This window comes from Nocardioides sp. NPDC051685 (assembly GCF_044453405.1).
Classification (GTDB): Bacteria; Actinomycetota; Actinomycetes; order Propionibacteriales; family Nocardioidaceae; genus Nocardioides.
On record NZ_JBITCR010000010.1, the window covers coordinates 24058 to 80957 of the forward strand.

Here is a 56900-nt window from a genome sequence, read left to right on the forward strand (position 1 = left end):
CCCCACCCCCCCCCCCCCCCCCGCGCCCCCCCCCCCCCCCGCCCGCGCCCCCCCCCCCCCCCCCCCCCCCCCGCGCCCCCGCGGGCCCCCCCCCCCCCCCCCCCCCCCCCCCCCCCCCCCGACGGTGGTGCTCAGGCGAGGGCGGCGTCGAGCGTGATCGTGGTGCCGGTGAGGGCCTGGCTGACCGGGCAGCCCGCCTTGGCAGCCTCGGCGAGGCTGACGAAGGTCTCGTTGTCGAGGCCCTCGACCACACCACGGGTGGTCAGCTTGATGCCGGTGATGCCCTTGCCGGGGGTGAACTCGACCTCGGCGCTGGTCTGCAGGCTGGTCGCCGGGGTGCCGTTGTCGGCGAGGCCGTTGGAGAAGGCCATCGAGAAGCAGGACGAGTGCGCGGCGGCGATGAGCTCCTCCGGGCTGGTCTTGCCGCCGGGCTCCTCCGTGCGGGCCGGCCAGGACACGTCGTAGGTTCCCAGGCCCGAGGAGTCCAGCGTCACCTTGCCGGCACCCTCGAAGAGAGTGCCCTCCCAGACGGTGGTGGCAGTGCGGGTGGTGGCCATCTTCATCTCCCAAAGATCGTGTGTGTGCGTACGCCCCCGATCCTGCCACGGCCGGCGAGCGCGGACCCGCGTGGAAGAATGGCTCAGTGACGTTTTATGAGGAGATCGGCGGGATGGACACCATCCGCACGATCGTGGCCAAGTTCTACGAGGGCGTGGCGACCGACGAGCTGATGCGGCCGATGTATCCCGAGGAGGATCTCGGTCCGGCCCAGGAGCGGCTGACGCTCTTCCTGGCCCAGTACTGGGGCGGCCCGACGACCTACTCCGAGCAGCGCGGGCACCCCCGGCTGCGGATGCGTCATGCGCCGTTCGAGGTCACCTCGGAGGCTCGTGACCGCTGGCTCCAGCACTTCCGCGAGGGCCTCGACGCCGCCGGCCTCACCCCTGAGCAGGACGCGCAGTTCTGGGCGTACGCCGAGCATGCGGCGAACTTCATGATCAACACGCCCAGCTAACCCACGTGCACGTGCGGCCGCCGGGTCCGGTCCGGCTCAGCGCGCCGCAGGATCTCCCGGGTGGTCGGGGCGACCTCGCCGACCCCGATGAACAGGAACCGCAGCAGGTTGGTGACCGGGTTGCCCTCGGTCCACTCGAAGTAGATGTGCGGCACCACGCCGGTCACGTCGCGGATGTGGAGCAGTGTCGCCGCCAGCGCGTTGGGCACCGCCGGTGCCTCCAGGCGCAGCACCCGTCGGCGTCCGGTCACCTCGCCGCGTACCTTCAGGGTGCCTTCGAAGTCGGACGGGTCGGTGACGAGCACCTCGACGAAGATGATGTCGCCATCGTCTGCCAGGTCGTTGTCGTTGACCATCTGTTGCAGCTTGTCCTCGTACTCCTCGGGCCCCTCGGTGCCCTCGTGCTCGTTGGCGATCAGCCGGATGTGGCGGCGCGCGCACTCGCGCAGGAACGTCTCGGCCTTCTTGTCGAGCTCGACGCCGGTCACGCGCAGCTCGAAGGAGCGCATGATCCGGGAGATCAGCGAGACCGCGATGATCGCGGCGATGAAGCAGGCGGCGATCTTGACGCCGTCGGGACGCTCGATCACGTTGGAGACCGTGGTGTAGGCGAACACGACCGCGATCAGGCCGAAGAGGACCGCCCTGACCCGCTGGCCGGCGTTGCGCGCGGCCAGGGTCACCGCCACCGCGGCGGAGAGCATCAGCACGAGCACACCCGTCGCGTACGCCCCGCCCTGGGCGTCCACGTCGGCGTCGAAGATCCAGGTGATCAGGAATGCTGCCGCCGAGATCGTGACGACCAGCGGCCGGGTCGCGGCCGCCCACTCCGGCGACATCCCGTAGCGCGGCAGGTAGCGCGGGATCAGGTTGAGCAGACCGGCCATCGCCGAGGCGCCGGCGAACCACAGGATGAGGATCGTCGAGATGTCGTACGCCGTCCCGAACGCGCTGCCGAGGTAGTCGTGGGCGAGGTAGGCCAGCGCGCGGCCGTTGGCCTCGCCGCCCTCCTCGAACGCCTCGGCCGGGATGAGCAGGGTGGTCACCCAGGAGGAGGAGATCAGGAACACGCTCATCGTCAGGGCGGCGGTGGTGAGCAGCTTCTTCGTGCCCCGGATCCGGCCGACCGGGTTCTCCTCGGTGTCGCCCTCATCGCCCTTGACCTGCGGCATCACCGCGACGCCGGTCTCGAAACCACTCATCCCGAGGGCGAGCTTGGGGAAGACCAGCAGCGAGACGGCGATCATCGTGGTGATGTCGCCGTGCTCGACGAAGAGAGCGTCGTTCCAGCGGGTGAAGACCCTCGGGTCGCTGAGCACGTGCGCGAGGCCGACGACGATCACGATGGCGTTGAGGGTCAGGTAGGTGACCACCAGGCCGACCGCGATCCCGATCGCCTCCTTGAAGCCCTTCAGGAAGATCGCGGCCAGGGCGGCCAGCAGCACCAGGGTGATCACCATGTTGTGCCCGTCCCAGGTGGACGGGAAGAGCGGGTTCTCCACGACGTGCGCCGCGCCGTCGGCGGCCGAGAGCGTCATCGTGATGATGAAGTCGGTGGCGGCGAACCCGAGCAGGGCCAGCACGAACGCCTTGCCGCCCCAGCGACTCAACAGCCGCTCGAGCATCGCGATCGAACCCTGCCCGTGCGGGCTCTCGGCGGCGACGCGGCGGTAGACCGGCAGCGCACCGAGCAGGGTCAGCCCGACCAGGACCAGGGTCGCGATCGGGGAGAGCAGGCCGGCAGCGAGCGCGGCGATGCCCGGCTGGTAGCCCAGCGTCGAGAAGTAGTCGACACCGGTCAGGCACATCACCCGCCACCACGAGTGCTTCTTCTCGTGGGTCTCCATGGGCTCGGCAGCGCCCGGGACGCTGCTCGCCGTCGTCACTGCGGTCACTCCATCAATTCTTCAGCCCGATCGGGCGGCAGGCGTCATCCGAGCCCCGCGGGAACCCGTAAGGATTCCGTCAAGATTCCGCAGGGCGAGTGTCAGAGAAGCGTCCAGACGCACGCCGGAGCGTGATCATGAGCGCAGGCTGGTCGTATGGAGCTGCTGGAGAAGGTCACGGCCGTGCGCGCCGCAGCGGCAACCGCCGTCCTGCTGGTCACCACGGCGGTCCTCACCGTCCTCGGCGTCGGCTCCTCGGCCTGGCTGATCACCATGGTCGCGCTGAGCACCGCTGCCGCGCTGACCCTGACCGTGCCGTACGCCCTGCTGCTGGCGCTGACCGGCTGGGGGCTGGTCACCGGCTTCGCGGTCAACACCGGCGGTCAGCTGACCTTCGCCGCCAGCGACCTGCGCCATCTGGTCCTGCTCGTGGCTCTCGGGGCCGCCGCCTCGCTCTACTCCCCCGGGTCGAGGGTGTAGCCCACTCCAGGAGTGGTGACGAGGTAGCGCGGGTGGGCCGGGTCGTCCTCGAGCTTGCGGCGCAGCTGGGCGGCGTAGACACGCAGGTAGTGGGTCTCCTTGGCGTACGCCGGACCCCAGACCTCCTTCAGGATCTGGTCGCGGGGCACCAGTCTGCCGACGTTGCGGGCCAGCAGCTCCAGGAACGACCACTCCGTCGGGGTGAGCCGGACGTCCTCACCGGCACGATGCACCCGCTTGCGCGCGAAGTCGATCTCCAGGTCGCCCACGGTGAGCGTGGTCAGGGCCGGGGGCGCAGACTCCTGGGACCGTCGGACGGCGGCCCGCAGCCGCGCCATCAGCTCGTTCATCGCGAACGGCTTGGTGATGTAGTCGTCGGCCCCCAGGTCGAGCGCCTCCACCTTGTCGTCACCGTGCTGGCGCGCGGAGAGGACCACGACCGGCACCTGGGTCCAGCCCCGCAGCCCCTCGATCACCTCGGTGCCGTCCAGATCCGGGAGGCCGAGGTCGAGCAGGACGACGTCGGGGTGGGTGGCCGCGGCAGCGGCCAGGGCGGAGCGCCCGTCGGCCGCCGTCTCCACCTCCCAGCCGGCGGCCCGCAGGTTGATCGCCAGCGCGCGCAGCAGCGCCGGCTCGTCGTCGACGACCAGGACCTTGCTCATGCCGCCGCCTCCGTAGCGCAAGCGCCATCGTACGGACACGGCGGCCTGAGGCCTATGGTCGCTCGCTGACGCTCGCTCATGCTCGCCCGCTCATGCTCGCGGCACCGCCAGGACCATCGTCAGCCCACCGCCGGGGGTGTCGTCGGCCGACAGCACGACACCCAGCGCCTCGCTGAGACCCCGGGCGACCGCGAGCCCGAGACCGAGACCGCCGGGCGAGGTGTCGTCGAGTCGCTGGAACGGCTCGAACATCCGCTCACGCTGGGCTTCGGGTACGCCGGGACCCCGGTCGACGATCATCACCTCCACAGTCTCGGGGGTCACGTGGGCGAGGATGCGCACCGGCTCGCCGGAGGAGACCCGGACCGAGTTGGCCACCAGGTTGGCGACGATCCGCTCGAGGAGACCGGGATCGGTACGCACCAACGGGGTGTCCTCACCGACCTCGAAGGAGACCGCGCCGGCCGGAAGACCCGCGACGGCCAGCGGCAGGGACTCCTCCAGGCTGACCGCGCCCAGGACGGGATGGACCAGCCCGGCCTCGACCCGGGACAGGTCGAGCAGGTTGTCGATGAGGCTCTCCAGCTGGTCCGCGGAGCCGGCCGCCGACTCGACGAGCTCCTTGCGGTCCTCCTCAGGCATCCGTCCGACCAGGAGCCCGTCGAGAGCGGCGCGCATCGTCGCCAGCGGCGTACGCAGGTCGTGGGAGACGGCCCGCAGCAGCGCTGTCGAGGTCTGCTCGGCACGCTCCAGCGCCAGCGCCCGGTCCGCCTGGTCGCGCAACCGCCGATACTCGAGCACCAGCGAGGCCTGCACGGCGAATCCCTCGAGCACCCGCCGGTCGCGAGCTCTGAGCGGAGTCCCTCTCAGCACGATCACCCGGGAATCGTCGACGCTCACCTGAGTCGAGCCCTGGCCCGGCTCGGCGGGATAGCCGATCCCCGACCCGGCCAGCCGCACCCACCCCTGCGGCGTCTGCTCGAGCAGCACCACCGACTGCTGGGCGAAGGTTTCGCGCACCCGGGCCACGATCGCCTCGGCCGTGTCCTGGCCTGTCAGCACCGACCGCGAGAGGGCTCCCAACGTCGCGGCCTCGCCGCGGGCCTGGCGCGCCTCCTCGGCGCGTCGCGACGCGCGGTCGACCACGGTGGCCACCGCTGTCGCCACGGCCACGAAGACGATCAGCGCCACGACGTTGCGCGGCTCGGCGATCGTCCACCGGTGCACGGGCGGGGTGAACCACCAGTTGAGGTTCAAGAAGCCGATCAGAGCCGCGAAGACCGCAGGCCAGCGTCCACCGACCAGCGCGACCAGCACCGTGGCGGCGAGCAGGAGAAGGCTGGCCAGCGGAAGCTGGTCGGTGACGTCCTCCGACGTCCGGTGGAGCGCCCACACCAGCAGGAGTGGTGCACCGATCGCGCTCAGCCAGCCGAGGGCCAGCCGGCCCCTGCTCAACGGCGAGCTGCCTGCCGACCGCCCCCGTGCGCCCCGGGCGACCTCGTCGTGGGTGACGAGGTGGACGTCGATCGACCCGGCCGTCGTGGCGATCCGGTCGCCGGTCGACCCGGTGAAGAGCCGCCGCAGCCTCCCGTGACGGGAGACCCCGACGATGATCATGGTGGCGTTGGCACCCACCGCGAAGTCCACGATGGCGCTGGCCGCGTCCTCGCCGATCACCGTGTGGAACGTGCCGCCGAGGGAGTCGGTGAGCGCCACCGTACGTTCCATGCCTCGCTCGTCGGGGCGGGTCAGGCCGTCTCCGGCGACCACGTGCAGGGCGAGCAGCTCGGAGCCCTTGGCACGCTCGCACAGCCGCGCGGCGCGGCGCAGCAGCGTCTCCGACTCCGGTCCTCCCGTGACCGCCACGACGATCCGCTCCTTGGTCGGCCACGGATGCTCGATCCGGTGCTCGCGCCGGTAGTCACCGAGCGCGTCGTCGACGCGGTCGGCCAGCCACAGCAGCGCCAGCTCGCGCAGCGCGGTCAGGTTGCCGACCCGGAAGTAGGAGGTCAGGCTCGCGTCGATGTTCTCGGGCTTGTAGATGTTGCCGTGGGCCATCCGCCGCCGCAGCGCGTCGGGCGCCATGTCGACGAGCTGGATCTGGTCGGCGGTGCGGACCACCTCGTCCGGCACGGTCTCCCGCTGGCGTACGCCGGTGATCCGCTCGACTTCGTCGTTGAGCGACTCCAAGTGCTGGATGTTGACGGTGGTGATCACGTCGATGCCGGCCGCCCGGATCTGCTCGACGTCCTGGGCCCGCTTGGTGTGGAGGCTGCCGGGCACGTTGGTGTGCGCGAGCTCGTCGACGCAGACCACCGCCGGGCTGCGGGCGATGACCGCCTCGACGTCGAGATCGGTGAACGTGGTGCCGCGGTAGAGGACCTCCCGCCGTGGGATCACCTCCAGCCCGTCGAGCATCTCCGCGGTGCGCACGCGGTCATGGGTCTCCACGAGCCCGACGACCACGTCCGTCCCTCGGGCGACCCGTCGTCTCGCTTCGCCGAGCATCGCGTACGTCTTCCCCACCCCCGGCGCGGCACCGAGGTAGACGGTGAGCCGGCCGCGCCTGGGCACGGCCGGCTGCTCCGTCCTGCGATCGATGCTCACGAGGATCAGTGTGCCGCCTGCTTCACAGCGATGTTGAGCAGGAGCACGTTGACGTGCGCGTCGCCGAGCACTCCCAACGTACGTCCCTCGGTGTTCTCCTCGACCAGCGCACGCACCTTCGCCTCGGAGAGGCCGTTGGCCTTGGCCACCCGTGCGACCTGGATCGCGGCGTACTCCGGGGAGATGTGGGGGTCGAGCCCGGACGCCGAGGCGGTGACCGCGTCGGCGGGCACCTCCTCGGGCGCGACACCCTCGCGGGCGGCGACCTCGGCCTTGCGCTCCTTGATCGCGTCGATCAGCGCCGGCTCCTCCGGACCGAGGTTGGACCCGTAGGTGGACATCGTGTCGTAGCCGTCACCTGCAGCCGAGGGTCGCGGGTGGAACAGCGCCGCGTCGTCGCTGACCTGCCCGAGCAGTGCCGAGCCCGCCGCCTCGGCCGGGTCGGTGGTGCGGCCGCCATCGGCGGTCACCAGCGAGCCGTTGGCCTGCCACGGGAAGGCGACCTGGGCGACGCCGGTGACGAGGAGCGGATAGCCGAGCCCGAGCAGGAGGGTGGCCGCGATGAGCACCCGGAGCCCGGCCCAGGAGTGCCGTAGAAGGGCGTAGATGTCGTTCATGATCACAGTCCTGGGATGAAAGAGATGACGAGGTCGAGCAGCTTGATGCCCACGAAGGGTGCGATCAGGCCACCGACGCCGTAGAGGAGGATGTTGCGACGCAGCAGCTCGACGGCCGAGGAGGGCCGGTAGCGCACACCTCGTAGCGCGAGCGGGATCAGCGCGATGATGATCAGCGCGTTGAAGACGACCGCCGAGACGATCGCGGACTCCGGCGTCGAGAGCCGCATGACGTTGAGCACCTCGAGCTGCGGGAAGGCGACCACGAACATCGCCGGCAGGATCGCGAAATACTTCGCGATGTCGTTGGCCACCGAGAAGGTGGTCAGCGCGCCTCGGGTGATGAGCAGCTGCTTGCCGATCTCGACCACGTCGATGAGCTTGGTCGGGTCGGAGTCGAGGTCGACCATGTTGCCGGCCTCCTTGGCAGCGGTGGTGCCGGTGTTCATCGCGACGCCGACGTCGGCCTGGGCGAGCGCGGGCGCGTCGTTGGTGCCGTCGCCGCACATCGCGACCATCCTGCCGCCGCGCTGCTCCTTCCGGATCAGTGCGAGCTTGTCCTCCGGGGTCGCCTCGGCGAGGAAGTCGTCGACCCCCGCCTCCTTGGCGATGGCCGCGGCGGTCGCGGCGTTGTCGCCGGTGATCATCACCGTGCGGATGCCCATCGCGCGCATCTCGTCGAACCGCTCGCTGATGCCGTCCTTGACGACGTCCTTGAGGTGCACGACGCCCAGCACGCGCGCCGGGTCGTTGTTGCGGTGCTCCGCGATGACCAGTGGCGTACCTCCGCCCTCGGCGATCTCCGAGACGATCACGCCGGTCTCCGGGGGCACCTGGCCACCGTTCTCGTGGACCCAGGCCGTCACCGCAGAGGCCGCGCCCTTGCGTACGTTCAGGCCGGGGCTGTCCAGACCCGACATCCGGGTAGTGGCCGAGAACTCCACCATCGTGGCCCCCGCGGGGCCGCCCATCGAGCGACCGACGAGCGTGAGGATGCTCCGGCCCTCGGGAGTCTGGTCGGACAGGCTGGCGAGGACCGCGGCGTTCTCCGCGCCGGTCAGCGTCACGCCGGTGACCGGGATGATCTCGGTCGCCTGCCGGTTGCCGTACGTGATCGTGCCGGTCTTGTCGAGCAGGAGCACGTCCACGTCACCGGCCGCCTCGACCGCCCGGCCCGACATCGCCAGGACGTTGCGGCGTACGAGCCGGTCCATGCCCGCGATCCCGATGGCGCTCAGCAAGGCGCCGATGGTGGTCGGGATCAGGCAGACCAGCAGCGCGATCAGCACCAGCCACGACTGGTGGGCACCGGAGTAGTCGGCGAGGAAGTAGAGCGTCCCGCAGACGACCACGAAGATCACGGTCAACGTGGAGAGCAGCACGTTGAGGGCCATCTCGTTGGGCGTACGCTGCCGCTCCGAGCCCTCGACCAGGGCGATCATCCGATCGACGAAGGAGTGGCCCGGGTCGGAGGTGATCCGCACCACGATCCGGTCGGAGAGCACCGTGGTGCCACCGGTGACCGCGGAGCGGTCACCGCCCGACTCCCGGATCACGGGGGCGCTCTCGCCGGTCACCGCGGACTCGTCCACGGAGGCGACACCCTCGATGATGTCGCCGTCGCCGGGGATCCGCTCCCCCGCGCTGACCACGACCGTGTCGCCGGCGCGCAGCGAGGTGGACGCGACCGCCTCCTCGCTGCCGTCGGCGCGCAGCCGCCGGGCGGACGTCTCGGTCTGCAGGGCACGCAGGCTGGCCGCCTGGGCCTTGCCGCGCCCCTCGGCGACCGACTCGGCCAGGTTGCCGAAGATCACAGTCAGCCACAGCCAGACCGTGACCAGCCAGCCCATCACGCTCGGGTCGAGGACCGACAGCACCGTGGTCACCACCGCCCCGATCTCGACCACCAGCATGACCGGGGTGGCGAGCAGCAGGCGCGGGTCGAGCTTGCGGAAGGCACCGGGAAGGGCCACCCGGATCTGGGCCGCCGACAACACGCTGCTCGACGCCGGCACGGTGTGCCGCTCGTGGTGGTGCTCCTGTGCCTCGTCGGTGTCAGGAGTGGGGGAAAGGACGTTGAACTGGGTCATGACAGCGACTCCACGATCGGACCGAGAGCGAGAGCAGGGACGTACGTCAGGCCGACCACGACGAGCGCGACGCCGGTGAGCAGCGCGACGAAGAGCGGCCGGTGGGTGGGGAGGGTTCCCGCGCCGACGGGCAGGTGCTGAGCGGTCGCGAAGCGACCGGCCAGGCCGAGCACGAAGACGATCGGCAGGAACCGCCCGAAGAGCATGAGGACGCCGAGCAGGGTGTTCCAGAACGGGGTGCCCGCGGTCAGCCCGCCGAAGGCGGAGCCGTTGTTGTTGGCGGCCGAGGTCACGGCGTACAGGGCCTCGGAGAAGCCGTGCGCGCCCGAGTTGAGCATGCCGGCCGGGCCGGCCGGGAAGCTCACCGCGACCGCGGCCCCGACCAGCACGAGGATCGGCGTGGCCAGGATGTAGAGGGCGACCAGGACGATCTCGCGCTGGCCGATCTTCTTGCCCAGATACTCCGGCGTACGTCCCACCATCAGGCCGCACAGGAAGACCGTGACGATGGCCAGCATGAGCATCCCGTAGAGCCCCGAGCCGACGCCGCCGGGCGCGACCTCGCCGAGCATCATGTTGAACATCGCGATGCCACCGCCCGGGGCGGTGAGGCTGTCGTGCATCGCGTTGACCGCACCCGTCGAGGTGCCCGTCGTCGACGAGGCGAACAGTGCCGAGGCCGCCTCGCCGAAGCGGGTCTCCTTGCCCTCCATCGCACCGCCCGCCAGCTGCGGCGCGGTGCCGGGCCCGGCCATCTCGGCCCAGGTCAGCAGGCCGACCGCACCGAGCCACAGCGTCGCCATCGTGGCCAGGACCGCGCCGCCCTGGCGGCGGTCCTTCACGATCAGCCCGAACGCCCAAGCCATCGCGAACGGGATCACCAGGAGGAGGAAGATCTCGAGGATGTTGGTGAACGGGGTGGGGTTCTCGAACGGGTGGGCGGAGTTCACGTTGTAGGGCCCGCCGCCGTTGGTGCCGAGCTCCTTGATGACCTCCTGGCTGGCGATCGCGCCCGAGGTGAGGATCTGCCGACCGCCGTCCAGGGTGGTCATCGCCAGGTCGGCACGGACGTTCTGGATCACCCCGAGCGCCACGAGCACGAGCGCCCCGACGAACGCGATCGGCAGCAGGACCCGCAGCGTGGTGCGGACGAGGTCGGCCCAGAAGTTGCCGACGCGGCCGTTGCCGCGGCCACGTGCCAGCCCGCGCGCGAAAGCTGCCGCGACCGACATTCCGACGGCGGCGGAGACGAAGTTCTGCACGGTCAGACCGGTTATCTGGAGCAGGTTGCCCGCGGCGGCCTCGCCGGAATACCACTGCCAGTTGGTGTTGGTCACGAACGAGACCGCGGTGTTCCAGGCGCCGTCGCTGGGGAACGGGTCGAAGCCGAGGCTCAACGGCAGCCACTGCTGCACCCGCGCGAGGAGGTAGAGGAACAGCACTCCGACCAGGGAGAACCCGAGCACCGCCAGCGCGTAGGAGCGCCAGTGCTGGTCCGCGTCGGGGTCGACCCGCAGCACCCGGTAGGCCACCTTCTCGGCGCGCAGGTGCTTCTCGGAGGTGTAGATGTGGGCGAGATAGCGGCCGAGGAACGGGACCGCGAGAGCCAGCGCGGCGATCAGGACGACGATCTGCAGAACCCCGGCGGCGACGGCGTTCACCGGCTCACCGTCCGCGGCTCGGTCTCAGTGGGGGCAGCGTCGGTGTCGGCGGGTCCGCCCAGTCGCCGGTCGATGACTCCGACCAGCACTGCGAGCGCCGCGAAGGACACCAGCGTGATGAGGATGTAGACGAGATCTAGCACGACCCCATTGCATCCCCGCGGAGGGCCGAACAGCCCTGACCTTGACGGTTCCCTGACGACGTACGCGGCGGGATTGACGCTTCGCTGACACCGGAAACCCCCACTTTGATGGATCCCTGATGCGGCGACTACCTGTGCTGAGCGGGAGCGTCCTACCATGTCCCGGTGCGGACGTGGCTCCGCATGGACATGAACAGGCATGCGGGCTACAGCGCCCGGTGAGCGAGCGAAGAGGAGGTGGCTGAGATGGACGGCCAACCTCCGAGTACCACCTCGCCCTGACCGGTCCGGCCCACCTGGAGAGCGTGCCCGGGCTGGTGCGTCGCGTTCCCGCGTCGCGATCCCGCTCGCACCATCTGGGAGGCCATCATGTCCGAGCACCCGTTCAAGTCCCTGCGCGCACTCGCACTCACCAAGCAGCGCCGTGCCGACCCTCCGACGACCTCGCCGTTGCTCGGTGGAGGCGGCCGTCCCTCGACGCCGGAGCCGGCGACCCGCGGCAGCATGATCGACAGCGCCGTCTACGTCGGCGGCGACCGGATCGACTCGCCCACGACGCTGGCCGAGACCTACCGCTCGCTGCACGAGCACGACGACGCGATGGCCTGGATCGGCCTCTACCAGCCCAGCCAGCACGAGCTGGCCTCGCTGGCCGAGGAGTTCGGCCTGCACGAGCTCGCCGTCGAGGACGCGATCCTGGCCCACCAGCGCCCGAAGATCGAGCGCTACGACGACACGCTGTTCGTGGTCCTGCGGGCCGCCTGGTACGTCGACGAGACCGAGGACATCGACTTCGGCGAGCTCCACCTCTTCGTCGGCCCGGACTTCGTGCTCACCGTGCGCCACGGAGAGCAGCCCGACCTGTCCCCGGTACGCCGCCGGATGGAGAGCAACCCCGACCTGCTCCGGCTCGGCCCGGAGGCGGTGCTGTACGCCATCCTCGACCGCGTCGTCGACGGCTACGCCCCGGTCGTGGCCGGCCTCGCCAACGACATCGACGAGATCGAGACCGAGATGTTCCGCGGCGACACCCAGGTGTCACGTCGCATCTACGAGCTCTCCCGTGAGGTGGTCGAGTTCCAGCGGGCGACCCGTCCCCTCCTGGGCGTGGTCCGCTCCCTTTCTGCCGGATTCGAGAAGTACCGCACCGACGAGGAGCTGCAGCGCTACCTGCGCGACGTCGAGGACCACGTGATCGGCACCGTCGAGCAGATCGACGAGTTCCGCAACCTGCTGCGCGACATCCTCACCGTCAACGCCACCCTGGTCGCCCAGCAGCAGAACGAGGAGATGAAGGCGCTCAGCGAGCTCAGCGTGCAGCAGAACGACGAGGTCAAGAAGATCTCCGGCTGGGCGGCGATCCTGTTCGCTCCCACGCTGGTCGGCACGGTCTACGGGATGAACTTCGACTTCATGCCCGAGCTGCAGTGGCGCTACGGCTACTTCATGGCGCTCGGGCTGATGCTGACCGTCAATGTCGTCCTCTACATCCTCTTCCGCCGCCGCAACTGGATCTGAGCAGCGGCGGGCGCCGGTGGAGCGGAGGGGCACGGGCTCGACCACGGGCCCGTCCGCAACAATGTGCCCATGCTGCAGCTGCGGATCACCTTGCCGACGCACCTGACACCCGAGGTCCTCGAGATCCTCACCGCCGATCCTGCGGTCAGCGAGCTCTCGTCGTTGCCGGGCGCTTCGCTGCGTCCCGAGGGCGATGTGGTCATGGCCGGGGTGGCCCGGGAGGCCGCCAACGACATCATCGACCGGCTCCGTGAGCTGGACGTGCACAAGCAGGGCAGCATCCACGTCGATGCCACGAAGGCCTGGATATCGGACGGCGCTCTGAAGGCCGCCGACCTGGCTCCTGGAAGCAGCGCCGACAGCGTGGTGTGGGCCGACGTCACCCAGCAGGCCTACGACGACACCGAGGCCAACTGGACGTTCATGAGTCTGATGACCCTCGCGACGATGCTGGCCGGGATCGCGATCGTCCTCGACTCCCAGATCCTGGTGATCGGGGCCATGGTGATCGGCCCCGAGTTCGGTGCCATCGCCGCCCTCGGAGTCGCTCTGGTCAGGCACCGCTACCACCTTCTCGGCCGCTCCCTGGGCACCCTCGCCCTCGGGTTCCTGGTCGGCATCGTTCTCACCACAGTGGCAGCTCTCATCGGCCGCGCGCTCGGCTGGATCACCCTCGAGGACGTCCTCGCCGAGCGGCCGGGGACGGGCTTCATCTACACCCCCGACAAGTGGTCGTTCATCGTGGCGCTGATCGCGGCGGCCGCGGGGGTGCTCGCGCTCACCTCGTCGCGCGTCGGCGGCCTCTCCGGAGTCTTCATCTCGGTCACCACCATCCCGGCTGCGGCCAACATCGCACTCGGCCTCGCCTTCTGGGTGGGCCACGAGGTCTGGGGAAGCGTGCTGCAGCTGCTCCTCAACATCACCGGCATGGCGCTCGCCGGATGGGCGACGCTCGCGGTTCAGCATCTGGTGTGGCAGCGCATCTCCGAGCGTCGCGCGCTGCTGGTGGCGCGGCTCAGGAAACGCTGACAAAGGTCCCGCTTCTCGACATCTGCCGCAAGCACTGGGAGGCTACTGGCCTCAAGCGGAACAATCTGTCGACCTGAGCGCTCTCGGAGGACGCATGCGGGCAATTCAGCGGGCCATCGTCGGAGTCGGAATTGCCGTCGTCGCCACCGTCGCGATGGCACTGCTCATCGGGGGTCTACGGTCGATCGGACCGGACCAGGCGAGCCAGCCCGCCCAGCAGGCGACCGGTCCGCAGAGCGTGGTCGATGGCCCGACGGGTCCGCCCGAGCCGGTCGACGCCGCCGAGGACACCTCCGTCGGCACGCTGCCCCCTCCGCCTGGCGCGTCCCTCGCCACCCAGCTCGCCTCGCGTGACCTGCTCGCGCCATCCGACTCGACGCCGAAGGCGCAACAGCCCGCCGAGGGCAGCACGCTGAGCGCCCGGAAGGCGCGAAAGAAGCCGGCCGAGCCCTCGGGCCAGGTCCCGGCCATGCCCGGACAGGACTTCACGGCGGCCCAGGACGGCTGGGAGTGGAGCTGGGACGAGTGGAGCGGGTGGGACGACGAGTGCCGCCGCGCCGACCGCGACGATCGCGACGACCGCCGCGACGGCTGCGACGATCGCGACCAGCGCGACTGAGGCTCTAGAGGACGCTCTCGATCGCCGCGCGCACCTCCGGGGTCGGCTCGACGGAGGTCCCGGACTCCAGGTCGTAGAAGACCAGCGTGACCTGCCCGCGGGCGAGCCTGAGGTCCCCGTCGGCGATCTCGGACTCGATCGTCATCGACTTGGTGCCCAGCCGCGAGACGTGGCTCCACACGTCGTACGGCTCGGAGCGGGCCAGGATCGGCGCGTGGTAGGAGACGTCGGTCTGGGCGACGACGACGGACGGCCAGGTGTCGATGCCGCGGTGCGACCTGAGCCGCTGCATCAGCGCCACCCGCGACTCCTGGAAGTACTCGAAGTACTTGACGTTGTTCACGTGCCCGTAGGCGTCGACGTCGGAGAAGCGGACGTAGAGCGGGAAGTGTCCGGCCTCGAGGCGCTTCGGCTCACCCAGCGCGAGCGGCTTCGGCGCCCAACCCTCCGGATCGGCCTCGAGGTAGGGCTTGAGGTTGGCCTTCTCCTCCGGCTTGAGCCGGCGCGGCGACTCGGTGGCGAAGACGTACGGCGCCAGGACGGTGCTGGCCCGCAGGAAGACCGTGCGGGTGCCGTCCGGCGCGGTGCGGAAGATCTCGTAGGCCATCGTGAAGCTCGCCGCCCGGATCTCGGTCACCCAGGACTCGACGTAGACCGGCGTGAAGTCGAACAGCAGCGGCTCGACGTACGTGACCTGGTGGCTGGCGACCACGACTCCTTCGGCCAGTCCCTGGGTCTGCGGGCTTCGGGCATGCGTGCGCAGCATGTCCACGCGCGCCTCTTGGAGGTAGTCGACGTAGACGACGTTGTTGACGTGGCCGAGCATGTCGAGGTCGGCCCAGCGCATGGGGCATTCGTAGAGGTGGCGCACGCGGCCGATCCTTCCAGACGATCTTGGACGCTGGGCCTGGTCACCACGGAGCGGCCGGGCGAGTATGGTGTCGACCACAGTCCTCTACTCATCAGTAACCGGGAGTCTTCATGCCTGAGGCAGTCATCGTCGCCGCCGCCCGTACCCCGATCGGGCGAGCCAACAAGGGATCCCTGAAGGACTTCCGTCCGGACGACCTTGCGGCCCTCATCACCAAGGAGGCCGTCGGGAAGGTCGAGGGTCTCGACCCCAACGACATCGACGACCTGCTGCTCGGCTGTGGCCTGCCGGGCGGCGAGTCCGGCAACAACATGGGTCGCGTGGTCTCGGTGCTGAACGGCTGGGACAAGGTCCCCGGCGCGACCATCACCCGCTACTGCTCCTCCTCGGTGCAGACCTCGCGGATGGCGCTGCACGCGATCAAGGCCGGCGAGGCCGACATCATCGTCTCCGCCGGTGTCGAGACCGTGTCCCGCTTCTTCAAGGGCACCTCCGACCACCTCCCCGACACCGTCAACCACCTCTTCGACGACGCCCAGTCGCGGACCGCCGCGACCGCCGCCTCCAACGAGAAGTGGCACGACCCGCGCGAGGACGGCCTGCTGCCGGACGTCTACATCGCGATGGGCCAGACCGCGGAGAACCTCGCCACCTCGCGTGGCATCTCGCGCCAGGAGATGGACGAGTTCGGCGTACGCTCCCAGAACCTCGCCGAGAAGGCCATCGCCGACGGCTTCTGGGCCCGCGAGATCACCCCGGTCACCACGCCCGACGGCACCGTCGTCTCGGCCGACGACGGCCCCCGCGCCGGCGTCACCCTGGAGGCCATCTCCGGCCTCAAGCCGGTCTTCCGCGAGGACGGCACCGTCACCGCCGGCAACTGCTGCGCCCTCAACGACGGCGCCGCCGCCGTCGTGGTCATGTCCGACACCAAGGCCGCCGAGCTCGGCGTCACCCCGCTGGCGCGGATCGTGTCCACCGGCGTCTCCGGCCTCTCCCCCGAGATCATGGGCCTCGGCCCGGTCGAGGCGACCCGGAACGCGCTCAAGTACGCCGGCATGTCGATCGGCGACATCGACCTGGTCGAGATCAACGAGGCCTTCGCGGCCCAGGTGATCCCGTCCTACCAGGACCTCGGCATCGACATCGACCGCCTCAACATCAACGGTGGCGCCATCGCCGTCGGTCACCCCTTCGGCATGACCGGCGCGCGCCTGCAGAACACCATGCTCAACAGCCTCGACTGGCACGACAAGACCACCGGTCTGATCACCATGTGCGTCGGCGGTGGCCAGGGCATGGCGATGATCCTCGAGCGCATCTGACATCCCGCCGACTCGGCGCGTTCTGACCGGAGATCGCGCCGAGTCGGCGCGTTCTAACGCGCCGACTCGGCAGATCTCAGCGCATCTCGATGCCGGGGCGGTCGCTGATGAGGTGGTCGGAGACCGCGTTCATCACGCGCCCCAGGGCCGCGAAGTCCTCCGCGCTGACCAGATCGATGAGGTAGTCGCGTACGCCGGTGACATGGACGGGGGCGGCCTCCCGCAACAGCTCGAAGCCGCGGTCGCTGAGAGTCGCCACGACACCACGGCCGTCCTCGGCCGAGTTGCGGCGCTCGACGAGTCCGGAGCGCTCCATCCGGGTGATCGTGTGGGTGACCCGGGAGCGCGAGTGAGCCAGCGAGTCGGCGAGCTGGGCCATCCGCATGGCGCCGTCGTTCTCGGAGAGCCGTACGAGGATCTCGTACTCCGGCAGCGAGATGTCGAAACGGGCCCGCAGATCGGCGTCCAGGCGGTCATCGAGCAGGGTCATCCCCATCATCAGCGCACGCCATGAGCGCTGCTGCTCTTCGTCCAGCCACCGAGTCTCATCACCCACGGGGCATTACGTTAGACCTCCGGCCGGGCTGTTCCGCGCACGGGCACGCATTTTGCTGCGACGAAGTCGGGACCAAGGGCAGAAATATGGCGGGACCTTAGCCCGGGATGACCGACCTCGGGGCCCGAGAAACAATTCGCCACGGCTCCAGGTAAAGGCGAAGATTGTGCGGTGTCAACTCCCCCTGCTCTCGGTCTCCGTGACTTCCTAGCCGCACTGCCACGCGAGGGCCGCTGGCTGCTCTCGACGGTTGCGATCCAGCTCCTCGGTCGCGGCATGACGCTGCCGTTCACGATCATCTACCTGCATGAGGTACGCGGCTTCGACCTCGGTCTCGCCGGCACCCTGATGGGCCTGATCGCCATCGTCGGCTTCGTGGTCACCGGCCCGGCGGGCACCCTGATCGACAGGTACGGAGCCCGTCCCGTGATCCTCGGCGGCCTGGTCTGTGCGATCGCCGGCGACGTCATGCTCGCCTTCGCCACCACCCCGGTGCTCGCCGGTGCGGCCCTCTGCCTCCTGGGTGTCCAGGCCGGGGTGTCCTGGCCCGCCGCCAACGCGCTGGTCGCCACCGTCGTCGAGGGCGAGCTGCGGCAGCGCTACTACGGGGTGAACTTCGCGCTGATCAACCTCGGCATCGGCGTCGGCGGCGTCATCGGCGGGCTCTTCATCGACGTGACCCAGCCGGAGACGTTCACCTACGCCTTCCTGGCCAACGCCGCCACCTTCACGATCCCGGCGCTCGTCCTGCTCGGCCCGCTGCGGCACCTGCACGGCCGCGCCGCGCGTCCCGCAGCCGACGAGCCCGACGCGACCGCGTCGTACGCCACGATCCTGTGCCGTCCCGAGGTCATCTGGCTGGTGGTGATCGGGGTGCTGCTCTCCACCCTCGGCTACGGCCAGATCGAGAGCGGATTCCCGGCCTACTCGCGGCAGATCTCCGAGGTCTCCACCCGGGTCGTCGGGTTCGCGTTCGTGGTCAACTGCGCAGTGATCGTGCTCGCCCAGTTCTGGGTGATGAACCGGGTCAGCGGCCGGCGGCGCACCCGGGTGCTGATCGCCACCGCGGGGATCTGGGGCGTCGCCTGGGTCGTGTTCGGGGCGACCGGCCTGGTGCCCGGCTCGGTCGCGGCCATCGTCGGCGTGGTCGCCTTCCAGGGGCTGTTCTTCGCCCTCGGCGAGACGCTGATGCAGTCGGCCTACCCCGCCCTGACCAACGACATGGCCCCCGACCACCTGCGTGGGCGCTACAACGCGATCAACTCGGCCTCGTTCCAGACCGGCGCGATCGTCGGCCCGATCCTGGCCGGGTTCCTGCTCGAGCACGGTCAGTCGACGGTGTTCATCGCGCTGATGGTGGTCGGCTGCGTCGGCATCGTCGCCGGCGCGATGCGACTCGAGCGCCGGATCACCCCCGCCGTGAACGGCGTACGTCCCGCCCTGACCGCCGAGCGAGTCGGCTCGAACTGACGCCACCGCCCGCCGAGTCGGCTCGTCATGACGCGCCGACTCGGCGAGGGCTTCGGTCAGAACGCGCCGACTCGGCGCGTCCGTACGAGACAGACGCGCCGAGTCGGTTGGGGTTCGATCAGTCGCGGGTGAGGCGACGGTGGGTGACGCGGTGGGGGCGAGCGGCCTCAAGGCCCAGGCGCTCGATCTTGTTGGCCTCGTAGGACTCGAAGTTGCCCTCGAACCAGAACCACTCGCCCTCCTTCTCCTCGGTGCCTTCCCAGGCGAGGATGTGGGTGGCGACGCGGTCGAGGAACCACCGGTCGTGGGAGGTGACCACGGCGCAGCCCGGGAAGTCGAGCAGCGCGTCCTCCAGCGAGGAGAGCGTCTCGACGTCGAGGTCGTTGGTGGGCTCGTCGAGCAGCAGCATGTTGCCGCCCTGCTTCAGGGTGAGCGCCAGGTTGAGGCGGTTGCGCTCACCACCGGAGAGCACGCCGGCCTTCTTCTGCTGGTCGGGACCCTTGAAGCCGAACGAGGCGACGTAGGCCCGCGAGTTCATCTCGAAGTTGGCGACCTTGATGAAGTCCAGACCGTCGGAGACGACCTCCCAGACGTTCTTGTTGGGGTCGATGCCGCCACGGCTCTGGTCGACGTAGGAGATCTTGACCGTCTGGCCGACGTTGAGCTCACCTGCGTCGGGCGTCTCGGAGCCGGTGATCATCCGGAACAGGGTGGTCTTGCCGACACCGTTGGGGCCGACGATGCCGACGATGCCGGCACGCGGCAGTGAGAACGAGATGTCGTCCCACAGCGTACGGCCCTCGAAGCCCTTGGTCAGACCCTTGGCCTCCATCACCACGTCGCCCAGGCGCGGGCCCGGCGGGATGTTGATGTCGGCGGTGTCGATCTTCCGGGCCTTGTCAGCCTCGGCGGCGAGCTCCTCGTAACGGGCCAGACGCGACTTCGACTTGGTCTGGCGGGCCTTGGCGTTGGAGCGGACCCACTCCAGCTCCTTCTCGAGCATCCTGGCGCGCTTGGCGTCCTTCTGCCCCTCGACCTTGAGACGATCCTTCTTGGTCTCCAGGTAGGTGGAGTAGTTGCCCTCGTAGCCGTGGATCGAGCCGCGGTCGACCTCGGCGATCCACTCGGCGACGTTGTCGAGGAAGTAACGGTCGTGGGTGACGGCCAGGACGGCGCCCTTGTAGGACTTGAGGTGACCCTCCAGCCACTGCACCGACTCGGCGTCGAGGTGGTTGGTGGGCTCGTCGAGCAGCAGCAGGTCGGGCTCCTGCAGGAGCAGCTTGCACAGCGCGACCCGGCGGCGCTCACCACCGGAGAGGTTGTCGACGATCGCGTCACCCGGAGGGCAGCGCAGCGCGTCCATCGCCTGCTCCAGCTTGGAGTCGATGTCCCAGGCGTTGATGTTGTCCAGGTAGGTCTGGAGCTCACCCGTCTCGGCCATCAGGGCGTCCTGGTCGGCGTCGGGGTCGCCCATCTCCATGTAGGCGTCCTCGAGGCGCTTCATCTTCGACTTGATCTCGCCGACCGCCTCCTCGACGTTCTCGAGGACGGTCTTGCCCTCGGACAGCGGCGGCTCCTGCTGGAGCATCCCGACGGTCGCGTCCTGGTCACGGACGATGTCGCCGTTGTTGGGGTGGTCGAGCCCCGCCATCAGCTTGAGCAGCGAGGACTTACCCATGCCGTTCGGGCCGACGACGCCGATCTTGGCACCGTGCAGGAACGAGAGGGTGACGTTGTCGAGGACGACCTTGTCGCCATGGGCCTTGCGCACATTGCGCAGGGAGAGGATGTAGTCGGCCATGGGGCCCACCCTAATGAGGGAGAGGCACGCCGGTACAACCGGCGCACCCCGCCGCCCACCCGGCGCGCGCCCGACCCACCTCAGGCCGCCACGGTGCTCTCCGTCTCGGCAGGCGCCTCGGCGTCGGCGGCGGTCGCCGGCTTCTCCTCCCACGGGTCCGATCCCGGCGCGCGCCAGTCGGCGATCGGGTCGCGCTCGGGGTCTTCCTCGCGGGGTGCGGGGGCAGGAGCGGCGACCGCGGCCAACGTACGCGGGTTGCGCGACAGGCTGGTCATCCCGCGGTTGAGGTCGTGGCCGACCACGTTCGCCTCGACCTCGAACGTGTTGACCTCGAGGCCGTCCTTGTTGACGTAGCTGCGGGCCGAGAGCCGCCCCTGGACGACCACGGGGTCGCCCTTGCGCAGCGAGCGCCCGACGTTCTCCCCCAGCTGCCGCCAGGCGCTGACCGTGAACCATTGCGTCACGCCGTCGCTCCACTCGCCGGTCGACCGGTTGAGCTTCCGTGGTGTGCACGCCATCCGGAAGTTCGCCACCGAGACCTCACCGACGGTGCGGACGACGGGGTCGGCGCCGACGTAGCCGCGCAGGGTGATGATCGAGTCGTTCATCGTTGTCTCCTCAGTGTTCGCGCCCGCCTGGTGCGGGCCCTCGGAGACAACCCTGCGCTCGACCACCGACAGTTCCGGGCGGCGTACGTCTGCCTGTGGACAACCCCGGATCGAACCGTCCCTGTGGACAGTGATCGGCCCGGCGATCGGTCAGCGCAGCGCCTTGGCCACCCCGTGGCGGAGCGCAGAGTAGGCCGCGAGCTCGGTCTCGATCGGGTCGACGACGAGCTCGCGAGAGACCTCCGCGATCGCCGTACGCAGCCGCCCATCAGCCAACCGCGCCCGCCGCCGGGCGGTGCTGACCACCAGCAGATGACACCCGAACCACAGCAGCAGCCCGAGCCCGACACCTCCGACGAAGAGGACGTAGGGCAGCTCGACACCGGCGACCGACGGCGTCACGTCGCCCACCTGGGAAGCCCCGGAGAGGAGCAGCGCCACCGACCACACCAGCCCGACGCCGGCGACGACGATCAGCAGCCACTGGAGCGCCTTCACCACCCCGGTCCACAGCGGCAGCCGCTCGGCGTTCAGGTCGACACCGCCGACCGCGGCATCGAGCCTGTCGGCGAGGTCGCCCATCCGCGAGACCGAGGCCCGGCGGATCGCGTCGCGCCACGGCGAGGCGAGGCCGGCTCCGGCCTCGTCGGCCAGCTGCCGCACCTCGGTGTCGACCCGTGCCCGCTCGACGGCGGTGGTCTGCGGCATCGAGGTGCGGGCACGCCCGGCCAGCTGCGTCGCCTCCTCGCCCAGGGCCAGGTGAAGCCGCTTCAGCGGATCCGGCTTCAGCCGGGAGACCCACGAGACCACTGGCCAGCCGGTGGCCGCACGGGCCCGGGTGCGTACGGAACGCTCGACCGCGTCCACCACGGTCGGCACCCCGGCGGCCTCGGAGATGGCGTCCTCGAGGGCCTCCACCCGGGGCTTGGCCAGGGAGCGCGGCTTGGCGTCGCCGGACGCCTTGGCGAGCTTCACGGCAGCGGTCTTGATATCGGCCGAGAGCCGGGACTTGTTGGCTCGCTTGGCCGCGGCGCGATGGGCGATCTCCGCCTTGAGCTGCGGGATCCCCCAGCCGAGCTTGGCCGAGACCGGGATCACCGGGACGTTGCGCAGCCCGTCCTGATCCAGCAGCCGGCGTACGTCACCCAGCATCGACTCGCGACGGTCCTCGGGAACACGGTCGATGTGGTTGAGCACCACGACCATGATCTCCGAGTGGGTGCGCAGCGGCTGCAGGTAGCGGTCGTGGATGGCCGCGTCGGCGTACTTCTGCGGGTCGAGCACCCACACCAGCATGTCGGCGAGCTCGACCAGCCGGTCGACCTCGAGATGGTGGGAGACCTCGGTGGAGTCGTGGTCGGGCAGGTCCAGCAGCACCACGCCGTCGAGCTCGTGCCCCTCACGGCGGGTGTCGAGCATCGAGTCGCGGGTGGTCTGGTGGCGCTCCGGGATGCCCAGCCACTCGAGCAGCTCCTGAGCGCCCTCCGAGCCCCAGACGCAGGCGGTGGCCCACGACGTGGTCGGCCGGCGGACGCCGACGGCGGAGAGCTCCAACCCGGTCAGGGCGTTGAACGTGGACGACTTGCCCGACCCGGTCGCCCCCGCGACACCGACGACCGTGTGTTCGGCGGAGAGCTTGAGCCGCCCCTGAGCCTTGTTGACCACGCTGCGCGCGTTCTCGACGAGGCCGTCGTCGAGGCGCCCGGTCGCGGCCGCGGTCGCAGCGGTCAGTCCGTCCAGCCGGTCACCGAGGTCTCCACCTCGGCCGACCAGGTTCTTTGCACCTTCGAGCAGGCCGCTCAATGATCCCCCTTCAGTCCCTCACAAGTCTCAGTCTTCGCCGCGCTGGCTGGCGAATCGAGCGTCTCCGACCTTCCGGGCGGCGTGGCGCAGCCGCTCCGGTGCGCCCTGGTCGATCTGCAGCGCGTCCACCTGTCCCGTGTAGCGCGCACGCTCCTCGTCGACGAGCCCCACGATGCGTACCTCCAGCGCCTTGCGCGCCTTGGCGGCCAGCCCGCGCACGGCCTGGTCGCCGAAGACCGCCTCGAGCAGCTTCTGACCGAGCAGGAGGGTGCCGCCGGCGATGCCCACCTCGGCACCGACGAGCGCTCCTCCGGTCGAGGCGAAGACCACCACCATCAGCGCGACACCGAGGCCGTTGACCCCGTAGGAGAGGAACTTCGCGGTCGTACGCTTGTCCTGACCCTCGCTGCGCACCATGTCGAGCACGTCCTGCTGCCAGTCGCGCACCGCACGCTCGGCCTTGGGCCGCAGCGCGCGCGAGGCACGGCCGAGGTCGGAGGGGCCGGCTGTCAGCAGCCCGCGCCCCGCCGGGGTCATCTGCCAGGCCGCCTCGGCCTTCTCGGCGGCCGCCTCGCACTGCTCCAGGATCAGCATCTCCAGGCCGCCCTGCACGGCCGCGGTGACCCGCTCGGCCTGCTGCGGCTTGCCTCGGACCGCTCCGAGGATCCGGTCACGGATCGCTCCGACCCGCGTCTCGAGCGCCTTGAGGATCTCGCCGGTGCCGACGAACTCCTGCCAGCGCGCGAGCACCTCGCCACGCAGCAGCGTCCCGTCGGCGGTCGCCGCCATGATCGACGCGAGCGCTTCGTCGTAGGCCATGTCCGCATCCGTACGCAGCCGCTGCGCGGCCTCGCCCTGGCCGTCCGCGGTGTCGGCGATCGGGTGGACCTCCAGGGTCAGGGCCCGCACCGCACCGTCGAGGGTCTGGGTGACGACCTGGTGTCGCGCGGTGGCGTCGTCGGCGAGCATGTCGAGCCAGGCGCGGACCTCGGCGACGTGCTCGGGCGGAAGCAGCCCCTGATCGGAGACCTCGCCCTCGTGGACGATGAAGAGCGGGGAGTCCTTGAGCCCGCGCGAGGCGAGCATCCGGGCCAGGTGGCCGGCGACGGTCTGCACGGCGTCGGTCGGGGTGCGGTCGAGCACCACGGCCACCGCGGTGGAGCGGTTGGCGGCGAGCTGCAGGAACTCCCAGGGCACCTGGTCGGCGTAGCGCGCGGCCGAGGTGACGAAGATCCACAGGTCGGCGGCGGCCAGCAGCTCGGCCGCGAGCACCCGGTTGGCCTCCTCGACGGAGTCGACGTCGGGCGCGTCCAGGACCGCCAGGCCGGGGTGGAGCCGGTCGCTGGCGACCAGCTGCAGCGCACCGGGGTCGTTGGTCGGATGATCGACCCGCTCCAGCTCGGGGAGCAGGCGGTCCTGGCCGAACCAGTGGCCGTCCTCGGGGTTGTGCACCAGCACCGGCGAGCGGGTCGTCGGGCGCAGCAGGCCCGGCGTGGTCACCTTGGTGCCGACCAGCGAGTTGACCAGTGTCGACTTGCCGGCGCCGGTGGAGCCGCCCACGACCGCGAGCATGGGCGCGTCGATGGTCATCATCCGCGGGATGATGTAGTCCTCGAGCTGCTCGACCATGTTCTGCCGCGCCGCTCGCTGCTCGTCGGCGCCGGGCAGGTCCAGCGGCAGGGTGACCTCGGTCAATGCCTGGTGGAGCTGGATGAGCGAGGTCACCATCCGGTTGCCCTCGCCGCCCTCCAGGATCCGGGCCTTGGCGGCCTCGAACTCGGTGGTCGGCTTCTCGGCGAGCATCCCCGCCGTGAGCGCCTCGTACGTCTTCGACTCCTCGCCCGGGCCCTGTGCCCCGGAACTGTGCAAGTACTCGGTCATCCGGTCATCACCTGTCCGCTCGGGAACGCGATGTGTGGACGTACTTCACTGATGCGGTCAACGTAGGCCCTCCCCCGGGCGGCGAAGTCTGGCGGCGGGTTGCCGCGCAGGAATCGCCAGTGCAAGTATCCGAGCTCGATCGCAGCCTGCTGGTATTCACGCATCGCCGCAACCCCCTGAGCCCCTCCGTGGGTCGACGCGAACTTCCGCGCCTGCTCCCGCCGCCGCAGATCGACCACCCAGCCGATGTCGGTGTAGGGAATCAGCCCTCGCTGGGCGGCGTCGGTCAGCGACCGGGTCAGCACGATCCGCTCGGACTTCCGCCGCCAGATCGCGAAGGCCACCATCGAGATGAACGCGGGCACCATCACCACGACGTACGCCAGCAGGAAGCCGGCCCCGTCGAAGAGCAGTGTCGAGCCGTTCCAGGTGCCGTGGGTGAGCACCGCGATGCTGTAGCCCAGCACCGGCGCGACCACCTTCAGCCAGCGCTTGCGGGTCACCACCGCGACCCCGATGCCGATGCCGGTGAAGGCGGTGAAGAGCGGGTGCGCGAACGGGCTGAACAGGCAGCGCATCACGAAGACGACGGTGAACTCACCGATGTGTCCGGCCGAGCTGTCGCCCATGCCGGGCGTGCCGTTGTAGGTGCCGCCGAGATAGAGGATGTTCTCCGTGAACGCGAAGCCGATGCCGACCATGCCGGCGTAGACGATCCCGTCGAGCACCCCGTCGAGGAGATGGCGTCGCCAGACCAGCAGCACGAAGAGGAAGAGCCCCTTGGCCGCCTCCTCGGTGACCGGCGCGACGATCGCCAGCTGGGTCGGCTCGCTCCAGCCGGCGAGCAGTGCCCCCACACTCTGCACGATCAGCGCGGCCGCGACCGCGACGAAGGCACCCCACCCCAGGCCGAGGGCCAGCAACGACTTCGGCTCCGGCTCGTAGCGGTCCAGCCACAGGAAGGCATAGACGAGCGGCACCACCGGGACGGCTGCGAAGAGCACCCCGAGGATCGCGCCGGTCGGCGCGAGATGGTCGTTGACCACGCTGGTGCTCAGCAAAACGATGCCCAGCACCGGCAACGAGGCCAGCACGACGAGCACGCCCACCACGATGGTGAACGTGCGGCTGCCTCTCGTCGGATCCTTCGGGATCGCCCCCATGCGCGCCAGACTATCGGGCGTCAGGACCGGACGTGCCACCAGACACCGATCGAGACACGCTCGTAGCCCCGTGGCCTGGGAACTCACGAGCGTCGACGTCACGGCGCGGCGTACGATTCCCACATGACGGACAACGGCGCCCCCACCCCCGCAGAAGACCACACCGAGAGCCACGACCAGCCGGTTCCGGAAGCTTGGTCCAACTTCATGAGGGAGGGCTGGGACGACCGCGAGGCCGAGGTTCCCGAGCATCCGATCACGCCGTGGGCAGCCGCGCGGCGGCAGCGCCTGGCGAGCATCTTCCCGGGCGAGCGCCTCGTCGTTCCGGCCGGCACCTACAAGGTCCGCGCCAACGACACCGACTACCGCTTCCGCGCCGACACCGCCCACGTCCACCTGACCGGCAACCAGACCTCCGACGCCGTCGTCGTGATCGAGCCCGACGGCACCTCGGTCCTGTACGCCCGCCCGCGCAGCGGTCGCGACACCGACGAGTTCTTCCGCGACCGTCAGTACGGCGCGCTCTGGGCCGGTGCGCGACCCTCGGCCCGTGAGCTCTCCGACTCGCTGGGCATCGAGGTGCGCCACGTCGACCAGCTCGAGTCCGGGCTCTCCGGCAACACCCCGACCCGGGTCCTGCGCGGGGTCGCGGCCGACGTCGACAAGCTGGTCACCCCGGCCGAGGGCGGTCGCGACGAGGAGTTCGCCAAGGCGCTCTCCGAGCTGCGCCTGATCAAGGACGAGTGGGAGCTCGGCGAGCTGCAAGAGGCCTGCGACATCACCGTGCGCGGCTTCACCGACGCGGTCCGCGAGTGGGACCAGGTGCTCAAGCACGGCGAGCGCTGGATCGAGGGCACCTTCTTCCGCCGCGCCCGTGCGGAGGGCAACGACCTCGGCTACGACTCGATCGTCGGCGGTGGCTCCCACGCCACCACGCTGCACTGGATCGACAACGACGGTCCGATCGTCCCCGGCGAGCTGGTGCTGCTCGACATGGGCGTCGAGGGCCACAACCTCTACACCGCCGACATCACCCGCACGCTCCCCATCTCCGGGACGTTCACGCCGCTGCAGCGCAACCTCTACGAGCTCGTCTACAAGGCCCAGCAGGCCGGCATCGAGGCGATCCGCCCGGGTGTGACCTTCCGCGCCGGCCACTTCGCCGCGATGGAGATCCTCGCCCACGGCCTCGACGACCTCGGTCTGCTCCCGGTGTCCGTCGACGAGGCGCTCTCCGAGGACAACAAGACCTACTCCCGCTGGACGCTGCACGGCGTCTCCCACATGCTCGGCCTCGACGTCCACGACTGCGCCTCCGCATCGAAGGAGACCTACGTCGAGGGGCCGCTGCAGGAGGGCATGGTCCTCACCGTCGAGCCTGGCCTCTACTTCCAGAAGGAGGACAAGCTCGTCCCCGAGGAGCTGCGCGGCATCGGCATCCGCATCGAGGACGACATCGTCGTCACCGCCGACGGCGCGGTGAACCTCTCCTCCGGCCTGCCCCGGACCGCCGACGACGTCGAGGCCTGGATGGGTCAGTATCTGTGACGTTGGATGCTGACCGAGGTGACTCGGTCGAGCGGCACTGCCTTCGTGGAGCTCCACGAGGGAAGCGACTGCTCACCGAGGCACCTCGGTCAGCGGCCGCCGTGGCCGGCTGCCTCGCGCTGGCCTTGGCCCTGATGGCGTGCAGCCCGGGACGTATGCCACGACAGCAGCCGGCTGCGTCGGCGACACCGAGCGCCTCGACATCGGCGTCGCCGATCCCGGACGACGTCTTCGAGGGCACCGTGATCGGGATCGACCCGGGCCACAACGGCGGCAACGCGGGCGCCCCCGAGGTGATCGACGAGCCGGTGTGGAACGGCCGCTCGCAGAGCCCGTGTAACACCACCGGCACCGCGACGAACGACGGCTACCCGGAGACCGACTTCACCTGGGCCGTGGCCACGAAGCTCGCCGCCGACCTGCGCGAGTCCGGCGCGAAGGTGGTCATGACCCGGGACAGCAACAACGGAGTCGGGCCATGCATCGACAAGCGCGCGAAGATCATCAACGACGCCGAGGCCGACGTCGCGATCGACATCCACGCCGACGGCGCGGCCGCCTCCGAGCGGGGCTTCTCGCTGCTGATCCCGGTGCCCTCCGGCACCAACGACGAGATCGTCGAGCCCTCGCGTCGCTACGCCGAGCTGCTGCGTACCGAGATGCGGAAGACCGGGATGCCGGTGGCCGACTACCTCGGCAAGGGTGGTTTCGTCGAGCGCGACGACCTAGCCGGCCTCAACCTGACCACGGTGCCGCAGGTGCTGCTCGAGACGGGCAACATGCGCAATGCCGAGGACGCGCGCCTGCTGAAGTCCGACCGGTTCCAGGCGAAGGCGGCCGCCGCCATCGAACGGGCGATGGCGGCGTACCTCCGCTCACGCTGAACTCAGTTTAGAGCTTCGTCCACTCGACGGGCTCGAGCCCGTACTCCTCCGCGATCGGCCCCCACGCCTTGGCGGCCGCCTTCTTCGGGTCGTGGCTGGCCAGGCTGAGCGTGGTCGCCTTCTCCAGCTTGCGCTTGCCGCCGACGCACTCGCCGTCGGCGTTGAGCTTGCGCTTCTCGCCCCAGGCGGCGAAGGCCAGGTCGGCGTTCTGCGAGGTCATCCACGCGGACTCGAGGTTCTTGACGAGCTTCTGCGATCCCGGGAGGACGGCGGTGTCGATCGAGGCGACCTTCGTCGCCAGCTCCTTGCGGGACGCCGCGGCGTCCTGGAAGGTCTGGACCGCCTCCTCGATGTTCTCGCACGCCTCGAGGTCGGCCTGGGCGGCGCCGATGGCCGCCTTGTCCTCGGCGGAGGTCTTGATGAGGTCGTCGATCTTCTTCGCCTCGGCCGCGGCGCCACCCGCGCTCGTGGTGGTGCCCTGGGACGTGCCGGTCTTCGCGTTGGCGTCGTCCTTGTTCACCAGGCCGATGACGAAGGCGATGATCGCGACCACGACGGCCAGCACCAGGACGATCAGGCCCCAGCGCTTGAGGTCGAAGCCCGATCCCTTGCCCTGGCCACCCTGACCGCGCTGCGGCTCGTAGCGGGCGTCATAGGCGTTCCCGTACGGGTCGTAGCCCTGCGGCGCCATCGGAGGCGGCGCCGGGGTGTTGGGCCCGCCGACCGGCGGCTGCCCCACGAGGGTGGCGTCGGTGTAGACGTTCTGGCCGTAGGGGTCACCGTACGCCTGGCCGAACTGGTCCTGGGACGGGTTCTGCGGCTGCCCGTAGGGCTGCTCGTAGCCCTGGTCGTACGGCTGCTCATGGGGCTGGTCGTAACCCTGGGACCACTGGGCCTGCTCCGGCTCCAGCTGCGGCGCGAGCGGGGCATAGGCCGGGTCGCCGTACGCCGGGGGCTGCTGCCCCTGGTCGGGCTGGCCGAAGTCCGGCTGACCGTGGTTCTGCTGGCCGAAGTCCGGCTGCCCGAAGTCCGGCTGCCCGAAGTCCGGCTGGCCGAAGTCCGGCTGGCCGCCGTCATAGCGTGCCTCGGGCGCCGGGGCGTCGAACGACTGCTGCTGCGGCGGTGCGAACTGCTCGAACTCGTCGCGCGGACGGGTGCCCCCGGTGGCCTCCTCCTCGACGGTGTCGAAGCTGGGGCTCATCGCTACCTGGGTCTCCTCGGGGCGGGCCGGCTCGGGCTGGCGTCGCTCGACCGGCGGCATCGCCTCGTGGGTCGCCTCGTACGCCGGGCCGTCCAGCCGCGGCGCGGGCTCGGCGAAGGAGGGGTGCTCCGCGCTCTGGTTGTGGGCCGCGGCCGGACGCGAGGGCAGCGGAGGCATGGGCGCGGGCTCCGGCTCCGGCGGCGCCTGCGGCTCCACCAGCTGGGGCTCGGGGGTCTCGGGCGCGGCGGCCTGCGCCTGCGGCTCCCACGGCTCCGGCGCGGGCGGCTCGGGGGCGCGCTCCTGCACCGGCGCCTCGGGCTCCTCCGGAGCCGGCGCGGGCTCGGGCTCCTCCACGACGCGCTTGCGCTTCGGCAGGAAGAGCGACTGGGACTGGGAGGCGAGCTCGGGCTCGAACTTCGGCGTACGCGCCGCCAGCCCGAACAGACCACCACCCTCCGAACCTGCCGGCGGCGGTGCCATGCCACCGCCGAAGGCCGGTTGCTCACCGCTCGGCGCGGTGATGTTCAGCTGGGGCGCCATCGACGCCCCGGGCGTACGCCGGACCTGCCCGAGCGGCAACGGCTCCGGCTCCGCGTCGGCCTCGGGCGCGGGCCTCGCAGCTTCCTGCCCACGCCTCGGCAACGACAGACCACCCTGGTCAGGAACGGCACCCCGCTGCGGCAGTCGCGGCGGCGCGACCGGCTCCGGTGCACCCTGCGACGGCGGCTGATGAGCGCTTCTGACGGGGGTCCCACAACCTGTGCAGAAGCGCATACCGGTGACGGCTGCACCGCACGAGGTGCACATGGACTCCATAGTCATGTCCGGGGACCTTACCGATGATCCGGTCGAGTCTCGAACCCTCGTGGTCCACCACCCGGACACCTTGGTCGACAGTGTGGGGACAGTGCACCCAAATACCCCCCACACCTTGGTAACACTCCGGTCAGCGTTTCGGTTTCCGATGCACACAAGGGATACGGGCACCGGTAAGATCGGGCGCGGCCTGCGCAAACCCCCTTCCGGCGGGGTGCTCACGCGGGCCACGCCTCCGTAGCTCAGCTGGATAGAGCATCGGCCTTCTAATCCGACGGTCACAGGTTCGAATCCTGTCGGGGGCGCCACAGGAAATTCGTGTGGGTTAAATCATGCGCCCGCGCGTGTTTCGGCGACGACGGCGTCTGCGGCCGTCCTCCCGGCGTACATCGTCCGGAAGAACGGCAGGGTGCGGTGCACCAGCGGACCGATGAGCAGCGCCTCGGCGACCGTGCCGATCCCGACCAGGCCGCCGAGGAGCCAGCCGATCGCGAGCACGGTGATCTCGACGCCCGCACGGCAGAGCCAGACCGGGGCGCCGGTCCGCTGGTGCAGGCCGGTCATCAGGCCGTCACGCGGTCCAGGACCGAGGCCCGGAGCGATGTACATCCCCGTCGCCGCGCCGAGCAGGAGCAGGCCGGCACTGAAGAGCGCGACCTGCCCGACCAGGTCCGAGGGCTGCGGGAGCAGCCAGAGACCGATCTCCGCCGAGGTGCCGACCAGGAGGACGTTCAGCACGGTGCCCACGCCCGGCATCTGCCGCAGCGGGATCCAGAGCAGCAGGACAGCCAGCCCGATCAGGTTGGTCATCATCCCGAACGAGATGCCGGTGATCTCGACGAGTCCGGACGTCAGCGTGTTCCAGGGAGCCAGGCCCAGCGCACCCTGGACGAGCATGGCGAGTGCGATGCCATAGAGGAAGAGTCCAGTTATCAACCAGGAGAGCGACTTCACAGAGAGATCCTTCACGATTGCAAAGCCAATCACGGGTCCAATCGAAGGTAAAGAAGCCAATCAGCGTAAGGTGGCCTCATGCCTCGCGGAAGAATCGGAGCCACTGCGCTCGCTGGCCTGCTCGGTCAGTGGCACGGAGAGGGCCCGGCGTACGAGAACCTGGCCGAACGCATCCAGCTCCTGCTGATCGACGGGCGGCTCTCCGCCGACGTACGCCTCCCCTCCGAGCGTGAGCTCTCCGAGCGGCTGATGCTGAGCCGCACCACGATCACGGCGGCCTACCGGCGCCTGCGGGAGCACGGCTACGCGCTGAGCGTGCAGGGGTCGGGTACGACGACGAAGCTCCCGCCCACCGCACCCGACTCGTTCACCGAGGGCGGCGAGATCGACCTGGTCAGGGCCACCCTGCCGGCCACCCGACGGCTCCCCGAGGCCGCCGTGGAGGCGACCCGGCGACTGGCCGACCACATGACCGGCCCCGGATACACGCTGTGGGGCATCGAGGAGCTCCGCGCGGAGATCGCGGCGCGCTACACCGATCGCGGCCTGCCGACCGATCCCGACCAGATCATGGTGACCACCGGCGGCCAGAGCGCCATCGCCCTGCTCGCCCGCACCGTGATCAGCCGCGGCGACCGGGCCTACGCCGAGAGCCCCTCCTACCCCAACGCGTACGACGCCCTCAGTCTCGCCGGAGCCCGGATCATCACGAGCCCGGTGACCACCGACGCCGGCTGGGACATGCCGGCGATGGAGGCGGCCATCGCCCGCACCACCCCCGTGATGGCGTACGTCATGCCCGACTTCCACAACCCGACGTCTCGCTCGATGTCGACCGAGGACCGGCTCCGCCTGCTGCACGCCGCGGGGAAGGTCGACACGCTCCTGGTAGCCGACGACACCACCGCCGAGCTGAACATCGACCGCCCGCACACCTTCCCGCCGCTGGCCGCGATGGCCGGCGAGCACCAGGCCCGCGTCGTCCACATCGGCTCGGCGAGCAAGATGCTGTGGGGCGGGCTCCGCGTCGGCTGGATCCGGGCGGACCCGGTACTGCTGACCCAGATCGCCAGCGGGCGCTCGGCGACCGACCTCGGCACCCCGATCTGGGAGCAGCTGGTCACCACGATCCTGTTCCGGCATCTCCCCGAGATCCTCGAGGAGCGCGCCGCCCAGCTCGCCGCCGGCCGCGCCGCGCTCTACCACGCGATGCGCGAGCACCTGCCCGACTGGGAGCTGCCGCCACGCATCGACGGCGGCCTCTCCGCCTGGGTCGGCCTGCCCGCGCCGGTCAGCTCCCAGCTCACCCTCGCCGCCAGACCCCACGGACTGCTCGTCACCGCCGGGCCCCGGTTCGGGGTCGACGGCGCCTACGAGCGTCACCTGCGGCTGGCGATCACGCCCCGCCCCGACCTGGTTCGACGCGGGGTCGAGATCCTCGCCGAGGTCTGGCCGCGCGCGGCCTCCACGCCTGCCCTGGCCCTCACCACCTCCGAGGCCGTCGTCTGACTGACCGAGTCGGCGAATCTGTTGTGACCCGCGCCACATTCGGTCAGGATGTGGGACATGCAAGGACTGATCCAGGACGCACCGCTGACCATCGACACGATCATCCGGCGCGCCGAGCGCGTCTTCCCGACGCGGGAGATCGTCACCAAGACCGCCACCGGTCTGGAGCGCAACACGTTCAAGGACCTCACCGTGGAGGCACGCAAGCAGGCCGCCGTGCTCGACCGGCTGGGCATCTCCGAGGACGGCCGGGTGGCGAGCTTCGCGTGGAACACCCTGCGCCACCTCGCGCTCTACTACTCCGTCCCCTGCACCGGCCGGGTGCTGCACACCGGCAACATCCGCTACTTCCCCGAGCAGCTCGTCTACACGTTCAACCACGCCGAGGACGAGGCGGTCTTCGTCGACCGCTCGCTGCTCGGGCTGCTGGCGCCCCTCCTCCCCCAGCTGACCACGCTCAAGCACGTCGTGGTGATGGACGACGGGGCGCCGACGCCGCTCCCCGACGACCCTCGGGTCGTGTCCTACGAGGAGCTGATGGCCGATGCCGAGGAGACGGTGATCGAGGGCCGGGTCACCGACGAGCGCACGGCCGCCGGGATCTGCTACACCTCCGGCACCACCGGCAACCCGAAGGGCGTCGTCTACACCCACCGCTCGCAGTACCTGCACGCGCTGGCCTCTCTGTCCGGCACCCTCTTCGGCACCAACGACCGTGATCGCGTGCTGCCCGTGGTGCCCTTCTTCCACGCCAACGGCTGGGGTTTCGCCCACTCCTCCCTGCTGGCCGGGGCCAACCTGATCCTGCCCGGCCCCGACCTCTCGCCCGCCGGCATCGTCAAGCTCCTCGAGGCCGAGAAGGTGACGATCGCGGCCGGCGTACCCACGATCTGGATGGGCATGGTCCCGCTGCTGAAGGACGCCGACCTATCCTCGTTGCGCGCGGTCATCTGCGGCGGCTCGGCGGTGCCGAAGTCGCTCTCGGAGGCCTGGCGCGAGGCGATCGGCCTGCCGATCACCCAGGCGTGGGGCATGACCGAGATGTCGCCGCTCGGCAGTGTCTTCAACGAGCGCGCCGAGATCTCCGGCCTCTCCGAGGAGGAGAAGGCCGACTACCGTACGTCGCCGGGCATCCCGGCCGTCGGCGTCGAGCTCCGCATCGTGGAGCCCGGAACCACCGACGAGCTCCCCTGGGACGGCACGACGACCGGCGAGCTCGAGTGTCGCGGCCCGTGGATCGCGTCGGGCTACTACAAGGTCGAAGCGTCCGGCTCGTTCTCGCCCGACGGCTGGCTGCGCACCGGGGACATCGCCGCGATCGACCCGCTGGGCTACGTACGCATCGTCGACCGCACCAAGGACCTGGTGAAGTCGGGTGGTGAGTGGATCTCGACCGTCGCGATCGAGAACCTCATCATGGGCCACCCCAGCATCGCCGAGGCCGCGGTCGTCGCGGTGCCGCACCCCAAGTGGGGCGAGCGGCCGCTGGCGTTCGCAGTGGTCAAGGACGGTGAGTCGGTGACCAAGGAGGAGCTGCTCGGCTACCTCGCCGACAACCTCGGCAAGTGGCAGGTCCCCGACGACGTGGTCTTCATCGACGAGGTGCCGAAGACCTCGGTCGGGAAGTTCTCCAAGAAGACCCTGCGCGAGAAGTACGCCGACTACAAGCTGCCCACGGCGTAGCCCGGCGCTCAGCCCAGCTGCGCGAGGATCGAGTCGCACTCGACCCTCGCGCAGCGGGCGTCCTCGTGCTTGCCCAGAGCGGCGCGGGCCTCGGCCAGATGGCCGAGCGCGTCGGCCAGACCGGGCAGGTCACCGGCGGCACGCAGCTTGGTCACGGCCTCCTCGAAGTGCCCGGCCGCCTCGTCGACCGCGCCGAGCTGCTGGTGGATCCAGCCGATGGTGGCGACGACGTTGCCCTCGCTGCGATAGCCGGGAGCCACCCGGCGCAGCTCGGCGAGCGCCGCCTCGCAGTGCCGCAGCCCCGATTCGTACGCCCCGTCGAGGGCCTCGTAGAGACCCAGCCGCCCGGTCGTCCAGGCCGCCCGGATCGGGTCGCCCCCGCGCGCGAAGACGTCCGCCGCCCGCGCCGCGTACGCAGCAGCCCCGGCGTGATCGCCGGAGGCCGTGGCCACGGTGGCCAGCCGGTGCAGGGTCTTTCCCTCCGCGACCAGGTCGCCGGACTCCATCGCCAGGTCGAGGGCCCGACGGAGGTGGTCGAGAGCGTCCTCGACCCGGCCCAGGCGCCCGCAGGCCGCCCCGGCGGCGCGGTGCATGACGCCGAGCCCGGCCGGGTCGCCGCCCTGCGAGACGCTGCGCCGAACGCCGGGGAGCGCGGCCTCGGCCAGCGCCGCCAGCTCGATCCAGCGTCCTTGGAGGTCGAGCAGGCGCTCGAGGGCTCCGACGAGCAGCACGATCCGATCGGGCGCGATGCCCCGGGCCACAGCGACGTCGATCACCCGGGAGATCACCGGCAGCTGAACGGCGATCCAGGCGAGCGCCTCGCCGCTGTCGCCGACCACCTCGATGGTGACCCCGTCTCGCATCGGCTCGGTGGTGCCGAGATGGCTCTGATGGGGGTCGTAGGCGCTGTGCACGGCCCGAGCGCTGAACACGTAGTGGTCGATCATCCGCAGCTCGGCCCCCTCGCGCAGCGAGTCCGGCTCACCCGTGGCGAGATCGGCGGCGTACTCCCGGAGCAGGTCGTGCAGCACGAACCGGCCGGGCGCGACCTCGGTCAGCAGGTTGGCCTCGGTGAGCTCGTCGAGCAGGCGACGGACCCGCACCCGGGAGATCCCGGCCAGGCTGGCCGCGGCCAGGACGGTGAGCGTCGGCCCGGGATGCAGGCCGATCAGCCGGAACAGCCGGGCCGCATCCTCGGACAGGTGCCGGACCGACCACGAGAAGGTCGCCCGGAGATCCCCGCGACCGCCGCCGAACCCGTCCAGACGGGACTCGCCGAGCTCCTCTGCCAGGTCGGCGAGGGCATAGGCCGGCCGGGTCGCGGCCCGGGCCGCCACCACCGACAGGGTCAACGGCAGCGAGGCGCACAGCTCGATGATCCGGTCGACCGCCTCCGGCTCGGCCAGCAGCCGTTCCTCGCCGAGCCGTCCGGCCAGCAGCTGGTAGGCCTCGGCGTCGTCGAGCAGGCCCAGCTCCATCGGCTTCGCGCCGGCCTCCGCGACCAGGCCGGAGAGCCGGTTCCGGCTGGTCACCAGGGTCACGCAGCCAGGACTGCCCGGGACGAGGCTGCGGACCTGCTCGCTGTCGCGGGCGTTGTCGAGCACGAGCAGCACCCGCTTGCCGGCGAGCCTGCTGCGCAGCAGCCCGGCCCGGCCGTCGATGTCCTGGGGCTGGCGGGATCGCTCCACCCCGAACGCCTCGAGCACCACACCGAGCGCATCCAGCGGGTCGAGCGCGTCGCGCGGGTCGAAGCCGCGCAGGTTCACGAACACCTGTCCGTCAGGGAAGCGTGGGGCGCTCCGGTGCGCCCAGTAGAGCGCCAGCGTCGTCTTGCCGATCCCCGCCGTGCCCGCGATCGCCGAGATCACGACAGCGCGGCCATCGTCCTCGGTGACCAGCTGGTCCAGCTTCGTCAGCTGGTCCTCGCGCCCCGCGAAGGTGGCGACGACCGGCGGCAGCTGGCGCGGCACGATCTCCGCGTGGGCCCGTGCCGCCGCGGGCTCGGGATCGTCTCCGTCGAGGATCCGCAGCTGCAGGTCGCGTACGTCCTTGGACGGCTCGACCCCGAGCTCGTCCCGGAGGACACGGAAGAGTCGCTGGTAGGCATCCAGGGCCTCGGCCGTACGGCCGGAGTGCCACAGCGCCGTCATCAGCAGGAGCCACAGACCCTCGCGGAGCGGGTTGGCCTGCACGACCGGTCCCAGGTCGCCGACCACCGCAGCCTGCCGGCCGAGCGCCAGGTCGGCGGCGGCCCGCGACTCGACGGCGACCAGGCGCAGCTCCTCGAGACGGGCGGACTCGGTCGCGATCATCCGGGACTCACCGACCGCGCCGTAGGCACCACCGGTCCACAGCCCCAGGGCGGCATCGAAGAGCATGCTGGCCCGCTCGTGGTCGCCGGCCTCGGCGGAGGCCCGGCCCTGCTCGACCAGGTCCTCGAAGCGGGCCTGGTCGACGTCCGCGCCGACCAGCGCGTAGCCGTTCGCCCGGCTCTCCAGGCGGTGGCGATCCTCGCCGAGCGCACGACGCAGGTCCCGGACGCGCTGGTGAAGGAGGTTCACCCCCGTCGCCGGGGGTGAACCTCTCCACAGCTCGTCGACCAACAGGTCGGAGGAGACCGGCGCTCCACGCGCGGCGGCCAGCAGGGCAAGCAGGGTCCGTCGCGTACGCGACAGTCTCTGCACCGTGCCGTCGTCACAGATCAGCTCGACGGCGCCAAGGACCCGGACCCGCACCACACCTCCAGTTGACCACGCAGCATTACGTCATTACGTCCGAGACGTACCATCGTCTCATCACGACACCGATGGTGACGCGGAATGCCGCCAGAAGGTTGCCTGGTGGTGGTACTGAAACCAGATTTAAGGGCTTCCGGTCTACGGAACCCGCCACAGGCCGCTCTCGCCGCCCTTGTCGATCTGGAACCTGACCTGCTTGATGTTCACCCCGACCGGGACGACGAAGGGCACCAGTGCCGTCCGCTGGTCACGCGGCTGCAGCCCGAACGGGTTCGGGAACACCTCGCCGCCGTCGACCGTCACCGTGCTGGGCTGGCTCTTGTACTTCTTGCCCGAGGCATCGATGACCGTCGTGCCCGTGGCCGGGGTGTCGTTGAAGACCCTCGACCCGGCATTGACGACCTGGATCTCGACGGCCATCACACGCGACCCCGGCGGGGTCACGGTGCCGTCGGTGAAGGACGTCTCGAAGACGTCCTGCACGATCACCCTCAACAGGATTCCGGGTGCTTCGCCCTTGATGGTGCCCTCGCCCGTCAGCCCGAGCTGTTGGTTCTGCTGGATCCTCTCGGTGCTGTCGACGGTGATCACCTTCTTCTCCATCGCCGGGTTCTCACCATGGTTGTTGCTGTACAACCCGTAGTCGACGGAACTGTCCGAACCGCAGCCGACCCCGGCCGCCGCAACGGCTCCCCCGAGGATCAGCATGGCCAAACGACGCACACGCACTCCTTATGAAATTTGTTGCCGTGGACAGGAAATTGTTCCCCTGGATTTACCATGGCAACATGCCGGAGTCCAAGCGGTCGGCCTAGGGCCTAAGGTCCCAATCCGGGCTTCAACTCTTCGCAACTATTTCCACAGGACGACGTAGTAGACGAGCGTCGGAATCACCGGCGCCACGAGAAACCACGGCGTGACCAGCGAGAGCTTGTTGATCAGGCGTACGCCGCCCACCGCCGCCGCTCCCAGCAGCACCGAGATCACGAAAAGACCCTCGCGCGCACCGCCTTTGTCGGCGCCGGTCGCACCGAGCGCGGCCATCGCCAGGGAGTGCAGCATCACGACGGAGCAGAGCAGCGAGGAAGCGACGTACTTCTTGACCTGCTCGATGTGCACGAGCGGACCCTACTCCGTCCCCACCGCCGGACGTTCCACGAGACCGGCCAGCTTCGCCGGAGCCTGGATGCAGTAGGAGTCTGTCAGGAGCTCGGCGACCTCGTCCCAGTCGGTGTCGTCGTCGAGGATCATCCCGACCACGTTGCCGCCCCAGCCGGCCTTGAAGTAGGGGTGACCCAGGTGCTCGAAGGCCACCACCTCGTCGGGCTCCCCCCGGAACACGATCCGGAAGAGCTGGTCCTCCCCGCCGAAGACGTGCGCGATCGTCGCCTGGCCGACCCGCCAGCGGACACCGACCCAGGCGTCGTCCTCGAGGCACTTCGGGAACGCGCCGAGGATCTCCCGCAGCCGCGCCACCATCGCCTCGGGAACCTCTGGACGTTCAGCCATGCCTCCGATCCTGCCAGGCAGCACCGACATCCTTAATTGCTATACATGTTTATGATCAACATGTACGGTTTCTGTCATGAAGAAGCAGACGATCGGATACGTCGCATGGCGGCTCGCCATGCGTCTGCGGGTGTCGATGGACCGAGCGCTCGCGCCCCTGGGTCTCACCCACGCGCAGTACTCGCTCATCGCCTCCCTCTACGGTCTCCGCGCCTCGGAGGCCCCGACACAGAAGCAGCTGGCCGACCTCACCGGGCTGGAGCCGATGTACGTCTCCAAGCTCGCCCGCCAGCTCGAGGCGAAGGGCTGGGTCGAGCGCGTCCGCGACGCCAAGGACACCCGAGCCGTACGTCTCGCCATCACGCCCGAGGGCACCGAGGTGACCCGCGAGGCGATCACGGTGACCAGTCGATTGCTCGACCAGCTCACCGCACCTCTCGGCGGCCGCAACAGCCGCCGTGCCGCCGAGGCGCAGGCAGCGCTCGAGGCGATGCTCACCGCACCCATCGACACCGATCCCACCCCAGGAGACTGATCATGACCACCACCACTCCCCTTGTTCCCGGCCCTGTCACCGGCGCCAACCTGGGCGTCGCCTACTTCGCGATCCGCAAGAACCTCCTCGACGTGCTCGACGACTACGACCTGACCTTCGAGCAGTCGCTCCTGCTCAACTACCTGAGCCGGGGCGAGGCGACGCGCGCCGATCTCGTCGCGACGACCGCCGGCAACATCAAGGTCTCCGCGGCCGAGGTCGAGTCCCACCTCGACGCCGCGATCGCTCGCGGCCTGATCGCCGACGGCCTCACCCTCACCGAGGAGGGCGACCGGCTCCAGCAGGAGATCACGACGCGCAGCCAGCCTCTGACCAGGACGTTCTTCGCCGACATCCCGGCCGAGGATCTCGCCGCGACCGCGCGCGTCCTGGCCACCCTCACCGAACGGGCCAACGCCGCTCTGGCCGCCTCCTAGGATCGGGGGCATGGCACAGGAGACGTACGACGTAGTGGTGGCCGGCGGCGGACACAACGGCCTCACCGCCGCGGCCTATCTGAGCCGGGCGGGCCTCTCGGTCCTGGTGCTGGAGCGGCTCGACCATGTCGGCGGCGCGGCGATCTCGGCGCAGGCGTTCGAGGGCTTCCCGACCCGGCTCTCGCGCTACTCCTACCTGGTCTCGCTGCTCCCCGAGCAGATCCGCACCGACCTCGGGCTCGACATCGAGCTCGCGTCACGGCAGACCGCGTCGTACTCCCCGTTCCTCGACGGCTCGCGCGCCACCGGTCTTCTCGTCGAGACACCCGAGGGCGAGGCCACCGCGGCCAGCTTCCGCGCGGCGACCGGGTCGGACGAGGAGTACGCCGCGTGGCAGTCGTTCTACGAGGAGGTCGCGGATCTGGCCCGGGTCGTTGCGCCCACCCTCACCTCGCCGCTGTCGACGGCCGCCGCGATCCGCTCGAAGGTGGGTGCGCCGATCTGGCGCGACCTCGTCGAGCGCCCTCTGGGGGAGGCGATCGAGCGCCGCTTCGGCAACGACCTCGTGCGCGGCGTGGTCGCCACCGATGCCCTGATCGGCACCTTCGCGGGCCTCGGCGAGGCGAGCCTGATCCAGAACCGCTGCTTCCTCTACCACCTGATCGGCAACGGGACCGGCGAGTGGCGGGTCCCGGTCGGCGGCATGGGCGCGGTCACCGGGGCCATTACCAAGGCCGTGTACGCGGGCGGGGCGCAGGTCCTCACCGGCGCGACCGTCACCTCGATCCGCGGCGGAGCCGCCGGCGAGGGTGCCGAGGTCACCTGGACCGACGCCTCCGGATCCCACACCGTGGCCGCCGGGTACGTGCTCTCCGGCCTGGCTCCGTACGTCCTCGACGGCCTCCTCGGCCGCACGCCCTCTCCTGCGGTCAAGCCCGTGGGTGCCCAGCTCAAGATCAACATGCTCCTCGAGCGGCTCCCCCGACTGCGCTCCGGCGAGGACCCGAAGGTCGCCTTCGCCGGCACCCTCCACCTCGGCGAGTCCTACTCGGAGCTCGAGAAGGCGTACGCCGAGGCCGCCGCCGGCTCGGTGCCGACCGAGATGCCCGGCGAGGTCTACTGCCACTCGCTGACCGACCCCTCGATCCTCGGCGACGTGCCGCCCGGCACCCAGACCCTCACCTACTTCGGCCTGCACACCCCGGCGACCCTCTTCGAGGATCCCGCGACGCGCTCGGAGCGCAAGGAGCAGGCTGTCGAGCGCGCCATCGCCTCCCTCGACCGACACCTGCTCGACCCGATCAGCTCCGTCGTCGCCCGGAACGCGGATGGCGAGGCGTGCATCGAGGCCAAGATCCCCCAGGAGATCGAGGCCGACCTGGCCATGCCCGGCGGCCACATCTTCCACGGCGACCTCGCCTGGCCCTGGGCTCCCGACGACGCCGATCTGACCACTCCGGCCGCCCGCTGGGGCGTCGCCACCGACCTCGGATCGGTCCTGCTGTGCGGCTCCGGCGCCCGCCGCGGCGGGGCCGTCTCCGGCCTCGGCGGCCACAACGCCGCCCAGGCCGTCCTGGAGCTCCGCTGACCCCCTCCTCGATTTGGGCCGTATCCGCGCCCGCTGCTACTGTTCTTCTCGTCGCCGAGCGCGCCTGACGGGCTCCAAGACATGCGCCATTAGCTCAATTGGTAGAGCAGCTGACTCTTAATCAGCGGGTTGTAGGTTCAAGTCCTACATGGCGTACTCGATAGAAAATATCGCCCCCGATCTGGTCAAACCAGGTCGGGGGCGATTCTCCTTTTCTCGCCGCGGGAACATGAGGTCCTCCGAATTGAGTCCCCAAACCTTCACCTACAGTGGGCGCCGCTGGGCCTCCGACTGACGGCTCAGCGGCTGGTTACCGAGTCAGTGGCCAAGTGGCCTGGATGGCTGACCGTCGCCCATCTTCACCTCAGACGCGCCGAAAGCTGCGACTCGGCCGGCGAGCGTTCGGACCTGGCTTCCGAAGAACACCAGTGGTGCCTGTGTTCCGTCGAGGTCGAGCGCGAGCACCTCGAGCAGCATGAGCGTGTGGTCGCCTGCCTCGACCGCGGTGTGCGGGGCGACCTCGATGGTCGCGAGAGCCCCTGGCATGAAGGCGGCCTGACCCGACAGATCCATCTCGACTCCGTCGAAGCGCTCGGCGGTGGGACGGCGCAGGTCGTGCAGGACCTGCTCGTTCCCTTCGCCGAGCACGCTGATGCCCCAGCGTTGCGCCCGCCGCAGCACCGGCCACGTTGTCGAGGTGTGCGCGAACGACAGCGATACGAGGGGCGGGTCGAGCGATACGGACACGAGCGAGTTCGCCGGCATCCCGACGACTCGGCCCTCGACCTCCGCAGCCACCACGGAGAGACCCGTCGCGAAGCCCGCGAGGGTGCGACGCATCTGGTCGGGTGTGATCACGAGAGCCAGTCCCCGACGCCGTACTGCTCGGGCACGCCGAGGTTCCCGCGTAGCGTCGACCCGACGTAGTCTTCCGGGTAGAGGCCCCGCGCACGCAGGATCGGCACCACCTCGTCGACGAAGGCGTCGACGCCGTCTTCGAAGATGTCAGGCAGGATCCAGAACCCGTCTGCAGCACCCGCCTCGAACCACTCCTGGAGATGATCGGCGTGCGCCTCGCCCGGGCCAACGGTCGTCGGGTGGTAGTCGATCACCCCGTGCGCCAGGATGTCGCGCGGCGACCACCCTTCGCGCGCGACCTCGAGCGCGATGCCAGCACGCGGATCGGCCGAGGACACACGCGCCGCGGCTAGCTGCTCCGCAGAGAGCGGTACGTCGAGATCCTCACGTTGGAGCCAGACCCCGATCATCGAGCTCAGGTGCGGCAACCGGGCATCGATCACGTCGCCCGAGAACGCGATGCGCCGATCAAGCCCTTCCCGAACCGTTGGCGCGACAGTCGTCATGAGCCCCGCGATGTACTTGATGTCGTCGGGATCCCGCCCCGCCTCCTCAGCGGCCTTCCGCACCGCGTCGCGCTGGGCACGGGCCTCCTCGATCGTCCACACCTCGGCGATGAACCCGCTCGCGAATCGCCCCGCGAACTCGAGCAGATGGGGACTCGGACCACCTGAGGTGAAGATCACCGGCTGACCCTGCTCCGACGGCGGCAGGGCGAGCGGACCTCTCGACGCGACGTAGGTTCCTCCGAGGTTGATGGGCTGCAGCTTCGCCGGGTCGATGAAGCGGCCCGACTCCTGATCCTTGATCCAGGCATCCTTCTCCCAGCTGCCCCACAGCGCCTGCACGATCTGGGCCGACTCATGGGCCCGCTGGTAGCGCTCCCCACGTTCCGCGACCGGCTTGCCGTAGTTCGCAGCGACGGCTGCATCACTCGTCGTGACCGCGTTCCACCCGGCTCGCCCGTGGCTCATGATGTCCAGCACCTTGAACTGCCGCGCAGTGTTGAACGGCTCCTGGAACGTCGTGGAGCCGGTCAGCACGAACCCGATCTTCTCCGTCGCCTGCGAGATCGCAGCCGCCACCATGAGCGGATCCATGACATTGCTCATCGCCGCGCGCTCGACGTCGCCGCGTACGGCCGGGAAGTCCGGCGTGAAGACGAACGCGAACCCGCCACGCTCCGCGGCCTGCGCGTAACGGATGTTCGCGTCGATCCTCGCGTAATTTCCTGGGTCGACGTGGGGCGCACGCCATGCGCCCGGGAGGACCCCGTAGCCGTCCCCGAGCATCATGCCGAGGATCATCTTGCGTTCAGTCATCTATCCAACCTGAGATGTTGATATCGATGTCAAGGTCAAGCCGCACCGTGTGAATGTGGCGCCAGCATCTCCAGCGTGCGGTGCTTGTGGTCCTCGTCGAAGGCCATGTTCACCACGATCAGCTCATCGGCCTGGACCCCAGCCGCAAAGGCGTCCAGGCCGGCAACGACCTGGTCCTGAGCACCGACCACACTGTGTTCGAGCATCGAGAGGACCTGCTGGCCATGCGGGTGCCGACGAACGACCTCCAGCTCCGCTGTAGCCAACGTGCGCTCCCGCCCCAGGACATCGCGAAGCCATTCGTCCTCGAACCTGCGCCGCTGTTCATCGGCGGCGTCGGCATCGTCTGCCGCAACGACGTTGACGGCCGCCATGAACCAAGGCTTCGCGCCAGGACCCGCGAGCGGGGCCGACGGGTCGAAGTCGCGGCGGTACGCCTGCGCTGCCTGATGCAGCATCGCTGGGGCGAAGTGGGAGGCGAAGGCGTATGGCAGCCCGAGCTGGGCGGCCAACCGCGCGCCGAAGAGGGACGATCCCAGGATGTAGATCGGCACCTTGGCCCCCTCGCCCGGATGGGCCTTGACGCCGGGGACGGGCGACTCCTCATCGAGGAAGCCGTGCAGCTCGACGACATCCTCCGGGAATCGTCCCGCCTCGCGCCCGTCTCGGCGCAGCGCACGCATCGTCGCCTGGTCGGTCCCAGGAGCGCGACCCAGCCCCAGGTCGATGCGCCCCGGATACAGCGCGTCAAGCGTGCCGAACTGCTCGGCGATCACCAGCGGCGAATGGTTCGGCAGCATGATCCCACCGGCACCCACGCGGATACGTGTGGTGTGGGCAGCCACGTGCTGGATCACCAGCGCGGTGGCAGACGACGCGATCCCCGGCATGTTGTGATGCTCGGAGAACCACACCCGCTCATAGCCGAGCCTGTCCGCGGTCTGCGCCAGGCGTACGCTGCGATCGATGCCTTCGGCAACGGTCTCACCCGGACCAACGCGAGCCAGGTCCAAGACGGACAGGGGGACGTTCACAGACACAGGAAGACCTTTCGGGTCCAGGGTGGTCATTTCGCCGCGAGCCGCGGATCGACGCCGAGCTGTTCGGGCAGGCCGAGGTGGTCGCGAAGGGTGGTGCCCTGGTAGTCGGCCGGCCGCAGCCCGCGCTTGCGCAGCTCGGGTACGACCTGGTCGACGAAGTCGTCGAGGCCGTCGTGCAGGTTGTCGACCGCCAGGGTGAAGCCATCGCAGACGCCTGCCTCGATCCACTCCTGGAGCATGTCGGCAGCATCCTCGGGGGTCCCGACCACGCCCGGGTTGGGATCGAGGACACCATGGGCGAGGAGGTCGAGTGGTGACCAGCCCTCACTCGCAAGCTCCGCCGCACGGGCAGCACGCGGCACGCCGGGGTGCGGGCGCAGGGCGCTGATTTGGGACCCGGCCAACGGCACATCGGCGCGCTCCGGGTCCAGGCGCAGACCGAGAATCGCGGACATGTGCGCCAGGCGCGACCGGAGGTCGGCCCTCTCCTCCAAGGCCCTGCGGCGCTTGAGGGCCTCGCGCTTGCTGACACCCAGGCTGACGGTGACGAACGGCAGGAACTTCACCTCGTCCGGGCTGCGACCGGAAGCCGCTGCGAGGGAACGGATCATGTCGCGCTGGGCGCGGCTCGCCTCCATGGTGTCCGGCATCGCGATGATGCCGTTGCTGTACATGCCCGCCGCCTGCAGACCCATTCCGCTGGCCGCCGGCATGAAGATCACCGGCTGGCCCTGTTCCGACGGCGGGATCTGGATCGGCCCACGAGAGCCGACATGGCGTCCCTCCATGTTGATCGGTCGGACATGTGCAGGGTCCGCGAAGGTGCCGGCGGCCTGGTCCGGCAGGCCGGCCTCACGCTCCCAGCTGCCCCACAGCGCCTGGGTGACCTGGACGACCTCATGGAGACGTTCGTACTTCTTCTCACGAGCCAGCGGCTTGCGTCCGTAGTTCGCGAAGGCCTCCGGCTCGTAGCTGGGGATCGCGTTCCAGCCCGCGCGACCGTGGCTGATCACGTCCAGAGCACGGAGCTGACGAGCCAAGGTGTACGGCTCGGCAAGGGATGTGGAGGCCGAGGCGACCAGACCGATGCGCCGAGTCGAATGAGCGACGGCGGAGAGAACCATCAGCGGCTCCATCGAGAACATCGGCGGTGCTGTGCGGAGGTCGCCGTGCAGGAAGGCTCGGTCGGGATAGAAGGCGTAGTCGAGACCGCCACGCTCAGCGGTCTGCGCCGCCCGCACCTGCACCTCGACGTCGACATAGGCATTGGGATCCGCTTCCGGCATCCGCCAGGCACCGGGGTGAGCACCGTAGCTGTCCCCCAGCGCTACCCCCAGCGCCATCGTGCGATCAGCCACGTCGTCCTCCTCCGTCATCAGCCCGAGCGGCCATGAAACGGAGCCGCCCTCCATTTTTAGAATACGGAGGCACCCTTCATATTGCAAACTGGGCGCGCCCCGGGACGGCGACCGGTATTACACGACGAACTCGTGCCGGGATACGGAGTCATGCTCCGTATGGCACAGTGGTAGCAGGCAGAGAGGGAATGGATGAACACGCGCACAACGAGTCGCAAGCCCAGGGCGGACGTCGTCAGGAACCGGGCACGGATCCTCGAGGCGGCCGAGACACACTTCCTGACCCAGGGAGTCGCCGCTTCCCTGGAGGCGGTGGCCAAGGAAGCCGGCATCGGAGTGGCAACCCTCTACCGTCACTTCCCGACACGCGAGGCGCTTCTCGCGGGTCTGCTCAACGAGCGACGCGACGAGCTCGAGAAGCGGCAGCGGCGTATCGACAACCTCGAAGACCCCGGCGAGGCCCTGCGTCGGTGGCTGCGGGCACTGGAGGACTACCTCAGCCTCTACAACGGTCTCTCCGAGCCCCTCGTGATAGCCAGCAAGACCAGCGGAAGCAGCAATCCGTTGACGCGATCGTGCGCGGACCTGATCACGTCGACGGGCGACTACCTCGAGGCAGCCCGCGCCGCAGGCCAGGCACGCGATGGCATCGACGGCCGTGATCTCTTCATGGCCGTGAGCTCGGTGGCATGGGTCAGAAATACCCGCGCAGCCGACGACGCCGCCCTCGCCCGACTACGGAGCATCGTCGAGAGCGGCTATGGACGGACCGGACAGACCGCGCGCTGACAGCCAGAATCTGCCGGCGCCTGGCATCACGCTGAGCCAGTTACACAAGTGTCCGACGAACTCCAAGGAACGAAAGCCTACCCCGAGCATCGACTCGACGGGAGGGGCGGACGATGCGCAATGACGTCCCTCAACGAGTCCCCAGTCCCGCATCACATGCCGCTGACAGCCATCGAACCAGCAGCTAATTGTGCCCCGACGCCGCCGGACGACCCCACGAGTCTCATCCCCCAGGGCAACGATCCGACAGCATCGCAGCGCGTCACACCTCTTGCATCGGAGGTTCCCCTGGTGGCTTGGCAACCTTGGATCAGCGGTCGGTTTCAAGCCGCCCCGAACAAGTCTGGTCAGACCTGACCGAGGCGGCAAACCATCGAGGACATGACGATCGTGAACATCTACGAGGCCAAGACCTCGCTGAGCAGGCTGATCAATGCAGCCGAGGCCGGTGAGACGATCGTCATCGCCCGAAATGGACGCCCGGTCGCACAGCTCGGCCCGATCCCCAAGAGTGCGCCACGCTCACCCGGACGCATGAAGGGCCACGTACGGATCCACGAGGACTTCGACCAGTGGACCGAGGACGACGAAACCGCCTGGTACGGCGAAGACACGGACCCGCTCGCCTCGTGAAGCTCATCCTCGACACCCAAATCCTCCTGTGGTGGTGGGATGACTCTCCGAGGTTGCCGCAGGCCGCACGCGACCTCATCGCAAACCTCGACAACCAGGTGTTCGTGTCAGCGGCCTCCATCACCGAGATCGCGGTCAAGAAGTCGATCGGACGACTCGAGGTCGACGACGACTTCGCACACGGCATCGAGGACGACGGCTTCATCGAGCTCCCCCTCACTGCCGCACATGGCGGACGGCTCGCACAGCTGCCATTCATCCACCGCGACCCGTTCGACCGCATGCTCATCGTCCAGGCCCAGGCTGAGGATGCCGCGCTCGTCACCGTCGACGACAAGGTGAGGCAGTACGACGTCAAGGCGCTTCCCTGAGCAGACCCACTCAGGATCAGCCACTCAGCATTCACCAGCTTGTGTCGGATCAGCGACGCCGCCTGGTCAAGATGGCCTCGCTCAAGCGCCTGGTCCGCGCGGCATCGTTCGGCGGCAGGGCCGCCAAGCCGGTCACCACTTCGACGACTTGGCGACCTTGGACAAACGGTCGGTGAGCTTGTCCATGCGCGACTTGGTGGCGCTTACGTAGCGCTGCACGGCACTCGGGGTGCTGGTCCAGTTCGGGATTATCGCAGCCGGTGTCGAGTATGGCTGCGCCGCGTCGACCAGGAGCGCTTCTTCCAATGAAGACCCCCGGGTCCGTACGGGAATGTGGTGGGCGCACAGTTCAGGCGTGCCGATGCTGCCGACCCGAGGTAGGAACGCCTGGCTGGCTACAGCCAGCGTTGCTGTCGTTGAGACCGGCTCAACCAAACTGGCTGCGGTCCCCGCGGTTGTCGAACGCAGGATGACGCGTCGGCAACTGGCCGTGCTGTTGGGTAGCGGATCTCAGCAGGTGACGGCCCCGACCGCGGCCGACTGCACGGTCTTGGCGTACTTGCCGAGGACGCCGCGGGTGTACTTCGGCGGCAGCGGCTCCCAGCCGATCCGGCGCTCCTCGAGCTCGTCGGCGTCGACACCGAGCTCGAGGGTGCGGTTGGCGACGTCGAGCGTGATGGGGTCGCCGTCACGTACGAACGCGATCGGGCCGCCGTCGACGGCCTCGGGCGCGATGTGGCCGACACAGAGGCCGGTGGTTCCACCCGAGAACCGGCCGTCGGTCACCAGGATGACGTCCTTGCCGAGGCCCGCGCCCTTGATCGCGCCGGTGATGGCGAGCATCTCGCGCATACCCGGGCCGCCCTTGGGACCCTCGTAGCGGATCACGACGACGTCGCCAGAGGCGATCCGGCCCTCCTCGAGCGCGTCCATAGCCGCCCGCTCGCCGTCGAATACCCGGGCCGTGCCGCTGTAGACCGAGTCGTCGAAGCCGGCGCTCTTGACGACCGCGCCCTCGGGAGCCAGCGAGCCCTTGAGGATGGTCAGCCCGCCGCTCTTGTGGATCGGGGCGTCGAGCGAGCGGATGACCGTGCCGTCGACGGCCGGCGGCGCGAGGTCGTCGAGGTTCTCGGCCATCGTCTTGCCCGTCACGGTCAGTGTGTCGCCGTGCATCAAGCCGGCGTCGAGCAGCGCGCGCATCACCATCGGGATGCCGCCGATCTTGTCGACGTCGTTCATGACGTACTTGCCGAACGGCTTCATGTCGGCCAGATGCGGGACCTTGTCGCCGATCCGGTTGAAGTCGTCCAGGGTGAGCTCGACCTCGGCCTCGTTGGCGATCGCCAGCAGGTGCAGGACGGCGTTGGTGGAGCCACCGAGGGCCATCACGACGGCAATGGCGTTCTCGAAGGCCTCGCGCGTCATGATCTGGCGCGCCGTGATGCCCTTGCGCAGCAGGTTGACCACGGCCTCGCCCGAGCGGTGCGCGAACCCGTCGCGGCGACGGTCCACCGCCGGCGGAGCGGCGCTGCCCGGCAGTGACATGCCCAGCGCCTCGCCGACCGAGGCCATCGTGTTGGCGGTGTACATGCCGCCACACGCACCCTCGCCCGGACAGATCGCCCGCTCGATGCGGTCGACCTCCTCACGGGTGATCTTGCCGGCCAGGCAGGCACCGACGGCCTCGAAGGCGTCGATGATCGTCACGTCACGGCCGTCGACCTGGCCGGGCATGATCGAGCCGGCGTACAGGAACACACTGGCGAGGTCGAGGCGAGCCGCGGCCATCAGCATCCCCGGCAGGGACTTGTCGCAGCCGGCGAGCAGGACGGAGCCGTCGAGCCGCTCGGCGTTCATGACGACCTCGACCGAATCGGCGATCACCTCGCGACTGACCAGCGAGAAGTGCATCCCCTCGTGTCCCATCGAGATGCCGTCGGAGACGGAGATGGTGCCGAACTCGAGCGGGTAGCCGCCACCCGCGTGGACGCCGTTCTTCACGGCCTTCGCGAGCCGGTCCAGCGACAGGTTGCAGGGCGTGATCTCGTTCCAGCTGGACGCGACCCCGATCTGCGGCTTGGCGAAGTCCTCGTCGCCCATGCCCACCGCGCGGAGCATCCCGCGGGCGGCGGCCCTCTCCAGGCCGTCGGTGACGTCGCGTGAGCGGGGCTTGATGTCGGGTGCGTCGGTCATGCAAGCAGCGTAATAGCGGTCGAGCGCCCGCTGCCCGATCTCCACCCTTCCGGATCCCGGGCGTGGCGGCTTCCTCCCGACGATCCATCATGTCAAAATGAGAATGATTCCTGATTCTGGGCGCTGAGTGAGCTCGTGGAGCGCCGAGGTGGCCGTCGGCCTGCCTGATCAGGCTTCTCGGACCTCGACCTTTCCATTGGACAAGGACATGCCCTGATGGCCTCGCCGCTGAGCGACATCCTCCGGCCCGTACGCGGCCGCCTTCTCGCCTGCATTGCTCTGACCGTGATCTCCACGGTCGCCGGGCTGGTGCCGATGATCGGCATCGTCGAGCTGGCCCGGATCCTGTTACCGGGCACCGGCGGCGGCAGCAGCGACGACGCCGACCGCGCCTGGCTGGTCGTCCAAGTGAGCCTGGCCGCGCTCGGCGTACGGCTGGCGACGATCCTGACCGCCTCCTGGCTCTCCCATGCCGCCGACCTGGACCTCTCGGTGCTGCTGCGGCGGAGCCTGGTCGCCCGGCTGGGGCGGGTGCCGTTGGCCTGGTTCACCGAGCGCTCCTCGGGGCAGGTGAAGAAGGCGGTCCAGGACGACGTGGCCGCGCTGCACCACCTGGTCGCGCACTCGGCGATGGAGCTGACCGCAGCGATCACGCTGCCGGTCACCGTGGCGGCGTACCTGCTCTCGGTCGACGTCACGATGGCGCTGGTCACCTGCGTCCCGCTCGTCGCCGGCATCATCGGTCTGCGGATCTCGATGCGCGGCGCGGCCGAGCTCTACCAGACGTACGACCGCGGGCTGGCCGAGCTCGGCTCGGCCGCCGTGGAGCTGGTCAACGGGATCACGGTGGTCAAGACCTTCGGCCGGGAGGGGCGCACGCACCGCCGGTTCACCGAGGTCGCGGGGCGCTTCGGCGGGTTCAACCGCGACTGGATGCGGCACTCGGCGCTCGGGATGCTGGTGATGGAGCTCGCCCTGACCCCGGTGCTCGCCCTCGCGATCGTCGCCGTCGTCGGCTCGCTGCTGGTGCGCGGCGGTCACCTCGCCGCGATCGACCTGGTCCCGTTCCTGGTGCTGGGACTGACGATGACGGCACCGGTGACCGTGGCCGGGTACGCCGGTCGCGAGCTGCGCGAGGCGACAGGTGCCGCGCGGCGGATCCAAGAGCTGCTGGACACCCCGCAGCTCCCGGCCCCGACGACCGTCGCGCGCCCGGAGGGCGGCCGCGTCGAGCTGCGCGGGGTCGGCTTCGCCTACACGCCGGGCGGCAGACTCGTGCTCGACGGGATCTCGCTCACCCTGGAACCCGGCACCGTGACCGCACTCGTCGGCCCGTCGGGGTCGGGCAAGTCGACGCTGGCCCGCCTGCTGCCCCGCTTCGCGGATCCCACGCTCGGATCGATCACCCTCGGCGGCTGCGACCTGCGCAGCCTGACCAGCGAGCAGCTCTACGAGCGGGTCTCGTTCGTCTTCCAGGAGACCTCCCTGCTGCGTACCAGCGTCCGCGACAACATCCGGCTGGCCCGCCCCGACGCCTCCGACCAGGACGTACGTCATGCCGCGGCCGCGGCGCAGATCCTGGACCGTCTCGACGCCCTGCCACGCGGACTGGACTCGGTGGTCGGCGAGGACGCGCTGCTGTCCGGGGGTGAGCGGCAGCGGGTCGCGATCGCCCGGGCGATCCTGGCCGACACCCCGGTCCTGGTGCTCGACGAGGCCACCGCGGCGGCCGACCCGGAGTCGGAGGCGCAGGTGCAGCAGGCGCTCTCCAGGCTGGTCGCGGGACGTACCCTGCTCGTCATCGCGCACCGGCTCTCCACGATCACCGGCGCCGACCGGATCGTCGTCCTCGACTCCGGCCTGGTCGCCGAGTCCGGCACGCATGCCGAACTGCTCGCCGCCGACGGCCTCTACGCACGGCTGTGGCAGGCCGACCAGCGCGCTCAGCTGGAACCCGTCCGATCCCACACTCAGACCGCCGAGGTGGCCCGATGATCTCCGTCGTACGCATGCTCAGCACCCTCCTCGATCACGACGGCCGCCGGCGGATGCTGCGAGTGGTCGCCACCTTCGTCGCCACCGGGATCCTCCAGGGGCTCGCCTTCGCCGCGCTGGTGCCACTGCTGGTCGCGCTCTTCGCTCAGGACTGGGACGGGGTGACGACCTGGGCGGTGGCGTTGATCGGGCTGCTGGTCGCCCACCACGTCCTGCTCGCCCTCGCCGACCTGGCCGGCTACGACCTGGCCTGCGACCTCCTCGACCGCACCCTGGCCCGGCTCGGAGAGCACGTCGCCCGGCTGCCGCTGGGGTGGTACGACGCCGACCGCACCGGGATGGTCGGCAGGATGGCGTCCAAGGGCGCGGCCGACATCTCCTCGATCCCCGGCCATCTGCTCCGGCCGATGACCTCGGCCGTGATCAGCCCGATCACCGTGGTCGCCGCACTGCTGGTCCTGGAGTGGCGGCTCGGGGTGGCGCTGCTGGCCGGCGTGATCCTGGTCTTCGCCGCGACCCGCCTGCTGAGCGCGATCATCGGGCGTTCCGAGGCCGGCTACGACGCCGCGATGGCCAACGGGTCGGCGCGGGTCGTGGAGTTCGCGCTCAACCAGCAGGCCCTGCGGGTCTTCGGTCGCACCGTCCACGGGAACGAGCTGGTCGAGGACGCCTTCGCCGCCCAGCGGGCGGCCAGCCGGCGGATGCTGGTGACCGGCTTCGGCGGTCGCGGACTCCAGTTGCTCGCCGTCCAGGCGCTGCTCACCGTGGTGGTCGCGCTCTCGGTCCAGCTCGTCCTCGGCGGCACCCTCGCCGCCGCGACCGCGATCGGACTGCTGGTGCTCAGCGTCCGGTTCGTGGAGTCGATGGTCGACCTCGGCGAGCTCTCCAGTGCCCTGCGGATCGCTCAGGGGTCGTTGCGCCGAGTCCTGGACCTGCTCGACACCGCCCCGCTCCCCGAGCCATCCACCCCCGGCACCCCGCATGACGGCGCGGTGGAGATGAACGACGTCTCCTTCTCCTACGACGGCTCCACCCCGGTGCTGGACGGGGTGTCCTTCACCGCTCCGGCCAGCTCTCTCACCGCGATCGTCGGGCCCTCCGGCTCCGGGAAGTCGACCCTGCTCCGGCTGGCCGCCCGGTTCCACGACGTCACCTCGGGGTCGGTGCGGGTCGGTGGTGTCGACGTACGCGACCTGGGGACCGAGGCGCTGATGGCCGAGGTGTCCATCGTCTTCCAGGACGTCTACCTCTTCGAGGGCACCCTGCGGGACAACGTCCTGCTCGCCGCTCCCGACGCCGACCCTGCCCGCCTGGACGAGGCCGCGCGGCTGGCGCGGGTCGACGACATCGTCGCCCGGCTCCCGCACGGCTGGGACACCCGGGTCGGCGAGGCCGGCTCCACGCTGTCCGGCGGCGAGCGTCAGCGGGTCGCGATCTGCCGGGCCCTCCTCAAGGACGCCTCCGTGGTCCTCCTCGACGAGGCCACCGCGGCTCTCGACGCCGAGAACGAGGCGGCGGTCCAGGAGGCGCTGACCGCCCTGGCCGCCGACCGCACCGTCATCGTCATCGCCCACCGGCTCCAGACGGTGACGGCCGCGGACCAGATCATCGTCCTCGACGGCGGCCGGATCGCCGAGCGCGGCAGCCACGCCGACCTGCTCGCGGCCGGAGGTCGCTACCGGGACTTCTGGCAGCAGCGTACGTCTGCGGCGGGCTGGCGGCTGGTCGGTGATCCGACCAGCTGACACGCTCGTACGCTCAGGAGATGCGTTCGGTCAGCGCCTGACGAGTGTCGATCAGCCAGTCCTTGTAGTCGAGGTGCGCCTTGCGCAACGCGGCGCCGGGCCAGTCTGCGGGAAGCAGTTCGTCGGGTAGGGCGGGATCCTCGAGCAGATGGCGAACGGACGTCGCGCAGGCGGTGAAGCGGAGCACGGGGTCGTCGGTGTCGGTGGCCGCCAGCAGCTCGCGCGCCCGGTCGGCCCAGGCGGTCAGGTCCCACAGCCTCCCGGCGAACGCCGCAGGGTCGGTCCTGGGCCGCATCGTCAGTCGCTCGCACAGACCGGCGAGCTCATCGGACCACGCGAGGTCGAGGTTGGCCGGGCGTACCCACACGCCCTCTCGCAGCTCGGCCAGACGGAGCTCGGTGAGCGTCGCGCGGAGACTCGCACGGTCGGCGGCGGAGCGGCCGGTCGCGGTCACCACGACCATGTCCCACTCGCCGTCCCACGCGCTTGTCTGCACGTGGATCGCCGCCTCCTGACGTCGCTGGCGCTGGCTCAACCTCTCGGAGAGCTGGTATCGCCCGTTGGCAGCTCGGACCAGGTCGTCGGCGGCGACCATGCGGGAGAGCGCGACCCGGACCGTCGTCTCCGAGAAGCCGACCAGGCGGCCTCCCGCGACGAGCTCACGGGCGGACAGGGTCGGCACCTCGGCGCTCATGAGCAGGCCCAGGAGCGCCGAACGGGCCGACACAGGGCGAAGGGCACTCGCATCGGCGGCGGACGGTGATGACATCCCTCCGGATCTTACATGGACTCCGCACCTGCAGACGATGTGTTATTTACATCATTGCCACAGCCGCAGACGATCTGTAACGTCCCCGGCATGACCCTCACCGGACGCACCATCATCATGTCGGGCGGCAGCCGCGGCATCGGCCTGGCCGTAGGCATCGCCGCAGCCAGGCTGGGAGCCAACGTCACGCTGCTGGCGAAGACGGACAAACCCGACCCGCGGCTCCCCGGCACCGTTCACACCGCCGCCGCCGAGATCGAAGAAGCGGGCGGTCAGGCGCTGGCGGTGGTGGGCGACGTCCGCGACGAGGCCTCGGTCGAGAACGCGGTCGCGCAGACCGTCGAGCGGTTCGGCGGCATCGACATCGTGCTCAACAATGCCTCCGCGATCGCGCTCGACGGCACCGAAGACCTGCCGATGAAGCGCTTCGACCTGATGACGCAGATCCAGCTGCGCGGGACGTACCTGCTCACCAGCAAGTCGCTCCCCCACCTGCGCGCATCGGCCAACCCCCACATCCTCTCGCTGTCGCCGCCGATCAACCTGTCGCAGCAGTGGCTGGGCAAACACCCGGCCTACACCCTGGCGAAGTACGGAATGAGTCTGCTGACGCTCGGCTGGGCCGCGGAGTACGCCGAGCACGGCATCGCCGCCAACTGCCTGTGGCCCGAGACCCTCATCGCCACCGCCGCTGTGCAGAACCTCCTCGGCGGAGACGCAGCGGTGGAGAGGTCACGTACGCCCGAGATCGTCGCCGACGCCGCGGTGGAGATCCTGCGGCGCCCCTCGCGCGAGTGCACCGGCAACACGTTCCTGGATGTGGACGTCCTTCGGGATTCCGGAGTCACCGACTTCTCGAAGTACGGAGGTACCGGCGACCTGGAGTACGACATCTTCGTGGACCGGCCATGACGAGCCTCGTGCGGGAGCGGCACGGGGAGGTCGAGATCCTCCGGCTCAACCGTCCCGAGAAGCGGAACGCCCTCGACACCCCGACGCTCCACCTGCTCAACGACGCGCTGCGAGAGCTGTCCGAGGACAGCGACGTGCGCGCCGTCGTCCTCTCCACGACGTCTCCCGACGCCTTCTGCGCGGGAGCGGACGTCACCGAACCCCTGGACGCAGCGGGCGGGGTCGCCCGGATGGAGGCGTTCGCCGAGCTCTACCGCCTTGTCGAGCAGGTGCCCGTGCCGACGATCGCTGTCTGCGTCGGCAACTGCGTGGGCGCCGGCGCCGAGATCATCGCCGGCTGCGACCTGCGCGTGGCCGGGGACAATCTGAAGCTGGCGTGGGCGGGGGCTCGGCTGGGTGTTCCGGTCGGGCCGGCCCGGCTGACCCAGCTCGTCGGCCTCTCGCGCGCCAAGGAGCTGATCTACACCGGGCGCCCGGTCGGGGCGGACGAGGCGGTCGCGATCGGCCTGGCCCAGCGCACTGCCCCTGCCGACGAAGCCGAGGCAGTCGCCCTCGACCTGGCAGGACTCATCGCGCGTCAGTCGTCCGACGGGATCCGCATCCTGAAGGAGATGTTTCGCGAGCTCGAGGGCACGACCGACCGCATCACTTACGAGAACGAGCGGCTGGTCGACTTCCAGAGGAACAGTGTCGGCCTGCCGCAGGGCTAGCTGACCTGCCTGCGCGCGCGACTCACAGGGCGCCGACGGCGCGAAGGACGAACTCCTCGATCCGCTCGGCCGGGAGGTGGCGGGTGCCGAGCACGGCGTGGACGAGGGCGAGGGTGGCGTCGACGTCGGTGACGGCGAAGACGCCCTGCTCGGCACCCTGCTCGAGGATCTCGGCGAGGACCCGCTCGACGGCGACGACGTGCTCGCGGATCTCCTGGCGAGCCTCCTCGGGGAGCCCGCCGTAGACCTGGGGGCCGAAGCCCATGTGGAACTTCTCGCCGAGGGCCAGGTGGTTGCGTACGTAGATCCGCAGCCGCTCCGCCGGCTGCTCGCTCGCGGCGAGCTGAGCCTGCAGGGACGCGACGTATTCGGCGGTCTCGTGGGTCGCGAAGGCGACCATCACCGCATCGCGGTCCTTGAAGTGGTGGTAGATCGCGGTGCGCCCGATCTCGGCGCGCTGAGCCAGCTTCGACATGGTGATCGCGTCATAGCTGCCCTCGGCCATCAGCTCCGCGAACGCAGCGAAGATCCGCTCGCGCACCAGCCTGCGGTGCTCGGGGACGTTCTCGGCGGCGATACGGGGCACGAGGACGAACCATAGTTCACAGGCGATAGTCGTCGAGGCGAGCGCCGAGCTCCTCGAAGAGCGCCTGATTGAGCCCGAACGCGACCTGGACCTCCTCGACGATGCGGAGCTTCTCCGCGGGATCGAGGTCCAGCGCGTCGAGGCGAGCGCGGTAGCCGTCCTTGTAGGGCTTCGGCTTCGGGATCTGGGCGAACTCGTAGAAGTCCACCCCGTCCCCACCGAGCTCGAAGAACCGGTCGAGCAGCCGGCCGATCGCCTGGCCTCCGGAGAGGTCGCCGAGGTAGCGGGTGTAGTGGTGGGCGGCATAGAGACCACCCCAGGCGCGGGTGGCCTCGATCCGGGCGACGTACGCATCGGCGGCCGCCGACTCCACGGAATCGGTGTCGACACCCGGCGCCCACACGACCAGGTC

At 69.8% G+C, this 56900-nt stretch carries 50 protein-coding genes and 2 tRNA genes (1 of these 52 running past the window's edge); 23 read left to right on the forward strand and 29 right to left on the reverse strand.

Annotated elements, in window-relative coordinates; translation table 11 throughout:
- Positions 1 to 131: 131 nt before the first annotated feature.
- Positions 132 to 557: an OsmC family peroxiredoxin gene (locus tag ACIA03_RS23645; RefSeq protein WP_396987084.1), complete on the reverse strand. Its 426-nt coding sequence runs from the start codon at positions 555 to 557 to the stop codon at positions 132 to 134.
- A gap of 86 nt (positions 558 to 643) precedes the next feature.
- Between ACIA03_RS23645 and ACIA03_RS23650 the strand changes: the two genes are divergently transcribed.
- Positions 644 to 1015: a globin gene (locus ACIA03_RS23650; RefSeq protein WP_160025142.1), complete on the forward strand. Its 372-nt coding sequence runs from the start codon at positions 644 to 646 to the stop codon at positions 1013 to 1015.
- On the opposite strand, the gene ACIA03_RS23655 is transcribed toward ACIA03_RS23650, so the two are convergent.
- Positions 1012 to 2862 (reverse strand): amino acid transporter, encoded by a 1851-nt coding sequence (locus tag ACIA03_RS23655; RefSeq protein WP_396987367.1) that lies wholly within the window; start codon positions 2860 to 2862, stop codon positions 1012 to 1014. The genes ACIA03_RS23650 and ACIA03_RS23655 overlap by 4 nt on opposite strands.
- A 195-nt stretch (positions 2863 to 3057) precedes the next feature.
- Between ACIA03_RS23655 and ACIA03_RS23660 the strand changes: the two genes are divergently transcribed.
- Complete coding sequence (locus ACIA03_RS23660; RefSeq protein ID WP_396987086.1) at positions 3058 to 3381, forward strand: hypothetical protein; 324 nt, start codon at positions 3058 to 3060, stop codon at positions 3379 to 3381.
- Here the strand turns inward: ACIA03_RS23660 and ACIA03_RS23665 are convergent.
- The 6 genes from ACIA03_RS23665 to ACIA03_RS23690 all read right to left on the reverse strand — a co-directional run bounded on the left by ACIA03_RS23665 (position 3357) and on the right by ACIA03_RS23690 (position 11161).
- Positions 3357 to 4043 (reverse strand): response regulator, encoded by a 687-nt coding sequence (locus ACIA03_RS23665; RefSeq protein WP_396987088.1) that lies wholly within the window; start codon positions 4041 to 4043, stop codon positions 3357 to 3359. The two genes, ACIA03_RS23660 and ACIA03_RS23665, sit on opposite strands and share 25 nt — an antisense overlap.
- Before the next feature lie 90 nt (positions 4044 to 4133).
- Positions 4134 to 6650: a DUF4118 domain-containing protein gene (locus ACIA03_RS23670; RefSeq protein ID WP_396987090.1), complete on the reverse strand. Its 2517-nt coding sequence runs from the start codon at positions 6648 to 6650 to the stop codon at positions 4134 to 4136.
- Between the two features lie 5 nt (positions 6651 to 6655).
- A complete protein-coding gene (gene kdpC, locus ACIA03_RS23675; RefSeq protein ID WP_396987092.1) occupies positions 6656 to 7267 on the reverse strand; it encodes a potassium-transporting ATPase subunit KdpC in 612 nt (203 codons plus the stop codon).
- Positions 7268 to 7269: 2 nt separating this feature from the next.
- Positions 7270 to 9357 carry a potassium-transporting ATPase subunit KdpB gene (gene kdpB, locus ACIA03_RS23680; protein WP_396987094.1) on the reverse strand — a complete coding sequence of 696 codons (2088 nt, stop codon included), beginning with the start codon at positions 9355 to 9357 and terminating at the stop codon, positions 7270 to 7272.
- A complete protein-coding gene (gene kdpA, locus ACIA03_RS23685; protein ID WP_396987096.1) occupies positions 9354 to 11018 on the reverse strand; it encodes a potassium-transporting ATPase subunit KdpA in 1665 nt (554 codons plus the stop codon). Before kdpA ends, kdpB begins: the two co-directional genes overlap by 4 nt.
- Positions 11015 to 11161, reverse strand: coding sequence for a hypothetical protein (locus ACIA03_RS23690; protein ID WP_396987098.1), 147 nt, complete (start codon positions 11159 to 11161; stop codon positions 11015 to 11017). Before ACIA03_RS23690 ends, kdpA begins: the two co-directional genes overlap by 4 nt.
- Before the next feature lie 369 nt (positions 11162 to 11530).
- Between ACIA03_RS23690 and corA the strand changes: the two genes are divergently transcribed.
- The 3 genes from corA (at position 11531) to ACIA03_RS23705 (ending at position 14327) form a co-directional block, all read left to right on the forward strand.
- Positions 11531 to 12679, forward strand: a complete 1149-nt coding sequence (gene corA / locus ACIA03_RS23695) for a magnesium/cobalt transporter CorA (RefSeq protein WP_396987100.1) — start codon at positions 11531 to 11533, stop codon at positions 12677 to 12679.
- 69 nt (positions 12680 to 12748) lie between these two features.
- Positions 12749 to 13708, forward strand: a complete 960-nt coding sequence (locus ACIA03_RS23700; RefSeq protein ID WP_396987102.1) for a DUF389 domain-containing protein — start codon at positions 12749 to 12751, stop codon at positions 13706 to 13708.
- Positions 13709 to 13802: 94 nt separating this feature from the next.
- A complete protein-coding gene (locus ACIA03_RS23705; protein ID WP_396987104.1) occupies positions 13803 to 14327 on the forward strand; it encodes a hypothetical protein in 525 nt (174 codons plus the stop codon).
- Positions 14328 to 14331: 4 nt separating this feature from the next.
- On the opposite strand, the gene ACIA03_RS23710 is transcribed toward ACIA03_RS23705, so the two are convergent.
- A complete protein-coding gene (locus ACIA03_RS23710; RefSeq protein WP_396987106.1) occupies positions 14332 to 15198 on the reverse strand; it encodes an acyl-CoA thioesterase in 867 nt (288 codons plus the stop codon).
- 110 nt (positions 15199 to 15308) lie between these two features.
- Between ACIA03_RS23710 and ACIA03_RS23715 the strand changes: the two genes are divergently transcribed.
- Complete coding sequence (locus ACIA03_RS23715; RefSeq protein WP_396987108.1) at positions 15309 to 16523, forward strand: acetyl-CoA C-acetyltransferase; 1215 nt, start codon at positions 15309 to 15311, stop codon at positions 16521 to 16523.
- A 76-nt stretch (positions 16524 to 16599) separates the two neighbouring features.
- Here ACIA03_RS23715 and ACIA03_RS23720 read toward each other — a convergent pair whose 3' ends face one another.
- Positions 16600 to 17079 (reverse strand): MarR family winged helix-turn-helix transcriptional regulator, encoded by a 480-nt coding sequence (locus ACIA03_RS23720; RefSeq protein WP_396987110.1) that lies wholly within the window; start codon positions 17077 to 17079, stop codon positions 16600 to 16602.
- Between the two features lie 171 nt (positions 17080 to 17250).
- Between ACIA03_RS23720 and ACIA03_RS23725 the strand changes: the two genes are divergently transcribed.
- Positions 17251 to 18549 (forward strand): MFS transporter, encoded by a 1299-nt coding sequence (locus ACIA03_RS23725; protein ID WP_396987112.1) that lies wholly within the window; start codon positions 17251 to 17253, stop codon positions 18547 to 18549.
- A 118-nt stretch (positions 18550 to 18667) separates the two neighbouring features.
- Here ACIA03_RS23725 and ettA read toward each other — a convergent pair whose 3' ends face one another.
- The 5 genes from ettA to ACIA03_RS23750 all read right to left on the reverse strand — a co-directional run bounded on the left by ettA (position 18668) and on the right by ACIA03_RS23750 (position 25805).
- Positions 18668 to 20350 (reverse strand): energy-dependent translational throttle protein EttA, encoded by a 1683-nt coding sequence (gene ettA, locus ACIA03_RS23730; RefSeq protein WP_396987114.1) that lies wholly within the window; start codon positions 20348 to 20350, stop codon positions 18668 to 18670.
- A gap of 80 nt (positions 20351 to 20430) precedes the next feature.
- A complete protein-coding gene (gene ssb / locus ACIA03_RS23735) occupies positions 20431 to 20958 on the reverse strand; it encodes a single-stranded DNA-binding protein (protein WP_396987116.1) in 528 nt (175 codons plus the stop codon).
- 150 nt (positions 20959 to 21108) lie between these two features.
- Positions 21109 to 22761, reverse strand: coding sequence for a GTP-binding protein (locus ACIA03_RS23740; RefSeq protein ID WP_396987118.1), 1653 nt, complete (start codon positions 22759 to 22761; stop codon positions 21109 to 21111).
- Positions 22762 to 22788: 27 nt separating this feature from the next.
- Complete coding sequence (locus tag ACIA03_RS23745; RefSeq protein ID WP_396987120.1) at positions 22789 to 24642, reverse strand: ABC transporter; 1854 nt, start codon at positions 24640 to 24642, stop codon at positions 22789 to 22791.
- The gene (locus ACIA03_RS23750; RefSeq protein WP_396987122.1) at positions 24639 to 25805 is read right to left on the reverse strand and encodes a PrsW family intramembrane metalloprotease; all 1167 of its coding nucleotides are present in this window, start codon (positions 25803 to 25805) and stop codon (positions 24639 to 24641) included. Before ACIA03_RS23750 ends, ACIA03_RS23745 begins: the two co-directional genes overlap by 4 nt.
- 123 nt (positions 25806 to 25928) lie before the next feature.
- On the opposite strand from ACIA03_RS23750, the gene ACIA03_RS23755 reads away from it, so the two are divergent.
- A complete protein-coding gene (locus tag ACIA03_RS23755) occupies positions 25929 to 27353 on the forward strand; it encodes an aminopeptidase P family protein (RefSeq protein ID WP_396987124.1) in 1425 nt (474 codons plus the stop codon).
- A 155-nt stretch (positions 27354 to 27508) separates the two neighbouring features.
- A complete protein-coding gene (locus ACIA03_RS23760; protein ID WP_396987126.1) occupies positions 27509 to 28237 on the forward strand; it encodes an N-acetylmuramoyl-L-alanine amidase in 729 nt (242 codons plus the stop codon).
- A gap of 7 nt (positions 28238 to 28244) precedes the next feature.
- Here ACIA03_RS23760 and ACIA03_RS23765 read toward each other — a convergent pair whose 3' ends face one another.
- The gene (locus ACIA03_RS23765; RefSeq protein WP_396987128.1) at positions 28245 to 30080 is read right to left on the reverse strand and encodes a hypothetical protein; all 1836 of its coding nucleotides are present in this window, start codon (positions 30078 to 30080) and stop codon (positions 28245 to 28247) included.
- A 405-nt stretch (positions 30081 to 30485) separates the two neighbouring features.
- Here ACIA03_RS23765 and ACIA03_RS23770 point away from each other — a divergent pair.
- A tRNA-Arg gene (locus tag ACIA03_RS23770) sits at positions 30486 to 30562 on the forward strand.
- Between the two features lie 22 nt (positions 30563 to 30584).
- Here the strand turns inward: ACIA03_RS23770 and ACIA03_RS23775 are convergent.
- Positions 30585 to 31208, reverse strand: coding sequence for a YitT family protein (locus tag ACIA03_RS23775; protein ID WP_396987130.1), 624 nt, complete (start codon positions 31206 to 31208; stop codon positions 30585 to 30587).
- A gap of 78 nt (positions 31209 to 31286) precedes the next feature.
- Between ACIA03_RS23775 and ACIA03_RS23780 the strand changes: the two genes are divergently transcribed.
- Positions 31287 to 32717, forward strand: a complete 1431-nt coding sequence (locus ACIA03_RS23780) for a PLP-dependent aminotransferase family protein (protein ID WP_396987132.1) — start codon at positions 31287 to 31289, stop codon at positions 32715 to 32717.
- 57 nt (positions 32718 to 32774) lie between these two features.
- Positions 32775 to 34400: a long-chain fatty acid--CoA ligase gene (locus ACIA03_RS23785; RefSeq protein ID WP_396987134.1), complete on the forward strand. Its 1626-nt coding sequence runs from the start codon at positions 32775 to 32777 to the stop codon at positions 34398 to 34400.
- A gap of 8 nt (positions 34401 to 34408) precedes the next feature.
- Here the strand turns inward: ACIA03_RS23785 and ACIA03_RS23790 are convergent, their stop codons facing one another.
- The 4 genes from ACIA03_RS23790 to ACIA03_RS23805 all read right to left on the reverse strand — a co-directional run bounded on the left by ACIA03_RS23790 (position 34409) and on the right by ACIA03_RS23805 (position 38647).
- On the reverse strand, positions 34409 to 37135 hold the full coding sequence (locus tag ACIA03_RS23790; protein WP_396987136.1) for a BTAD domain-containing putative transcriptional regulator: 2727 nt from the start codon (positions 37133 to 37135) through the stop codon (positions 34409 to 34411).
- A 141-nt stretch (positions 37136 to 37276) separates the two neighbouring features.
- A complete protein-coding gene (locus ACIA03_RS23795; RefSeq protein WP_396987137.1) occupies positions 37277 to 37861 on the reverse strand; it encodes a hypothetical protein in 585 nt (194 codons plus the stop codon).
- Positions 37862 to 37990: 129 nt separating this feature from the next.
- Positions 37991 to 38257, reverse strand: a complete 267-nt coding sequence (locus ACIA03_RS23800) for a transcriptional regulator (protein WP_396987139.1) — start codon at positions 38255 to 38257, stop codon at positions 37991 to 37993.
- 9 nt (positions 38258 to 38266) lie between these two features.
- On the reverse strand, positions 38267 to 38647 hold the full coding sequence (locus ACIA03_RS23805) for an MmcQ/YjbR family DNA-binding protein (RefSeq protein WP_396987141.1): 381 nt from the start codon (positions 38645 to 38647) through the stop codon (positions 38267 to 38269).
- Between the two features lie 76 nt (positions 38648 to 38723).
- Between ACIA03_RS23805 and ACIA03_RS23810 the strand changes: the two genes are divergently transcribed.
- From ACIA03_RS23810 to ACIA03_RS23825, 4 genes are all read left to right on the forward strand, one after another.
- On the forward strand, positions 38724 to 39182 hold the full coding sequence (locus ACIA03_RS23810; protein ID WP_396987143.1) for a MarR family winged helix-turn-helix transcriptional regulator: 459 nt from the start codon (positions 38724 to 38726) through the stop codon (positions 39180 to 39182).
- 2 nt (positions 39183 to 39184) lie between these two features.
- Complete coding sequence (locus ACIA03_RS23815) at positions 39185 to 39619, forward strand: hypothetical protein (protein ID WP_396987145.1); 435 nt, start codon at positions 39185 to 39187, stop codon at positions 39617 to 39619.
- Positions 39620 to 39629: 10 nt separating this feature from the next.
- Positions 39630 to 41207 (forward strand): phytoene desaturase family protein, encoded by a 1578-nt coding sequence (locus ACIA03_RS23820; RefSeq protein ID WP_396987147.1) that lies wholly within the window; start codon positions 39630 to 39632, stop codon positions 41205 to 41207.
- Between the two features lie 83 nt (positions 41208 to 41290).
- Positions 41291 to 41363 (forward strand) — tRNA-Lys (locus ACIA03_RS23825).
- Between the two features lie 162 nt (positions 41364 to 41525).
- On the opposite strand, the gene ACIA03_RS23830 is transcribed toward ACIA03_RS23825, so the two are convergent.
- Genes ACIA03_RS23830 through ACIA03_RS23845 form a run of 4 tightly spaced genes read right to left on the reverse strand, consistent with a single transcriptional unit; the run spans position 41526 to position 45785 of the window.
- The gene (locus tag ACIA03_RS23830; protein WP_396987149.1) at positions 41526 to 42047 is read right to left on the reverse strand and encodes a flavin reductase family protein; all 522 of its coding nucleotides are present in this window, start codon (positions 42045 to 42047) and stop codon (positions 41526 to 41528) included.
- A gap of 14 nt (positions 42048 to 42061) precedes the next feature.
- Positions 42062 to 43387, reverse strand: a complete 1326-nt coding sequence (locus tag ACIA03_RS23835; RefSeq protein WP_396987150.1) for an NtaA/DmoA family FMN-dependent monooxygenase — start codon at positions 43385 to 43387, stop codon at positions 42062 to 42064.
- Positions 43388 to 43422: 35 nt separating this feature from the next.
- On the reverse strand, positions 43423 to 44457 hold the full coding sequence (locus ACIA03_RS23840) for an LLM class flavin-dependent oxidoreductase (protein ID WP_396987152.1): 1035 nt from the start codon (positions 44455 to 44457) through the stop codon (positions 43423 to 43425).
- A complete protein-coding gene (locus ACIA03_RS23845; protein ID WP_396987154.1) occupies positions 44454 to 45785 on the reverse strand; it encodes an NtaA/DmoA family FMN-dependent monooxygenase in 1332 nt (443 codons plus the stop codon). Before ACIA03_RS23845 ends, ACIA03_RS23840 begins: the two co-directional genes overlap by 4 nt.
- 192 nt (positions 45786 to 45977) lie before the next feature.
- Between ACIA03_RS23845 and ACIA03_RS23850 the strand changes: the two genes are divergently transcribed.
- From ACIA03_RS23850 to ACIA03_RS23860, 3 genes are all read left to right on the forward strand, one after another.
- A complete protein-coding gene (locus tag ACIA03_RS23850; RefSeq protein WP_396987156.1) occupies positions 45978 to 46574 on the forward strand; it encodes a TetR/AcrR family transcriptional regulator in 597 nt (198 codons plus the stop codon).
- A gap of 381 nt (positions 46575 to 46955) precedes the next feature.
- Positions 46956 to 47207 carry a type II toxin-antitoxin system Phd/YefM family antitoxin gene (locus ACIA03_RS23855; RefSeq protein WP_396987158.1) on the forward strand — a complete coding sequence of 84 codons (252 nt, stop codon included), beginning with the start codon at positions 46956 to 46958 and terminating at the stop codon, positions 47205 to 47207.
- Positions 47204 to 47578 (forward strand): type II toxin-antitoxin system VapC family toxin, encoded by a 375-nt coding sequence (locus tag ACIA03_RS23860; protein ID WP_396987160.1) that lies wholly within the window; start codon positions 47204 to 47206, stop codon positions 47576 to 47578. Before ACIA03_RS23855 ends, ACIA03_RS23860 begins: the two co-directional genes overlap by 4 nt.
- 510 nt (positions 47579 to 48088) lie before the next feature.
- On the opposite strand, the gene ilvD is transcribed toward ACIA03_RS23860, so the two are convergent.
- Positions 48089 to 49771 carry a dihydroxy-acid dehydratase gene (gene ilvD / locus ACIA03_RS23865; protein ID WP_396987162.1) on the reverse strand — a complete coding sequence of 561 codons (1683 nt, stop codon included), beginning with the start codon at positions 49769 to 49771 and terminating at the stop codon, positions 48089 to 48091.
- A gap of 216 nt (positions 49772 to 49987) precedes the next feature.
- Between ilvD and ACIA03_RS23870 the strand changes: the two genes are divergently transcribed.
- Positions 49988 to 51766 carry an ABC transporter ATP-binding protein gene (locus ACIA03_RS23870; protein WP_396987164.1) on the forward strand — a complete coding sequence of 593 codons (1779 nt, stop codon included), beginning with the start codon at positions 49988 to 49990 and terminating at the stop codon, positions 51764 to 51766.
- Complete coding sequence (locus tag ACIA03_RS23875) at positions 51763 to 53511, forward strand: ABC transporter ATP-binding protein (protein WP_396987166.1); 1749 nt, start codon at positions 51763 to 51765, stop codon at positions 53509 to 53511. Before ACIA03_RS23870 ends, ACIA03_RS23875 begins: the two co-directional genes overlap by 4 nt.
- Positions 53512 to 53524: 13 nt before the next feature.
- On the opposite strand, the gene ACIA03_RS23880 is transcribed toward ACIA03_RS23875, so the two are convergent.
- A complete protein-coding gene (locus tag ACIA03_RS23880; RefSeq protein ID WP_396987168.1) occupies positions 53525 to 54280 on the reverse strand; it encodes a PaaX family transcriptional regulator C-terminal domain-containing protein in 756 nt (251 codons plus the stop codon).
- Positions 54281 to 54370: 90 nt separating this feature from the next.
- On the opposite strand from ACIA03_RS23880, the gene ACIA03_RS23885 reads away from it, so the two are divergent.
- Together ACIA03_RS23885 and ACIA03_RS23890 are read left to right on the forward strand one after the other, a co-directional pair.
- Positions 54371 to 55192: an SDR family oxidoreductase gene (locus ACIA03_RS23885; protein ID WP_396987170.1), complete on the forward strand. Its 822-nt coding sequence runs from the start codon at positions 54371 to 54373 to the stop codon at positions 55190 to 55192.
- The gene (locus tag ACIA03_RS23890) at positions 55189 to 55902 is read left to right on the forward strand and encodes an enoyl-CoA hydratase/isomerase family protein (RefSeq protein WP_396987172.1); all 714 of its coding nucleotides are present in this window, start codon (positions 55189 to 55191) and stop codon (positions 55900 to 55902) included. Before ACIA03_RS23885 ends, ACIA03_RS23890 begins: the two co-directional genes overlap by 4 nt.
- Positions 55903 to 55924: 22 nt before the next feature.
- Here ACIA03_RS23890 and ACIA03_RS23895 read toward each other — a convergent pair whose 3' ends face one another.
- A complete protein-coding gene (locus tag ACIA03_RS23895; RefSeq protein ID WP_396987174.1) occupies positions 55925 to 56488 on the reverse strand; it encodes a TetR/AcrR family transcriptional regulator in 564 nt (187 codons plus the stop codon).
- Between the two features lie 16 nt (positions 56489 to 56504).
- Positions 56505 to 56900 carry the 3' portion of a heme oxygenase (biliverdin-producing) gene (locus ACIA03_RS23900; protein ID WP_396987176.1) on the reverse strand. 276 nt of this gene lie beyond the right edge of the window, so the window shows 396 of its 672 coding nt (coding positions 277-672); its start codon lies beyond the right edge, outside the window; the stop codon is at positions 56505 to 56507.

Coding starts and splice junctions, on each gene's coding strand:
- ACIA03_RS23645 (WP_396987084.1), bottom strand. CDS start 557: ATGGCCACCACCCGCACTGCCACCACCGTCTGGGAGGGCACTCTCTTC.
- ACIA03_RS23655 (WP_396987367.1), bottom strand. CDS start 2,862: ATGGAGACCCACGAGAAGAAGCACTCGTGGTGGCGGGTGATGTGCCTG.
- ACIA03_RS23660 (WP_396987086.1), top strand. CDS start 3,058: ATGGAGCTGCTGGAGAAGGTCACGGCCGTGCGCGCCGCAGCGGCAACC.
- ACIA03_RS23665 (WP_396987088.1), bottom strand. CDS start 4,043: ATGAGCAAGGTCCTGGTCGTCGACGACGAGCCGGCGCTGCTGCGCGCG.
- kdpC (WP_396987092.1), bottom strand. CDS start 7,267: ATGAACGACATCTACGCCCTTCTACGGCACTCCTGGGCCGGGCTCCGG.
- kdpB (WP_396987094.1), bottom strand. CDS start 9,357: ATGACCCAGTTCAACGTCCTTTCCCCCACTCCTGACACCGACGAGGCA.
- corA (WP_396987100.1), top strand. CDS start 11,531: ATGTCCGAGCACCCGTTCAAGTCCCTGCGCGCACTCGCACTCACCAAG.
- ACIA03_RS23700 (WP_396987102.1), top strand. CDS start 12,749: ATGCTGCAGCTGCGGATCACCTTGCCGACGCACCTGACACCCGAGGTC.
- ACIA03_RS23705 (WP_396987104.1), top strand. CDS start 13,803: ATGCGGGCAATTCAGCGGGCCATCGTCGGAGTCGGAATTGCCGTCGTC.
- ACIA03_RS23715 (WP_396987108.1), top strand. CDS start 15,309: ATGCCTGAGGCAGTCATCGTCGCCGCCGCCCGTACCCCGATCGGGCGA.
- ettA (WP_396987114.1), bottom strand. CDS start 20,350: ATGGCCGACTACATCCTCTCCCTGCGCAATGTGCGCAAGGCCCATGGC.
- ssb (WP_396987116.1), bottom strand. CDS start 20,958: ATGAACGACTCGATCATCACCCTGCGCGGCTACGTCGGCGCCGACCCC.
- ACIA03_RS23745 (WP_396987120.1), bottom strand. CDS start 24,642: ATGACCGAGTACTTGCACAGTTCCGGGGCACAGGGCCCGGGCGAGGAG.
- ACIA03_RS23750 (WP_396987122.1), bottom strand. CDS start 25,805: ATGGGGGCGATCCCGAAGGATCCGACGAGAGGCAGCCGCACGTTCACC.
- ACIA03_RS23755 (WP_396987124.1), top strand. CDS start 25,929: ATGACGGACAACGGCGCCCCCACCCCCGCAGAAGACCACACCGAGAGC.
- ACIA03_RS23760 (WP_396987126.1), top strand. CDS start 27,509: ATGCCACGACAGCAGCCGGCTGCGTCGGCGACACCGAGCGCCTCGACA.
- ACIA03_RS23780 (WP_396987132.1), top strand. CDS start 31,287: ATGCCTCGCGGAAGAATCGGAGCCACTGCGCTCGCTGGCCTGCTCGGT.
- ACIA03_RS23785 (WP_396987134.1), top strand. CDS start 32,775: ATGCAAGGACTGATCCAGGACGCACCGCTGACCATCGACACGATCATC.
- ACIA03_RS23805 (WP_396987141.1), bottom strand. CDS start 38,647: ATGGCTGAACGTCCAGAGGTTCCCGAGGCGATGGTGGCGCGGCTGCGG.
- ACIA03_RS23810 (WP_396987143.1), top strand. CDS start 38,724: ATGAAGAAGCAGACGATCGGATACGTCGCATGGCGGCTCGCCATGCGT.
- ACIA03_RS23815 (WP_396987145.1), top strand. CDS start 39,185: ATGACCACCACCACTCCCCTTGTTCCCGGCCCTGTCACCGGCGCCAAC.
- ACIA03_RS23820 (WP_396987147.1), top strand. CDS start 39,630: ATGGCACAGGAGACGTACGACGTAGTGGTGGCCGGCGGCGGACACAAC.
- ACIA03_RS23830 (WP_396987149.1), bottom strand. CDS start 42,047: ATGCGTCGCACCCTCGCGGGCTTCGCGACGGGTCTCTCCGTGGTGGCT.
- ACIA03_RS23835 (WP_396987150.1), bottom strand. CDS start 43,387: ATGACTGAACGCAAGATGATCCTCGGCATGATGCTCGGGGACGGCTAC.
- ACIA03_RS23840 (WP_396987152.1), bottom strand. CDS start 44,457: ATGACCACCCTGGACCCGAAAGGTCTTCCTGTGTCTGTGAACGTCCCC.
- ACIA03_RS23850 (WP_396987156.1), top strand. CDS start 45,978: ATGAACACGCGCACAACGAGTCGCAAGCCCAGGGCGGACGTCGTCAGG.
- ACIA03_RS23855 (WP_396987158.1), top strand. CDS start 46,956: ATGACGATCGTGAACATCTACGAGGCCAAGACCTCGCTGAGCAGGCTG.
- ilvD (WP_396987162.1), bottom strand. CDS start 49,771: ATGACCGACGCACCCGACATCAAGCCCCGCTCACGCGACGTCACCGAC.
- ACIA03_RS23870 (WP_396987164.1), top strand. CDS start 49,988: ATGGCCTCGCCGCTGAGCGACATCCTCCGGCCCGTACGCGGCCGCCTT.
- ACIA03_RS23875 (WP_396987166.1), top strand. CDS start 51,763: ATGATCTCCGTCGTACGCATGCTCAGCACCCTCCTCGATCACGACGGC.
- ACIA03_RS23880 (WP_396987168.1), bottom strand. CDS start 54,280: ATGTCATCACCGTCCGCCGCCGATGCGAGTGCCCTTCGCCCTGTGTCG.
- ACIA03_RS23885 (WP_396987170.1), top strand. CDS start 54,371: ATGACCCTCACCGGACGCACCATCATCATGTCGGGCGGCAGCCGCGGC.
- ACIA03_RS23890 (WP_396987172.1), top strand. CDS start 55,189: ATGACGAGCCTCGTGCGGGAGCGGCACGGGGAGGTCGAGATCCTCCGG.